Origin of the sequence: Aeromonas sp. DNRA1 (assembly GCF_963888745.1) — a bacterium.
In the GTDB taxonomy this organism is placed as follows: Bacteria; Pseudomonadota; Gammaproteobacteria; order Enterobacterales; family Aeromonadaceae; genus Aeromonas; species Aeromonas hydrophila.
Window position 1 is genome coordinate 911,569 of the sequence record NZ_CAWPKQ010000001.1, and the last position, 55,226, is coordinate 966,794.

The 55,226-nt window shown below is 63.9% G+C and carries 54 protein-coding genes and 2 pseudogenes (1 of these 56 running past the window's edge); 17 read left to right on the top strand and 39 right to left on the bottom strand.

All coding sequences use genetic code 11. From position 1 onward, the window contains the following. Window positions 1-109 precede the first annotated feature (109 nt). Complete coding sequence (locus tag AACQ43_RS04090; RefSeq protein ID WP_011705184.1) at window positions 110-1,261, top strand: type III PLP-dependent enzyme; 1,152 nt, start codon at window positions 110-112, stop codon at window positions 1,259-1,261. 69 nt (window positions 1,262-1,330) lie between these two features. Here AACQ43_RS04090 and AACQ43_RS04095 read toward each other — a convergent pair whose 3' ends face one another. Further along, entirely contained in the window at window positions 1,331-2,299 is a 969-nt protein-coding gene (locus tag AACQ43_RS04095; protein WP_168966086.1) for a calcium/sodium antiporter, read from the bottom strand. A 124-nt stretch (window positions 2,300-2,423) separates the two neighbouring features. After that, the gene (locus AACQ43_RS04100; RefSeq protein ID WP_158197772.1) at window positions 2,424-2,897 is read right to left on the bottom strand and encodes a peroxiredoxin; all 474 of its coding nucleotides are present in this window, start codon (window positions 2,895-2,897) and stop codon (window positions 2,424-2,426) included. Between the two features lie 126 nt (window positions 2,898-3,023). Between AACQ43_RS04100 and AACQ43_RS04105 the strand changes: the two genes are divergently transcribed. Then, window positions 3,024-3,950 carry a phenylacetate--CoA ligase family protein gene (locus AACQ43_RS04105; protein ID WP_168966088.1) on the top strand — a complete coding sequence of 309 codons (927 nt, stop codon included), beginning with the start codon at window positions 3,024-3,026 and terminating at the stop codon, window positions 3,948-3,950. Between the two features lie 63 nt (window positions 3,951-4,013). On the opposite strand, the gene yfcD is transcribed toward AACQ43_RS04105, so the two are convergent. Beyond that, window positions 4,014-4,517 (bottom strand): NUDIX hydrolase YfcD, encoded by a 504-nt coding sequence (gene yfcD, locus AACQ43_RS04110; RefSeq protein WP_168966090.1) that lies wholly within the window; start codon window positions 4,515-4,517, stop codon window positions 4,014-4,016. A gap of 188 nt (window positions 4,518-4,705) precedes the next feature. Between yfcD and AACQ43_RS04115 the strand changes: the two genes are divergently transcribed. Beyond that, the gene (locus tag AACQ43_RS04115) at window positions 4,706-4,921 is read left to right on the top strand and encodes a DUF1107 domain-containing protein (RefSeq protein ID WP_016349931.1); all 216 of its coding nucleotides are present in this window, start codon (window positions 4,706-4,708) and stop codon (window positions 4,919-4,921) included. Between the two features lie 56 nt (window positions 4,922-4,977). Here AACQ43_RS04115 and AACQ43_RS04120 read toward each other — a convergent pair whose 3' ends face one another. The 17 genes and pseudogenes from AACQ43_RS04120 to AACQ43_RS04200 all read right to left on the bottom strand — a co-directional run bounded on the left by AACQ43_RS04120 (window position 4,978) and on the right by AACQ43_RS04200 (window position 19,796). Beyond that, entirely contained in the window at window positions 4,978-5,304 is a 327-nt protein-coding gene (locus AACQ43_RS04120; RefSeq protein ID WP_168966092.1) for a DUF2845 domain-containing protein, read from the bottom strand. Then, on the bottom strand, window positions 5,289-6,302 hold the full coding sequence (locus AACQ43_RS04125) for an ABC transporter permease (RefSeq protein ID WP_168966094.1): 1,014 nt from the start codon (window positions 6,300-6,302) through the stop codon (window positions 5,289-5,291). Before AACQ43_RS04125 ends, AACQ43_RS04120 begins: the two co-directional genes overlap by 16 nt. A gap of 73 nt (window positions 6,303-6,375) precedes the next feature. Next, window positions 6,376-7,257 (bottom strand): ABC transporter ATP-binding protein, encoded by an 882-nt coding sequence (locus AACQ43_RS04130; RefSeq protein WP_039216056.1) that lies wholly within the window; start codon window positions 7,255-7,257, stop codon window positions 6,376-6,378. A gap of 129 nt (window positions 7,258-7,386) precedes the next feature. Further along, window positions 7,387-7,998 (bottom strand): FKBP-type peptidyl-prolyl cis-trans isomerase, encoded by a 612-nt coding sequence (locus AACQ43_RS04135; protein WP_005298548.1) that lies wholly within the window; start codon window positions 7,996-7,998, stop codon window positions 7,387-7,389. A gap of 199 nt (window positions 7,999-8,197) precedes the next feature. Next, window positions 8,198-8,326, bottom strand: coding sequence for a hypothetical protein (locus AACQ43_RS04140; RefSeq protein WP_411583582.1), 129 nt, complete (start codon window positions 8,324-8,326; stop codon window positions 8,198-8,200). Continuing rightward, window positions 8,326-8,418: pseudogene (locus AACQ43_RS04145) on the bottom strand (copper homeostasis protein CutC); the annotation flags it as partial. The gene AACQ43_RS04140 and the pseudogene AACQ43_RS04145, both read right to left, overlap by 1 nt. Window positions 8,419-8,453: 35 nt before the next feature. Continuing rightward, a complete protein-coding gene (locus tag AACQ43_RS04150) occupies window positions 8,454-9,179 on the bottom strand; it encodes a copper homeostasis protein CutC (RefSeq protein ID WP_168966096.1) in 726 nt (241 codons plus the stop codon). 42 nt (window positions 9,180-9,221) lie between these two features. Continuing rightward, window positions 9,222-10,124: an ROK family protein gene (locus AACQ43_RS04155; RefSeq protein WP_017408554.1), complete on the bottom strand. Its 903-nt coding sequence runs from the start codon at window positions 10,122-10,124 to the stop codon at window positions 9,222-9,224. A gap of 109 nt (window positions 10,125-10,233) precedes the next feature. Further along, window positions 10,234-10,740, bottom strand: coding sequence for a GNAT family N-acetyltransferase (locus tag AACQ43_RS04160; RefSeq protein ID WP_045528462.1), 507 nt, complete (start codon window positions 10,738-10,740; stop codon window positions 10,234-10,236). Beyond that, window positions 10,728-11,534 (bottom strand): M48 family metallopeptidase, encoded by an 807-nt coding sequence (locus AACQ43_RS04165; RefSeq protein ID WP_045528460.1) that lies wholly within the window; start codon window positions 11,532-11,534, stop codon window positions 10,728-10,730. Before AACQ43_RS04165 ends, AACQ43_RS04160 begins: the two co-directional genes overlap by 13 nt. A 163-nt stretch (window positions 11,535-11,697) precedes the next feature. Continuing rightward, window positions 11,698-12,672: a PstS family phosphate ABC transporter substrate-binding protein gene (locus AACQ43_RS04170; protein ID WP_017408555.1), complete on the bottom strand. Its 975-nt coding sequence runs from the start codon at window positions 12,670-12,672 to the stop codon at window positions 11,698-11,700. Window positions 12,673-13,048: 376 nt separating this feature from the next. After that, window positions 13,049-14,344 (bottom strand): phosphate regulon sensor histidine kinase PhoR, encoded by a 1,296-nt coding sequence (gene phoR, locus AACQ43_RS04175; protein WP_011705169.1) that lies wholly within the window; start codon window positions 14,342-14,344, stop codon window positions 13,049-13,051. Between the two features lie 8 nt (window positions 14,345-14,352). Continuing rightward, window positions 14,353-15,042 (bottom strand): phosphate regulon transcriptional regulator PhoB, encoded by a 690-nt coding sequence (gene phoB / locus AACQ43_RS04180; RefSeq protein ID WP_005298527.1) that lies wholly within the window; start codon window positions 15,040-15,042, stop codon window positions 14,353-14,355. Window positions 15,043-15,144: 102 nt separating this feature from the next. Then, window positions 15,145-15,555: a VOC family protein gene (locus AACQ43_RS04185; RefSeq protein WP_168966098.1), complete on the bottom strand. Its 411-nt coding sequence runs from the start codon at window positions 15,553-15,555 to the stop codon at window positions 15,145-15,147. A 148-nt stretch (window positions 15,556-15,703) separates the two neighbouring features. After that, window positions 15,704-16,858, bottom strand: a complete 1,155-nt coding sequence (locus AACQ43_RS04190; RefSeq protein WP_168966100.1) for a CaiB/BaiF CoA transferase family protein — start codon at window positions 16,856-16,858, stop codon at window positions 15,704-15,706. Next, window positions 16,858-18,033 carry an acyl-CoA dehydrogenase gene (locus AACQ43_RS04195; protein WP_168966102.1) on the bottom strand — a complete coding sequence of 392 codons (1,176 nt, stop codon included), beginning with the start codon at window positions 18,031-18,033 and terminating at the stop codon, window positions 16,858-16,860. Before AACQ43_RS04195 ends, AACQ43_RS04190 begins: the two co-directional genes overlap by 1 nt. Before the next feature lie 86 nt (window positions 18,034-18,119). Continuing rightward, complete coding sequence (locus tag AACQ43_RS04200) at window positions 18,120-19,796, bottom strand: sigma-54-dependent Fis family transcriptional regulator (protein WP_168966105.1); 1,677 nt, start codon at window positions 19,794-19,796, stop codon at window positions 18,120-18,122. A gap of 235 nt (window positions 19,797-20,031) precedes the next feature. On the opposite strand from AACQ43_RS04200, the gene exaC reads away from it, so the two are divergent. Beyond that, window positions 20,032-21,549 (top strand): acetaldehyde dehydrogenase ExaC, encoded by a 1,518-nt coding sequence (gene exaC, locus AACQ43_RS04205; protein WP_168966107.1) that lies wholly within the window; start codon window positions 20,032-20,034, stop codon window positions 21,547-21,549. 62 nt (window positions 21,550-21,611) lie between these two features. On the opposite strand, the gene AACQ43_RS04210 is transcribed toward exaC, so the two are convergent. Next, window positions 21,612-22,418: an AraC family transcriptional regulator gene (locus tag AACQ43_RS04210; RefSeq protein ID WP_029301544.1), complete on the bottom strand. Its 807-nt coding sequence runs from the start codon at window positions 22,416-22,418 to the stop codon at window positions 21,612-21,614. Between the two features lie 103 nt (window positions 22,419-22,521). Here AACQ43_RS04210 and AACQ43_RS04215 point away from each other — a divergent pair, with 103 nt between their 5' ends. Continuing rightward, window positions 22,522-23,421, top strand: a complete 900-nt coding sequence (locus AACQ43_RS04215) for a DMT family transporter (protein WP_168966109.1) — start codon at window positions 22,522-22,524, stop codon at window positions 23,419-23,421. 135 nt (window positions 23,422-23,556) lie between these two features. Here the strand turns inward: AACQ43_RS04215 and AACQ43_RS04220 are convergent, their stop codons facing one another. Both AACQ43_RS04220 and AACQ43_RS04225 read right to left on the bottom strand, forming a co-directional pair. Beyond that, the gene (locus tag AACQ43_RS04220; protein ID WP_168966110.1) at window positions 23,557-23,982 is read right to left on the bottom strand and encodes a carboxymuconolactone decarboxylase family protein; all 426 of its coding nucleotides are present in this window, start codon (window positions 23,980-23,982) and stop codon (window positions 23,557-23,559) included. Continuing rightward, window positions 23,979-24,962, bottom strand: a complete 984-nt coding sequence (locus AACQ43_RS04225; protein ID WP_168966111.1) for an aldo/keto reductase — start codon at window positions 24,960-24,962, stop codon at window positions 23,979-23,981. Before AACQ43_RS04225 ends, AACQ43_RS04220 begins: the two co-directional genes overlap by 4 nt. Window positions 24,963-25,058: 96 nt before the next feature. Here AACQ43_RS04225 and AACQ43_RS04230 point away from each other — a divergent pair, with 96 nt between their 5' ends. After that, a complete protein-coding gene (locus AACQ43_RS04230; RefSeq protein WP_168966113.1) occupies window positions 25,059-25,967 on the top strand; it encodes a LysR family transcriptional regulator in 909 nt (302 codons plus the stop codon). 107 nt (window positions 25,968-26,074) lie between these two features. Here AACQ43_RS04230 and AACQ43_RS04235 read toward each other — a convergent pair whose 3' ends face one another. The 5 genes from AACQ43_RS04235 to AACQ43_RS04255 all read right to left on the bottom strand — a co-directional run bounded on the left by AACQ43_RS04235 (window position 26,075) and on the right by AACQ43_RS04255 (window position 31,963). Continuing rightward, window positions 26,075-26,767 carry a response regulator gene (locus AACQ43_RS04235; RefSeq protein ID WP_168966115.1) on the bottom strand — a complete coding sequence of 231 codons (693 nt, stop codon included), beginning with the start codon at window positions 26,765-26,767 and terminating at the stop codon, window positions 26,075-26,077. Between the two features lie 3 nt (window positions 26,768-26,770). After that, the gene (locus AACQ43_RS04240) at window positions 26,771-28,339 is read right to left on the bottom strand and encodes an ATP-binding protein (protein WP_045790398.1); all 1,569 of its coding nucleotides are present in this window, start codon (window positions 28,337-28,339) and stop codon (window positions 26,771-26,773) included. A gap of 17 nt (window positions 28,340-28,356) precedes the next feature. After that, complete coding sequence (gene maeA, locus AACQ43_RS04245) at window positions 28,357-29,907, bottom strand: oxaloacetate-decarboxylating malate dehydrogenase (RefSeq protein ID WP_168966118.1); 1,551 nt, start codon at window positions 29,905-29,907, stop codon at window positions 28,357-28,359. Between the two features lie 11 nt (window positions 29,908-29,918). Further along, entirely contained in the window at window positions 29,919-31,226 is a 1,308-nt protein-coding gene (locus AACQ43_RS04250; protein ID WP_039213362.1) for a 2-hydroxycarboxylate transporter family protein, read from the bottom strand. Window positions 31,227-31,771: 545 nt separating this feature from the next. Further along, on the bottom strand, window positions 31,772-31,963 hold the full coding sequence (locus AACQ43_RS04255; RefSeq protein WP_076361139.1) for a hypothetical protein: 192 nt from the start codon (window positions 31,961-31,963) through the stop codon (window positions 31,772-31,774). A 318-nt stretch (window positions 31,964-32,281) separates the two neighbouring features. On the opposite strand from AACQ43_RS04255, the gene slyA reads away from it, so the two are divergent. The 5 genes from slyA to AACQ43_RS04280 all read left to right on the top strand — a co-directional run bounded on the left by slyA (window position 32,282) and on the right by AACQ43_RS04280 (window position 36,241). Further along, window positions 32,282-32,755, top strand: coding sequence for a transcriptional regulator SlyA (slyA, locus tag AACQ43_RS04260; RefSeq protein WP_076361138.1), 474 nt, complete (start codon window positions 32,282-32,284; stop codon window positions 32,753-32,755). Window position 32,756: 1 nt separating this feature from the next. Continuing rightward, window positions 32,757-33,812, top strand: a complete 1,056-nt coding sequence (locus AACQ43_RS04265; protein WP_168966120.1) for an HlyD family secretion protein — start codon at window positions 32,757-32,759, stop codon at window positions 33,810-33,812. Window positions 33,813-33,822: 10 nt separating this feature from the next. Then, the gene (locus AACQ43_RS04270; RefSeq protein WP_011705154.1) at window positions 33,823-34,851 is read left to right on the top strand and encodes a DUF2955 domain-containing protein; all 1,029 of its coding nucleotides are present in this window, start codon (window positions 33,823-33,825) and stop codon (window positions 34,849-34,851) included. A gap of 141 nt (window positions 34,852-34,992) precedes the next feature. Next, entirely contained in the window at window positions 34,993-35,754 is a 762-nt protein-coding gene (locus AACQ43_RS04275; RefSeq protein WP_168966122.1) for a substrate-binding periplasmic protein, read from the top strand. Window positions 35,755-35,881: 127 nt separating this feature from the next. Then, window positions 35,882-36,241: an MliC family protein gene (locus AACQ43_RS04280; protein ID WP_042065413.1), complete on the top strand. Its 360-nt coding sequence runs from the start codon at window positions 35,882-35,884 to the stop codon at window positions 36,239-36,241. A 31-nt stretch (window positions 36,242-36,272) separates the two neighbouring features. Here the strand turns inward: AACQ43_RS04280 and AACQ43_RS04285 are convergent, their stop codons facing one another. From AACQ43_RS04285 to nrdD, 4 genes are all read right to left on the bottom strand, one after another. Continuing rightward, entirely contained in the window at window positions 36,273-36,665 is a 393-nt protein-coding gene (locus AACQ43_RS04285; RefSeq protein WP_041217846.1) for an energy transducer TonB, read from the bottom strand. 144 nt (window positions 36,666-36,809) lie between these two features. Further along, window positions 36,810-36,980, bottom strand: coding sequence for a YqaE/Pmp3 family membrane protein (locus AACQ43_RS04290; protein ID WP_005303354.1), 171 nt, complete (start codon window positions 36,978-36,980; stop codon window positions 36,810-36,812). A gap of 64 nt (window positions 36,981-37,044) precedes the next feature. Further along, a complete protein-coding gene (gene nrdG, locus AACQ43_RS04295; RefSeq protein ID WP_168966124.1) occupies window positions 37,045-37,554 on the bottom strand; it encodes an anaerobic ribonucleoside-triphosphate reductase-activating protein in 510 nt (169 codons plus the stop codon). Window positions 37,555-37,696: 142 nt separating this feature from the next. After that, on the bottom strand, window positions 37,697-39,814 hold the full coding sequence (nrdD, locus tag AACQ43_RS04300; protein WP_168966126.1) for an anaerobic ribonucleoside-triphosphate reductase: 2,118 nt from the start codon (window positions 39,812-39,814) through the stop codon (window positions 37,697-37,699). Window positions 39,815-40,220: 406 nt separating this feature from the next. On the opposite strand from nrdD, the pseudogene AACQ43_RS04305 reads away from it, so the two are divergent. Beyond that, window positions 40,221-41,234: pseudogene (locus AACQ43_RS04305) on the top strand (ABC transporter substrate-binding protein). A 73-nt stretch (window positions 41,235-41,307) separates the two neighbouring features. On the opposite strand, the gene ligA reads toward AACQ43_RS04305, so the two are convergent. From ligA to AACQ43_RS04320, 3 genes are all read right to left on the bottom strand, one after another. Further along, window positions 41,308-43,314: an NAD-dependent DNA ligase LigA gene (gene ligA / locus AACQ43_RS04310; protein WP_168966128.1), complete on the bottom strand. Its 2,007-nt coding sequence runs from the start codon at window positions 43,312-43,314 to the stop codon at window positions 41,308-41,310. A 99-nt stretch (window positions 43,315-43,413) separates the two neighbouring features. Further along, on the bottom strand, window positions 43,414-44,526 hold the full coding sequence (gene zipA / locus AACQ43_RS04315) for a cell division protein ZipA (RefSeq protein ID WP_168966130.1): 1,113 nt from the start codon (window positions 44,524-44,526) through the stop codon (window positions 43,414-43,416). A 15-nt stretch (window positions 44,527-44,541) separates the two neighbouring features. Further along, entirely contained in the window at window positions 44,542-47,916 is a 3,375-nt protein-coding gene (locus tag AACQ43_RS04320) for an AAA family ATPase (protein ID WP_168966132.1), read from the bottom strand. A 109-nt stretch (window positions 47,917-48,025) separates the two neighbouring features. On the opposite strand from AACQ43_RS04320, the gene cysZ reads away from it, so the two are divergent. Both cysZ and AACQ43_RS04330 read left to right on the top strand, forming a co-directional pair. After that, the gene (gene cysZ, locus AACQ43_RS04325) at window positions 48,026-48,790 is read left to right on the top strand and encodes a sulfate transporter CysZ (protein WP_011705142.1); all 765 of its coding nucleotides are present in this window, start codon (window positions 48,026-48,028) and stop codon (window positions 48,788-48,790) included. A gap of 142 nt (window positions 48,791-48,932) precedes the next feature. Beyond that, window positions 48,933-49,547 (top strand): trimeric intracellular cation channel family protein, encoded by a 615-nt coding sequence (locus tag AACQ43_RS04330; protein ID WP_011705141.1) that lies wholly within the window; start codon window positions 48,933-48,935, stop codon window positions 49,545-49,547. A 94-nt stretch (window positions 49,548-49,641) separates the two neighbouring features. On the opposite strand, the gene AACQ43_RS04335 is transcribed toward AACQ43_RS04330, so the two are convergent. The 4 genes from AACQ43_RS04335 to AACQ43_RS04350 all read right to left on the bottom strand — a co-directional run bounded on the left by AACQ43_RS04335 (window position 49,642) and on the right by AACQ43_RS04350 (window position 53,018). Then, complete coding sequence (locus AACQ43_RS04335; RefSeq protein ID WP_168966134.1) at window positions 49,642-49,893, bottom strand: DUF3862 domain-containing protein; 252 nt, start codon at window positions 49,891-49,893, stop codon at window positions 49,642-49,644. A 92-nt stretch (window positions 49,894-49,985) separates the two neighbouring features. Beyond that, a complete protein-coding gene (locus AACQ43_RS04340; protein ID WP_029301559.1) occupies window positions 49,986-50,531 on the bottom strand; it encodes a DUF882 domain-containing protein in 546 nt (181 codons plus the stop codon). 150 nt (window positions 50,532-50,681) lie between these two features. Next, entirely contained in the window at window positions 50,682-52,166 is a 1,485-nt protein-coding gene (locus AACQ43_RS04345) for a L,D-transpeptidase family protein (RefSeq protein ID WP_017408576.1), read from the bottom strand. A gap of 81 nt (window positions 52,167-52,247) precedes the next feature. After that, a complete protein-coding gene (locus AACQ43_RS04350; RefSeq protein WP_168966136.1) occupies window positions 52,248-53,018 on the bottom strand; it encodes a substrate-binding periplasmic protein in 771 nt (256 codons plus the stop codon). A gap of 325 nt (window positions 53,019-53,343) precedes the next feature. Between AACQ43_RS04350 and AACQ43_RS04355 the strand changes: the two genes are divergently transcribed. The 3 genes in view from AACQ43_RS04355 to AACQ43_RS04365 are tightly spaced (at most 56 nt apart) and all read left to right on the top strand, a layout consistent with a single transcriptional unit that may run on beyond the window. After that, the gene (locus AACQ43_RS04355) at window positions 53,344-53,889 is read left to right on the top strand and encodes a hypothetical protein (RefSeq protein ID WP_168966138.1); all 546 of its coding nucleotides are present in this window, start codon (window positions 53,344-53,346) and stop codon (window positions 53,887-53,889) included. Window positions 53,890-53,945: 56 nt separating this feature from the next. Continuing rightward, complete coding sequence (locus AACQ43_RS04360; RefSeq protein WP_168966140.1) at window positions 53,946-55,007, top strand: glycosyltransferase family 2 protein; 1,062 nt, start codon at window positions 53,946-53,948, stop codon at window positions 55,005-55,007. Continuing rightward, window positions 55,004-55,226 carry the 5' portion of a GtrA family protein gene (locus tag AACQ43_RS04365; RefSeq protein ID WP_168966142.1) on the top strand. Its footprint extends 149 nt past the window's final position, so the window shows 223 of its 372 coding nt (coding positions 1-223); its start codon is at window positions 55,004-55,006; its stop codon lies off the right edge, out of view. The genes AACQ43_RS04360 and AACQ43_RS04365 overlap by 4 nt, the downstream gene beginning before the upstream one ends.

The following is a 55,226-nucleotide window of genomic DNA, read 5'->3' on the forward strand; positions in this document are numbered from 1 at the left end:
TGCAATGTGCCTGGTTGGTCCCTCCGGACCGCTCGCCTGAGCCGGCCGTCGCCGGTTCAACCCCATATGGCTTGGGCATATCACGCCCCCTAAGGATGACCAAAAGAGAATGAACGAGACCCTGGTAGCACAAGATTACCGTCAGCTGGTTGAACAGTTCGGCTCCCCCCTGCTGCTGCTCGACAAGGCAGCCGTCCGCAAACAGTATCGGGCCCTGGCGGCCGCCCTGCCCGATGTACGATTGCACTATGCACTCAAACCCCTGCCCCACGAGGCAGTGGTCTCTGTCTTGAAGGAAGAGGGGGCCTGTTTCGACCTGGCCACCAATGGCGAAGTGGATCTGGTGCGCAGTCAGGGGGTCCGCCCGGGACGCTGCATTCATACCCATCCCATCAAGCGCGACAGCGACATCCGCTATGCGCTGGAGTACGGCTGCACCGTGTTTGTCTACGACAACCCGCTGGAGCTGGAGAAGTTCATTCCCTACAAGGACGAAGTGAAACTGCTGCTGCGAGTCAGCTTCCCCAACCCCGAGACCAAGGTCGATCTTTCCAAGAAGTTCGGCTGCACTCCGGAACAGGCGCTGCCGCTGCTGCAGCTGGCCCACGCCAAGGGGATCAAGGTGATGGGGCTGTCATTCCACGTCGGCTCGCAAGTGCCCCATGCCCGTCGCCACGTGCAAGCCATCGACGCCTGCCGCGAGATCATGGAGCAGGCCTGGGAGCTTGGTCTCAAGCCCTGGGTACTGGATATCGGCGGTGGCTTCCCGGTGGATTATGAGGGCGGCGAGTTCGACATCGACGGCTTCTGCGCGCCGATCCGCGAGGCGCTGGCCAAGCTGCCGGCCACGGTGCAGAAGATTGCCGAGCCGGGCCGCTTCATCAGCGCGCCGGCCATGACCTCGGTCTCCAGCGTGATGGGCAAGGCCCATCGCGGCGACAAGATCTGGTACTACCTGGATGACGGCCTCTACGGCAGCTACAACGGCCAGCTCTACGATCACGTCACCTACCCGGTGAGCACCCCGCTGGCTCGCGGCGAGCTGCACAACTCGGTGCTCTCCGGCCCCACCTGCGACAGCGTGGACGTGATCCGTGACGGCATCATGCTGCCGGATCTGGCCATCGGCGAGCTGGTGGTAGGCCGGGTGATGGGAGCCTACACCTGGGCCTCGGCCTCCACCTTCAACTTCTTCCCCAAGGCGAGCATCCTCATTCTGGACAGCAGCCAGAAGGGACAGAAACTGGTGGCGGTCGCTTAAGCGCCATCGACAGGATGCAAAGAGGGGAAGCCGCGGCTTCCCCTCTTTCGTTTCATCCAGCCCAAACAGCTAGATGAACTGGCTGGCCAGCAACCAGCCGGTGTAGCCGACGAAGCAGGCGAGCAGCAGTCCCCCCTCCAGCCGGTTGATCCGCCCCTGGCCCTTGCGGCCCAGGCACATCAACAGCAGCAACAGGGTCAGCCCCATCATCACGCTCCAGTCGCGGGAGAGCACTTCCGGTGCTACGTCGAGCGGATGGATCCCCGCCGCGATCCCCACCACCGCCAGGGTGTTGAACAGGTTGGAGCCGAGCACGTTGCCAAGGGCCAGATCGTGCTCGTTCTTGCGAATGGCGATAAGCGAAGAGGCGAGCTCCGGCAGCGAGGTGCCGACGGCGACGATGGTGAGGCCAATCACCAGATCGCTGATGCCGAGCGCCTGGGCGATGGTCACCGCCCCCCACACCAGCAGGCGGGAGGCCGCAATCAGCAGCACCAGCCCGACGATGAGCCAGCCGATGGCCGCCTTGAGAGACATCCCCTCGCTGTCGATGCTCTCCTCGGTTTCCGCATCCAGCGCATCCCCCATGCCGCGCATGCCGGCCCGGATCGACCAGCCCATCAGGCCGACGAACACCACGCCGAGGATGACGGCGTCCGTGCGGTCCAGATGACCGTCCAGCAGCAGGGCGCCGGAGAGCAGGGTGATGCCGAGCAGGATGGGGATCTCCTTGCGCACCACCTGGGAGGCCACCGCGATGGGGCTGATCAGGGCGGTCAGCCCCAGGATCAGGGCGATATTGGTGATGTTGGAGCCATAGGCGTTGCCGAGCGCGAGGCCAGGGTTGCCCTGGGAGGCCGCCAGCGCCGAGACCACCATCTCGGGGGCCGAGGTGCCAAAGCCGATGATCACCATGCCGATCAGCAGCGGTGGCATGCCGGCGTAACGGGCGGTGGCGGCGGCACCATCGACAAACTTGTCCGCACTCCAGACCAGCAGCGCCAGTCCGGCAATCAGGGCAACAAAAGCCAGGGTCATAACATCTCCATTCCATCGCCAGCAAACGCAAGAGCCAGGCGATGGCCCGGCTCTTTGCAGAAGTGGGCCCAGTGTAGCGGGCCGACTTTCCATTTCAAGAAGAAATCAAACGACGATTGATATTTTACAGCGCCGCCAGCAGGCTCTGGGCATCCGACACCTCGAACTTGCCGGGCGCCTCCACGAACAGCTGCTCGACCACGCCATCGTTGGCGATGAGGGCAAAGCGCTGGGCGCGCACGCCACCAAAGGCCCCGGTCTCCTTGGCCAGACCCAGTGCCCGGGTCCAGCTGCCGTCGCCGTCGGCCAGCATGGTGATGGCCTCGGCGTTCTGGGCATCCTGCCACGCCTTCATCACGAAGGCGTCGTTGACCGACAGACAGCAGATGGCATCGACGCCCTTGGCCTTGAACTCGTCCGCCAACACCACATAACCCGGCAGGTGGGCGTTGGAACAGGTGGGGGTAAAGGCGCCGGGCACCGCAAACAGAACCACCCGCTTGCCACCAAACAGGCTTTGACTATCCCGCTGCTGCTTGCCCTCGGCGGTGATGAAGGTGAATTCGCCCGCAGGCAGGGCTTGGCCAATCGCTATCATGATCTCTCGTCCTCAACTGGATGGCAGGGGCTCCAGTCTACCCCACTCCCGTCATGTGACACAGACCCCGATCCCGTTCGCCTTTTGGACTAACCTTGAGCAGGATCAGCTGACCAAGGAGGCCTCATGCAGCACTATTACGATGGACTGGAAATTCGCCCCTCCGCCTTGCGAGAGCAGCAACAACTGGATCAACTCAATCACCTGCTTACCCATGTCGGCCAGTATTGCGCCGGTTATTCCAGTGCCTACCGCCAGCGCCGCCTGCAGGATCTGGGCGAGCTGACCAGCCTGCCTCTGCTCAACGCCAGCGAACTGTTCGCCGCCCAGCAGGCTCACCCGCCCTTTGCCGGCCTCACCGGCCGCCCCGCCAGCCAGGCGTTGCGGGTCTTTGCCTGCCCGGGTCAGCTGGCCATTCCCGAGTACGCCGGTGCCGACTGGTGGGGGGCGGCACGCGCCCTGTTCGCTGCCGGTTTCAAGGCCGGGGAGGTATTGCTCAACGGCCACGACTACCACATCAGCCCCACCGCCTTCATCTTCGACAACGGCGCCCGCCAGCTGGGTGCACCCGTGGTGCCCTGCGGCCCCCATGATACCGGGCGCCAGCTGGAGGCACTGCAGCGCTATGAGCCGACCGGGTTCGTCGGGCCGCTGGCGGTGCTGCTGGATCTGCTGGAGGCGGCAGAGCGAGCCGAGGTACCGAGCGACAGCCTGCGTTGCGCCCTGCTGTGCGAATCCTCTCACCCCGATACCCGGCCGCTGCAGGCGGTGCACGGTATCCGTGCGCTCAACTGCCTGTTGCTGCAGGATGCGGGGGTGATCGCCTATGAGAGCCAGCCCGGCCAAGGCTTCATCGTCAACGAGAACTACATCATCGAGATCATCGATCTGGCCAGCGGCGAGCCGGTCATCGGCGATGGCGTCGGTCAGCTGGTGGTGACCCGGCTCGATCTGGAATACCCGCTGCTGCGTCTGATCACCGAGTGGCAGGGCCACTGGCTCGCCGGCGCCAGTTCGTGCGGGCGCACCAACCGCCGACTCAGGCTGGTCTAACATCCCCCCCCCTGAAACAAAACGGGCAGCCACTGGCTGCCCGTTTTGCATGCTGGCTACGCGTCAGCGCCGCGCCTGCCAGGTGGCGATGGCGAGCAGGGAGTCGGGGGTAAATTCGGCGGCCCGCGCGGCGATCTCCGCCTGGCTCATCCAGCACACCTCGCTCACCTCTTCGGCCTGCAGTTGCAACGGCCCCTGATAGCGGCAACTGAAGAGACCGCCCCACACCCGATACCCCTCCCCTTCGGCATAGAAGTCACCGAATGCCTCGAGCGGCACATCGCGGATCCCCAGCTCCTCGGCCAGCTCGCGGCGAGCGGAGGGCTCCATCATCTCGCCCGTGGTGACCACGCCACCGGCGCAAGCATCCAGCATGCCGGGGCAGAAATCCTTGCTGAGGGTGCGGCGCTGCACCAGGATGCAGTCAGCCTCGTCGAGCACCAGGATATAGCTGGCGCGGTGGCAGAGGTTCTCCCGCCGCACCTTGGCACGCTCGGCAACCCCGACCACCCGATTGTTTCCATCCACCACATCCACCCATTCCACACGCAGACCCTTCTTGTTCATGGCGTTAAACTGCCCGCAGTATATCGGGGCAACGGCTTGCCATGGCAGCCTTTTTTCACTCCCGCCCCACACGAACGGCCAGTGCGGGCAGAAGACAAAGCGGATTCATACAAACCTCCACAAACTGTCACATCCGTGTCACCTGGCAACGCCATAGTGTGCCCTGTCCACGCAACAGGTGTTTTGTGATGAAGGTGTTCAAGAACTTGTCTCCCCGCCAGATTGCCCGCTACATCAAGAGCTTCCATCACGGCAGCTTCATGGTGGAGGCCCACGGGCGGTTCGAGTTCAGCGGCGGCGAGATCAATCTGGAGAGCCTGACCTGCCGGCAGACCCTGAGTCTGGCCCGGCAGATCAATCTGGAGGTTCGCGGCCTGCGTCACACCACCCTGCTGTTGGGGTAACTTCCATAGTCCTTTCTGTTTTGTAGTCTGCGTCCATGCACGTCTTTGCCCGCCGGCTACTCGCCGCGCGGGCCGTTTTCGATGTCGGTGATCACCCCGTTGCGCACGGTGACGAAGCGCATGAACTCGTTCTTGCCGAAGTTGTAGGTCCAGCGCTCCCCATACTTCACCTGCATCAGGTTGCCGAACTGATTCTCCTCGTTGCGGGTCAGCTCCTCGCGCAGCATGGGTTCGCCGCACTTGAGCAGCATCTCGGCGGTGCTGTCCCCTTCGGTGATCAGCGCATTCTTGCAGCGCATGGCGCCGGCACTGGCCGGCAGACTCAACAGCAGGGCCAGCAGGGTCCCGCCAACCAGCGGTAGTGACTTCATCGGTGACTCCATTTGAACAGGGCACTGCCCAGGGTGATGCAGCAGAGCGTAAACAGCAGGACCCAGCCCAGTGGCGCCGCCACCTCGGCCCAGCCTGCCCCTTCCAGCATGACGGCACGGGCCGCCGCGATGATCTGGCTGAGCGGCAGCCAGGCCGCCAGCTGCTGCAGCCAGGCGGGGGCCCCTTCCAGCGAGAACCAGACGCCGGAGAGAAACATCATCGGCATGCTGATGACGTTGAGCAGCCCGCTCGCCAGCTCCTCGTTCTGGATGCGGGCCGCCACCAGCAGGCCGAGGGACGCCATGGACGCCCCGCCCAGCAGGGCGATCAACAGCAGCAGCCAGCCCGAGCCCAGCAGCGGCACCCCGAGCAGGCCGTAGGCCACCAGAAACACCAGCAGGCTCACCACCAGGGTGATCAGGATGCGCGACAGCAGCTGGGCGCAGAGAAACTCGGCGGCCGAGAGCGGGGTGGCCCGCAGCCGCTTGAGCACCCCGTTCTTGCGGTAGCGGACGATGACGAAGCCTACCCCGAACAGGCCGGAGAACATCAGGTTCATGCCGATCACCCCGGGCAGCAGCCAGTCACCGTAGCGAATGGCGCGCCCGCTCAGGGTCTCTCGCGTGAGCTGCGCCGGCACGGCCTGGCGCAGCAGATACTCGGCCATGGCTCCCTGGGGGGCGTCCGGGTTGATCCAGTAACGGCCCGTGCCGGGCGAGAGCAGCAGATCCAGCTGATGGTGACGCACCTTGAGCCGGCCCTTCTCCTCCTCGTCATAGGGGATGATCTTGAGCAGCGGCACGGCGCGCAGCGAGGTATAGGCCGCGGGCAGCTCCCCCACCACCCCCATCTGCACCAGCGGCTTGGGCGGGCCGGAGAAGATGAGGGTAAACCCCAGCACCAGCAGCAGCGGAAAGGCCAGGTTCCAGACAAGCGCCGCCCGATCCCGCACGAACTCCAGGTTGCGGGCATAGAAGAGCGCCCCGATGCGCTTGAGGGATCCCGTCATCTGGTACTCCTTGGGCTGGCAGGCTGGGGCGACATGCAGACAGGCGCCGCTGCGGTGTGCCACGAGGCCACGTTCATGCACCGCTCCGCAGGCTGTGGCCGGTCAGGTGCAGGAAGAGATCCTCCAGATTGGGGGAGCGCACCTGCATGCCGGTCAGCGGCACTCCCAGGCTCAGCAGCCGTGGCAGCAAGTCCGCCACGTCAGGGCAGCTCAGCTCCACCTGCTCGCCAAGCGGGCGCAGGGGATAGCCGAGACTGGCGAGGGCCGGGTGAGCCGCAAGGCGCACCAGCACGCCGTCAAAATGCTGGGCCAGCAGGGCGACCGGGGTATCCAGGCTCAGCAGATGGCCGTGATCGACGATGGCGATCTGATCGCACAGCTGCTGGGCCTCGTCCATGTAGTGGGTGGTGAGCACCACCGTCTTGCCCTGCGCCTTGATCGCCTCGATGCGCTGCCAGAAGTGGTGGCGAGCCTGGGGATCGAGCCCCGTGGTGGGCTCGTCCAGAAACAGCAGCTCTGGGTCGCCGAGCAGGGCCAGCGCCAGCAGCAGCCGTTGCCGCTGACCGCCGGAGAGCTTGCGGCTGTCCCGATCGATAAATTCCCCCAAGGCGCACAGTTCGATGAGCTGGGCCTGGGGCAAGGGGGCCGGGTAGAGGCTGGCAAACAGGCGCAGGGTATCGCGCACCGTCAGGAAATCCTGCAGCGCCGTGTGCTGGAACTGGATGCCGATGCGGGAGCGGTAGTCGGGGCCGCGGGGGGCACCGTGGAACAGGATCTGGCCGCTGTCCGGGGTGAGGATCCCCTCCAGCAGCTCGATGGTGGTGGTCTTGCCCGCCCCGTTCGGGCCAAGCAGGCCGAAACAGCTGCCGGCGGGAATGGCAAAGCTGAGCCCGTCCACCGCCTTGACGCCGGGGAAGTGCTTGACGAGATCGACGACTTCAATGATGGCAGCCATGGGCGCTCTCCCAGCAGGAGCCATGACTATATCCAAAAGCGCAGGCGCTGCCCATGCCCCGCCGCGCGCGGTGCAAAAAAACAGACGGCGACCCGAGGGTCGCCGTCTGTATCAATCAAGCCAGCCGGATCACAGGATGTCCAGCAGCTCCACTTCGAAGACCAGGGCGGAGTACGGCGGGATGGAACCGGCACCGCGTGCGCCGTAGGCCAGATCCTGCGGAATGTAGAGCTTCCACTTGGAGCCAACCGGCATCAGTTGCAGCGCTTCTACCCAGCCGGCGATCACGCCAGTTACCGGGAATTCGGCCGGCTGGCCGCGGGCGACGGAGCTGTCGAACACGCCACCGTGGGTGAAGGTACCGTGGTAGTGCACACGGACGGACTGACCGGCTACCGGTACGGCACCGTTGCCTTCCACCAGCACTTCGTACTGCAGACCGGACTCGGTGGTCTTCACTTCGGCGCGCTTGGCGTTGTCGGCCAGGAAGGCTTCGCCTTCGGCGGCGGCAGCCTTGGCAACAGCTTCCTGCTCTTCCTGCATGCGGGCGGTGATGACCTGGAAGGCATCGTTGATATCGTCACGGCTGACCGCGAACTCCAGACCATTCAGGGCATCTGCCAGACCTTGCTGCAGGGCCGGGATATCCAGACCGGCGAAGGCTTGCTGCGCCAGTTGATCACCCATGTTGCGGCCGATGCCATAGCTGGCCTTCTGTTCGATAGAGTCGTATTGGGACATTGAGAAGTTGCTCCGGGTCCTGAGGGTAAAAGAGACGGGATAATATCAGACTTTTGCGCCGGGTGCTGCCGACCCGTCCCCGGTTTTGCCCCCAGGTGGGAGGTGCCTCACATCAGCCCCCTCATCCCCACCCCTTCTCCCGCAAGGGGAGAAGGGAGGAAAACAGAGCGCCATCGCCCCTGCTCGCATTCAGGTCACATCAGGCTCTGTCCAGCAACGCCCGCACCGCCGCCACCTTGGCGCCGTCGGTGATATTGACCAGGCCGTCGTCCAAGGTGCCCATGTTGACGTCACAGAGAGAGGCACCATGCCGCCGCGCGGCCCGCATCAGGCCCTGTCCAGCAACGCCCGCACCGCCGCGACTTTGGCGCCGTCGGTGATATTGACCCGGCCATCGTCCGAGGTGCCCATGTTGATGCCCCATGACGAGACACCATGCCGCCGCACGGTCCGTATCAGGCTCTGTCCAGCAATGCCCGCACCGCCGCGACTTTGGCGCCGTCGGTGATATTGACCCGGCCATCGTCCGAGGTGCCCATGTTGACGCCATGGGGCACCATGCCGCCGCGCCAGCCCATACCGGACATGTGTACCTCGTTCACCCCGGTGAACTCCACTATGGTGCGCACGTTGTCGGCATTGACCCCGGCCCCTGGCATCAGGCTGGCCCGCCCCGCCAGCGCCTGCTGCATCGCCTGCAGGGTCTCGAGCCCGGCCAGCGCGGTCGGCGCGTGGCCCGAGCTCAGAATGCGCTCGCAGCCAGCGGCGACTATGGTCTCCAAGTCGAGGCGCCAGTCGGAGGAGAGGTCGATGGCGCGGTGGAAGGTAACGCCAAGAGGCCCTGCCGCCTCCACCAGCTGGGTGAGTTTGGCGGCAGGCACCCGTCCCTGCTCGTCCAGCAGACCGACCACCACCCCTTGCAGGCCGGCGGCACGGGCCGCCGCGATGTCCTGCAGCATCATCTCGAACTCCCCGTTGCCAAAGCAGAAGTCGCCGGCCCGGGGCCGGATCATGGCGTAGACGGGAACGGTGGCATGGCGCGCCGCCAGCTGCATGAAGCCATAGGAGGGAGTCAGGCCACCCAGCCCCAGCGCAGAGCAGAGCTCGATGCGATTCGCGCCAGCCTCCTGGGCGGTAAACAGGGATTCCAGATTGTCGATACAGATTTCAAGAGAGGTCATGATGGACTCCTTTATTGGGGAGATCAGACCCCGGATCTGATCTCATAAATTGAGCAAGGCGGCCCCGCGCACCCCGCCGGCGCCGCCGAAGCGGGCCTCGCGGATCTCGGGCAGGGCGACCCCGGGCAGCAGATGGCCTGGCAGGCGCAGCGGCAGCTGTTCGTAGAGCGCGGGCAGACCGCTCAGGCCGCCCCCCAGCACCACCACGTCGGGGTCGACCACCGAGATGGCGGTGGCAAGCCCGGCAGCCATGATTTCGAGCCAACAGTCGACCGTGGCCACCGCATGGGGTTCGTGCGCCTCGAAGCGCCCCACTATCTGGTGGCCGCTGGCACGCTGACCGTGGAAGTGATGGTAGAGCCGCTCCAGCCCGGTGCCGGAGGCATAGGTTTCAAAACAGACCAGACGGCCGCAGCCGCAACGGGGACGAGGCAGGTCGGGATACTTCATCAGCATGGTAGCAGGCAGCGGGTAGTGGCCTATCTCTCCCGCCAGCCAGTTACGGCCCTGGATCAGTTTACCCGCCAGATAGACGGCGCCACCGATGCCGGTGCCGATGGTGACGCCGAGGGCGCTGTCGGCCCCCGCCGCCGCCCCCTGATGTACCTCGGACCAAAGGAAGCAGTTGGCATCGTTGTCCACCTTGACCGGGCGCTCCAGCAGTTCGGCCAGATCGGCGCCCAGGTGGCGGCCATTGATGGAGGGCAGATTGGCCGCCACTATGCTGTGGTCGTGCCGGTTGAGAATGCCGGGAAAGCCGATGCCCACCGCACCACGGGCGCCGAAACGGGCATCCGCCTGTTCGACCCGCGCGCGGATCAGCTGCTGCAGCCCTTCGTAATCATTGCCGGGAGTGCTCATGCGCTCCTCGTGACAGAGATTCAAGGCGCCGTCATACACAGCGAACGCTATCTTGGTGCCACCAATATCAAAGCCGTAATACATGCCACACTCCCTTGTCGATGAGTCGCCTCACCTCAGCCTGTCCAGAGGGGGACATTGTATTAATTCGCAAAAAAAATAAAGTGACCGGAGGCGAAAAACGGGAGAGAGATCAAAGCAAACGAAACATTTGTCGCTGCAGGCAGGGCTGGCCGAGGCTCATTAGGGTGCGCTCCTGACCATCAAACATGAAGCCGCGGCGCAGGTAGAACCCCTCGCCGATGTGGTTGCCATCCAGCAGCCACAATCTAACGCCTTCACAGCCGGCGCGCCGCATCTGCATCGCCACCGCCTGCCACAGCCGCTTGCCGTGGCCCTGACGCCAGTGGTCGGGGTGCAGGTAAAAGGCGCGGATCCAGGCGGTGGGGTACTCCCCCGTCGTCTCCGGCTGCCAGTAGAGCAGGCCGATGACCACTTCGTCCTGGCACAGCAGCATGGGCCTGGGGCCCGTCTCCGCCAGTCGGCGCAGCCAGATCTGCAGATGCTCGGTCACCGCCAGCTGGGCCAGCATGTCGGCACCAAGCACGCCGCCGTATGCGGCGAGCCAGCTGGCCCGCTGCATCACCGTCATGGCGGCGGCGTCATCGGGCCGCGCCATGCGCAGGCTTATGCCTTGCATTGGGGTACCAGCCCGGAGGCGCGGGCCTGCTCGTAGAGCGGCACGGCTTCAGCCTGCTGGGCCTGCAGCTCGGCGATCCGGTTCTCGTTGCTGGGGTGGGTGGAGAGCAGCTGGGGCGGTGCATTGCCGCCCGCGGCCGCACTCATGTTCTGCCACAGCGGAATCGCTTCGGCCGGATTGAAACCGGCGCGGGCCATCAGATCCAGACCCAGCCGGTCCGCCTCGCTCTCCTGCTCGCGGCCATAAGGCAGCATGACACCGACCTCCACCCCGAGCCCCAGCGCCGCCATGGTGGCGCCGCGGTATTCGCTGCTGCCCATGGCGATGTCAGCCGCCGCCAGCCCAAGGCCGGTCAGCTGGCTGCGGGAGAGCCGCTCGTTGGAGTGCTGGGCCAGCACGTGGGTCAACTCGTGGCCGATGACGGTGGCGAGCTGATCCTGATTCTTGGCCACCTTGAGCAGGCCGCTGTAGACCCCGATCTTGCCGCCGGGCAGGGCGAAGGCGTTGACCTGCTTGGAGTCAAATACCACCACTTCCCAATTGGTGATGCCGTACTGGCTCGGCACCTGGGCGGTCACCGCCTTGGCGACGCAGGAGACATAGGCGTTCATCTTCGCATCCGTGCTCACCTTCTCCTGCTTCTTCATCTCTTCGAAGGAGTCGGCCCCCAGCTTGCTCATCTGCTGGGGCGAGAACAGCAGCATCTGGCTGCGGCCGGTGGGAGACTGGGCACAGCTGGCGAGCAGGGTGGAACAGAGTGCCGCCAGGCCAAGCTTGAACAGGGGAGATGTCATGGAGGTGTCCTTCACCATAAAGATGCCCTATTTTCGGAAATGCGGGCGTCTGGTGCAAGTCGACAAATCACCCGGTCTGGCGAAAGCGGTCACATACCGCCATCAGGCGGCGACCAAAAAACAAAACGGGCCCCGCAGGGCCCGTCTGGCAAAGGAAACCGGCTTACATGATGCCCAGTTTCTTCAGGTCGGCTTCGACCACCTTGGCCGGTACCGGTACGTAGCCATCTTTGGCAACGATGTTCTGGCCCGCCTTGGAGAGCACCATCTTCAGGAACTCTTGCTCCATCGGAGAGAGCGGCTTGTTCGGGTGCTTGTTCACGTAAACGTACAGGAAGCGCGACAGCGGGTACTTGCCGGTGATGGCGTTGTCGGCGCTGGCCTCGATGAAGGTCTTGCCATCCTTGGAGAGCGGTACGGCGCGCACGCCGGAGGTGACGTAACCGATGCCGGAGTAGCCGATGCCGTTCAGAGAGGAGGAGACGGACTGCACCACGGAGGCAGAACCCGGCTGCTCGTTCACGCCGCTCTTGAAGTCACCGTTGCACAGGGCGTGTTCCTTGAAGTAACCGTAGGTACCGGACACCGAGTTGCGACCGAACAGTTGCAGATCCTTGGAAGACCAGTTGCCGTCCAGACCCAGATCAGCCCACTTGGTGGCAGCCTTGGCTTCGCCGCACTTGAGGGTGCTGGAGAAGATGGCATCCAGTTGCGGCATGGTCAGCCCCTTGATGGGGTTGTCCTTGTTGACGAACACCGCCAGGGCATCGACCGCGACGCGGATGGCGGTCGGCTTGTAACCGTAGCGCTTCTCGAAGGCCTCTTCCTCGCCGGATTTCATGGCGCGGCTCATGGGGCCGAACTGGGCAACGCCTTCGGTCAGTGCAGTCGGCGCGGTGGAGGAACCGGCGGCCTGGATCTGCACGTTGACGTTGGGGTACATGCGCTTAAATTCTTCGGCCCACAGGGTCATCATGTTGGCCAGGGTGTCCGAGCCGACAGAGGACAGGTTGCCCGAGATGCCGCTGGTCGGAGTGTAATCCGGCAGGTTTTTATCCACACCGGCAGCCAGGGTGCTGACGGAAAACAGGGTAGCTGCGGTGAATCCGATTACACCAGCCAGTTTGTTGAGTTTCATCCAATCTCTCCAAGGTTGCAGAACGCAGTCCATCAAAACACGGGTTAACTTGGCTCACCGCCGGCCACGCCGGACGATGCGCTGAGTGTCATTTCCTGCCCTCTTCCCCCAGTCCTGTGGTGGCAGAAGGCAAGCGTCAATCTGAGGCCGAAAGTGGTCACATCCCGAGCACTGCGATCGGCCGGTCGCGTTTCGTACTCTCCCTGCGCCAAACCGGCGACAGGTCCGTTCTCAAGACGGCGCCAGTATCTGACCTGGCAGTGACAAATTTATGGATTTAATGTGACACTTTAATGACATGGCGGGCTTGTTGAACAAATGAAAAAAGGGCCGCCATCGCAGCCCCCTTTTGATGCCAACCCCTTGCCGGAAAAGACTATTTCACCACCACCATGCGGCCGGGGATGAGAAAGCTGAAGCGGCTGCCGAGGCCAACCCGGCTCTCGATGTCGAGCTGGCAGTCGTGGTGACTCAGGGCATGCTTGACGATGGCAAGCCCGAGCCCCGAACCGCCGGTGTGACGGGAGCGGGCCTTGTCGACCCGATAGAACCGCTCGGTGAGCCGTGCCAGGTGCTCGGGCGGGATCCCCTCCCCCTCGTCCTGCACCGCAAACAGCGCCATCGCCCCCTGCTTGCGCCACTCCACCGTGATCTTGCGCCCCGCCGGGGTGTAGTGGATGGCGTTGTAGACCAGGTTGGAGACGGCGCTGCGCAGCTGATCCTGATCGCCGCGCACCAACAGATTGGGCTGCACCATGAACTCGATCTGGTGGGCCCGCTCGCCCGAGAGCGCCCGCGCCTCCTGCTCCAGCAGCCCCAGCATGGCGGGCATGTCCACCAGGTGAGAGAGATCCACGGTCGGCGCCGCTTCGATGCGCGACAGGGTGAGCAGCTGATTGACCAGATTGTCCATGCGGATGGTCTGCTCCATCATCACCTTGTGCGCCTTGGCCCACATGGCGGGCGGCGGCGGCTCCTCGGTCATCTCCAGATAGCCCTTGAGCACGGTGAGCGGGGTGCGTAGCTCGTGGGAAACGTTGGAGACGAAGTGCTTGCGGGTCTTCTCCAGGCTGCGCAGCCGGGTCACGTCCCGCACCACCAGCATGGCCTGATCCTCGGCGTAGGGCATGATGCGAAACTCGAGAAACTTCTCCTCGTTGATGGGCGAGGTCATCTCGAACGGTTCGTCATACTGCCCCTTGCCGAGGTAGGCGCCGAAGGCGGGATTGCGAATGAGGTTGCCGATATGCTGACCGGCATCTTCCGGCCAGCGAAAACCGAGCAGCTGCTCGGCCAGCCGGTTGCACCAGAGGATACTGCCGTCGGTGCGAAACACCACGGCCGCGTCGGGCAGTGCCTCCGCCCCTTCCCGAAAGCGGCGGATCAGCCCCGCCAGCTCGCGGCGGCGGGCCCGGTGGCGCTGCTGCAACTTGTAGATGCCGTTGAAGATGTACTCCCAGCTGCCGCTGCCGTTGGGGGGCACCAGGCTGCGATCGTGCCACAGCCAGTCCGACAGCCGCTTCTGGAAGCGATAGTGCCAGCCCAGGTGCAGCACGGTGGCCGCCAGCAGGCAGAGGGCGAGGGTATTCGTCAACCAGCCGACCAAGGCGAAGGGCGCATAGAAGAACGCCATTCGCCACAACTGGCGCCGCCAGGCATAAGGTTGCAACATAACTTCCTCTACAGACGGGTTGAGAAGCGATAACCTGCGCCGCGCACCGTCTGGATCAAGCGATCGTGCCCCGTCTCTTCAATGGCCTTGCGCAGGCGACGGATGTGCACATCCACGGTTCTGTCCTCGACGTACACATTGGTACCCCAGACATTGTTGAGCAGCTGTTCACGACTGTAGACCCGCTCCGGGTGAGTCATGAAGAAGTGCAGCAGCTTGAATTCGGTCGGCCCCATGTCGAGCGCCTTCTCCTCGGCGCTGACCCGGTGGGAGACGGGGTCCAGCTTGAGCCCCTGCACCTCGATCACCTCGTCCACCGAGGTGGGAGAGACGCGGCGCATCACCGCATGCAGGCGGGCGGTGAGCTCCTTGGGCGAGAACGGCTTGGTGATGTAGTCATCGGCCCCCGCCTCCAGCCCGCGCACCTTGTCCTCTTCCTCGCCGCGGGCGGTCAGCATCACCACCGGGATCTGGCGGGTCACCTCATCCTGCTTGAGCTGCTTGATGAACTGGATGCCGCTGCCGCCCGGCATCATCCAGTCCAGCACGATGAGTTCGGGGTAGGGTTCGCGCACCTTCGCCAATCCGTCGGCAAAATCTTCAGCTTCTACTGTTTCATATCCCTTCTGCTCGAGCACGAAGCAGAGCATTTCGCGGATCGGTGCTTCGTCCTCGACCACCAGAATTCGCTTAGCCATATCCCTTCTCTCTCCTCTGTGAAGATGGGTGCGCCAATTATTAGAACTTTCTGTGACACTTTTATGACTTTATGACAGGCGGGATGATAAACGTTTTCAGATTCAGTTGGCAGCAGCGAGTTGCAGCAGATCCCAGCGGTTGCCACTGATGTCCTCGAACACCACCACGGTGCCGTAAGCCTCGATACGCGGCTGTTCACAAAAATGGACACCGTACGCCTGCATGCGCTGGTAATCGCCCCAGAAGTCGTCGGTCTCGAGGAACAGGAAGACCCGACCGCCCCCCTGCTGGCCGATGGCGGCCTGCTGCTCCGGGGTGGCGGCCCGCGCCAGCAACAGGGCGGAGCCGGGGGCCCCCTTAGGGGCAACCCGCACCCAGCGCTTGCCCGGTTTGCCCGGCTCGTCGAGGGGCGTGTCTTCCAGCAGTTCGAACCCCAGTCCCTGGGTAAAGAAGGCGATGGCCTGGTCGTAATCGGCCACCAGCAGGGCCAGGGCGCCAATGTGTTGTGCCATGGGAAGTTCCTCAACAGATGAATGGACGGGGCGCATCATAACGGGGGACGGCCCCGGGCTCCAGCACCTAGGCTGATGAGGTGGCAGAGGATAGAGGAGGGGAGCATGGCGCCGGGCAGGCGCAACTTCCCCGCCTAAAGCAACCGGGTCAGCCCTGCCCGAGCCAGTCGCGCAGCACGCTATCCCGGTCCCCGTCCAGCGCCGGCGAGGCACGCCCGTAGCGCACCGGGGTGGCCGACAGATGCAGCGGATTGGCCAGGGTGGGCAAGGGCTGATCGCCGCGTTGTACCTGCTGCACCCAGCCGCGCACCACCCCCTGCTCGAGGGCGAACAGGGCATCCAGGGTAAGGATGGGGCCGCCCGGCACCCCGGCTGCCTCCAGCATGGCACTCCACTCGGCGCTGCTGCGCGCCAGCAACCGCTCGGCAATCAGGGCATTGAGCCGATGGCGGTGGCGCACCCGGGCGCTGTTGCTGGCAAAGTCGGGGTCCGTCGCCCAGCCGGGTTCCCCCAACAGGGCTGCCAGCGCGGCAAACTGGCCGTCGTTGCCCACCGCTAGGATCAGATGACCATCCCGGGTGGGATAGACGTCGTAGGGGACGATATTGGGGTGGCCGTTGCCAAGGCGCCCGGGCGCCTGACCGGTGGCGAGATAGTTCATCGCCTGGTTGGCCAGCACCGCCACCGACACGTCGAGCAGGGCCAGATCGATCTGCTGCCCCTCCCCGGTTCGCTCCCGGTGGCGCAGGGCCGCCTGGATGCCGATGGTGGCGTAGAGGCCGGTGAGGATGTCGACAAGCGCCACCCCCACCTTGACCGGCCCGCCGCCGGGGGCCTCGTCCGGCTGGCCGGTGATGCTCATCAATCCGCCCAGCCCCTGGATCAGCAGATCGTAACCGGGTCGCTGAGCCCAGGGACCGTCCTGGCCAAAACCGGTGATGGAGCAGTAGATGAGCCCCGGGCGGCGGGCCTTGAGGCTCGGGTAATCGAGGCCGTAGCGCGCCAGCCCCTCTACCTTGAAGTTTTCGATCACCACGTCGGCCCGGTCCACCAGGGCCAGCAGGGTTTCGTGATCGCGCGCTAGATCCAGGGCGATGGAGCGCTTGCCCCGGTTGGCGGCATGAAAGTAGGCCGCCTCCCCCGCCACCAGCTCGGGTGGGCCCCAGTGGCGAGTGTCGTCACCGCGCCCGGGGGCCTCCACCTTGACCACATCGGCACCGAGATCGGCAAGCAGTTGGCTGGCCCAGGGGCCGGCCAGCACACGGCTGAGATCCAGCACACGCACGCCGGCAAGGGGCCCCATCACTCAAACGCCTGCAGGTCGGTCTGGGCCCGCCCCAGGATCAGGGCGTGGATGTCGTGGGTCCCCTCGTAGGTGTTGACCGCCTCCAGGTTCATCACGTGGCGAATGACGTGAAACTCGTCGCTGATGCCGTTGCCGCCGTGCATGTCGCGGGCAACGCGGGCTATCTCCAATGCCTTGCCGCAGCTGTTGCGCTTGATGAGCGACACCAGCTCCACCGGGCAGCGCCCCTCGTCCATCAGGCGCCCGGCCTGCAGGCAGCCCTGCAGGCCGAGGGCAATCTCGGTCTGCATGTTGGCCAGCTTGAGCTGAAACAGCTGGGTGGCGGCCAGCGGGCGGCCGAACTGCTGGCGATCCAGCCCGTACTGGCGGGCGGCATGCCAGCAGAACTCGGCGGCGCCGAGCGCCCCCCAGGCGATGCCGTAGCGCGCCTTGTTGAGGCAGCCGAACGGCCCCTTGAGGCCGCTCACCCCCGCCAGCCGGTTCGCTTCCGGCACGAAGACCCGCTCCATCACTATCTCTCCGGTGATGGAGGCGCGCAGGGAGAACTTGCCCTCGATCTTGGGGGCAGAGAGCCCGGCCATCCCCTTCTCCAGCACGAAGCCGGTGATCTCGCCATCCAGCTTGGCCCACACCACGAACAGATCGGCGATGGGGGAGTTGGTGATCCACATCTTGTTGCCAGTCAGCAGATAGCCGCCGTCGACCCGCTCGGCGCGGCTCTTCATGGAGCCAGGGTCGGAGCCCGAATCCGGCTCGGTGAGGCCGAAGCAGCCCACCAGCTCGCCCCGGGCCAGCCCCGGCAGCCAACGCTGGCGCTGGGCCTCGTCGCCATAGGCGTGGATCGGGTGCATCACCAGGGACGACTGCACGCTCATGGCCGAACGGTAGCCGCTGTCGACCCGCTCCACCTCCCGGGCGATGAGGCCGTAGGCCACGTGATTGACCCCGGCGCAGCCATACTGCTCCGGCAGGGTGGCGCCAAGCAGCCCGAGCTCCCCCAGCTCGTTCATGATGGTGCGGTCAAACTGCTCGCGGCGGTTCGCCTCCAGCACCCTGGGCATCAGCCGCGCCTGGCAGTAATCGCGGGTGGCGTCGCGGATGAGGCGCTCCTCTTCGCCAAGCTGGCCATCGAGAAAGAAGGGGTCTTGCCAATCAAATCGGGTACGCGTCATAAAGCACTCCATGCCATGCAAGAGAATCATCAAAGGGTCTCTTGTGGACCCATCTTAACCACGAAAAAGCTCGGGTAACAAACACCTCAGCCTGCCTCCCGCAGCGCCCGATAGAGGGTGGTACGGCTGATGCCGAGCCGGCGAGCCGCCTCGCTCACGTTGCCATCGCACTCCGTCAGGGTCTGCTGCACCCGTTGCCGGTTCTGCTGGCGCAATGTGCTGCCCGCCACCGCCGTGGTGGCGGCCGGCGCCACCGCCACGGTCGGCAGATGCAGGTGGGCAGGCTCAATCCAGCCCAGCCCCTCCGCCAGCACGCAGGCCACTTCCAGCGCCTGCTTGAGCTGGCGCACGTTGCCGGGCAGCGGGTGGGCCAGCAGTTGGCGCTCGGCCTCATCGGTCAGGTGCAGGGCAGGATCCATCTCGGCCAGCAGCCGCCGGACCAGCGCCTGCCGCTCGCGGGGCGGCCAGTCGCGCAGCGGCGCCAGCAGTTGCCGCCAGCCGCAGATACGGTAGTAGAGATCTTCGCGAAAGGTGCCGGCCGCCACCATGGCCGCCAGATCCCGGTGGCTGGCGCTGACCAGCCAGAAATCCACCGGCTCGGGCTTGTGGCTGCCAACCGGGGTGACGGCGCGCTCCTGCAGCACCCGCAGCAGGCGGGTCTGGGCCAGCAGCGGCAGCTCACCGATCTCGTCCAGCATCAGGATGCCGCCGTGGGCGGCGCGCAGATACCCCTGGCTGCCCTGGCTCCGGGCACCACTGAAAGCCCCGCCGACATAGCCAAACAGCTCGGCCTCCACCAGCTCCGCCGGCAGGGCGCCGCAGTTGACGCACACCAGCGGTTGCGCCCGCCGGCTCGACTGCCCGTGCAGTTCGCGCACCAGATGCTCCTTGCCGCTGCCGGTCTCCCCCTCGATAAGCAGCGAGATGCCGCGCTCCAGCATCTTGAGCGGCACCTGCTGGCCGAGCGAGCCGCCGGCATCGGCCGGCAGGCCGGGCAGGGTCGCAACGGGATGAGCCTCCGGCACCAATCGCAAGCCACGCCGATCCCGCAGCAGCCGCTTGCCGTCGAAGGGGTGCTGGCCGAGCCAGAGCCGACCGGCCCGGTTGGCCCCGAGCAGCTCGCCCTCCTCCCCCAGCAGCAGACGGGCGGACCAGAGACTCTGGGGCTCGAGATCCACCAGCCAGCCCGGCTGGCGCGCCAGCAGCGCGTTTTCCAGGGTCATGGCCAGCAGCCGTACCGTGCCCAGCATGTCGCCATCGTGATGGGCCGCGTCGGTGGAGATGTCGAGCACCCCGAGCAGTTGCCCGTCTGGCCCGAGCAGCGGGCAGGCGCTGCAGCTGAGAAAGCTGTGCTGGGCGAAGAAGTGCTGATTGCCGAGTACCTGCACCTCGCTCTGTTCGGCCAGCGCAGTGCCGATGGCGTTGGTGCCCTTGCTCGCCTCCCCCCAGCGGGCGCCGCTGCGCAAAAAAATGCGCTCGGCGTGGCGGGCAAAGCCGTCGTCACCGCTGGCGGCCAGGATGGCACCCTCGCCATCGCACAGCAGCAACCGACAGGGGCGCCCTGCCAGCAACTGGCCAAACAGCGGCAACACGAAAGGCTGGAAGCTGGCGATCAGCACCCTGTGCTGCTCCTGACGGGCCGACAGCTCTCCCTGGGGCAGCAAGTCCAGCTCGGCGCTCTGCCGGCGGCTCAGCCCCTGATGCAGGCAGCGCTGCCAGGAACGCTCGATCGGGCTGGCACTGGATTGAGATAATTCGCTCATCACGCCTCCTGTTCATAAACGGCACGACTGTCACGGTCACTGTCCAGAATCGGCACAGTTTCCTCACCTTCGCCCTGATCATTGGTTAACCAAGATACGCTGCCACATCCCGTTTGATAACGTTTTTGTAACTTTTGCTGTGCTGGTCAGACCCTCTGGCACGCCCCTTGCGATACATAGCAGCAACCGGGTTGCCCGCCAGCCCGGTCAGGACCACACACATAAGGATGATGAGATGATTTATACCGCTCCCGGTCAGGCAGGTGCCCTGGTCAACTTCAAGTCCCGTTACGACAACTTCATCGGTGGTGAGTGGGTGGCGCCGCGCGCCGGCCGCTACTTTGAAAACATCTCGCCGGTGGACGGCAAGGTGTTCTGCGAAGTGGCCCGCTCCGACGCCGCCGACATCGAGCTGGCTCTGGACGCCGCCCACAAGGCGTTCGCCAGCTGGAGCAAGACCAGCGTCACCGAGCGCAGCAACCTGCTGCTGCGCATCGCCGATCGCATCGAACAGAACATCGAAGTGCTCGCCATCGCCGAGACCTGGGAGAATGGCAAGGCGGTACGCGAGACCCTGGCCGCCGACCTGCCGCTGGTGGTGGATCACTTCCGCTACTTCGCCGGCTGTATCCGCGCCCAGGAGGGTTCGGCCGCCGAGCTGGATCAGAACACCGTCAGCTACCACTTCAAGGAGCCCATCGGGGTGGTCGGCCAGATCATCCCGTGGAACTTCCCGCTGCTGATGGCGGCCTGGAAGCTGGCCCCGGTGCTGGCGGCCGGCTGCTGCAGCGTGCTCAAGCCCGCCGAACAGACCCCGGTCACCATCATGCTGATGATGGATCTCATCAAGGACATCCTGCCTGCCGGGGTGGTCAACGTGGTCAACGGCTTCGGCGCCGAGGCGGGCCAGGCACTCGCCACCAGCAACCGCATCCAGAAGCTCGCCTTCACCGGCTCCACCGAGGTGGGCGCCCATATCCTGCGCTGCGCCGCCGACAAGCTGATCCCCTCCACCGTGGAGCTCGGTGGCAAGTCCCCCAACATCTACTTCGCCGATGTGATGCAGCACGAGAGCAGCTACATCGACAAGGCGGTGGAAGGGATGCTGATGACCTTCTTCAACCAGGGCGAGGTGTGCACCTGCCCCTCCCGCGCCCTGGTGCAGGCCAGCATCTATGACGACTTCATGGACAAGGTGCTGGCCCGCGCCCGCACCATAGTGCAGGGCAACCCTCTCGACACTGCCACCCAGGTCGGCGCCCAGGCATCCCGCGAGCAGTTCGACAAGATCCTGAGCTACATGGAGATCGGTCGCGGCGAAGGGGCCAAGATGCTGATCGGCGGCGGCCCGGCCAGGGTGAGCGGGCTGGAGGGGGGCTTCTACATCCAGCCCACCATCTTCTCGGGCCAGAACAAGATGCGGGTGTTCCAGGAGGAGATCTTCGGGCCGGCGCTCGGGGTCACCACCTTCAAGGACGAGGCGGAGGCGCTGGCGATTGCCAACGACACCCAGTACGGGCTGGGGGCGGGCCTGTGGACCCGCGACAGCAACCTGGCCTGGCGCATGGGGCGCGGCATCCAGGCCGGCCGGGTCTGGGTCAACTGCTACCACGCCTACCCGGCGCACGCGGCCTTCGGCGGCTACAAGAAGTCAGGGATCGGCCGCGAAACCCACAAGATGATGCTGGACCACTACCAGAACACCAAGAACCTGCTGGTGAGCCACGACATCAATCCCCTCGGCTTCTTCTAAGCTCCTCCCATGATCAACAAGGGCGCCTGCGGGCGCCCTTTTCATTGCCAGAGCGCTCCTTGCTAGAGCGCCGCCTGCCCGGCGCCGATACCCAGCTGCTGGCGATAACGCTGGGGCGAACAGCCCAGCTCCCGATTGAACATGGCGATGAAGGCCGAGGTGGAGCCGTAACCGAGCCGCCAGCCAATCTCCTGCACCGGCAGCTCCCCCTTGAGCCAGGCCAACGCCTTGAGCAGCTTGAGCCGGGCCCGCCACTGGCCGAAATTCATCCCCAGTTCCCGCACGCAGCGCCTGGCCAGGGTACGCTCAGTGGTGTGCAGCTGCTCGGCCCACTGGGCCAGGGTGCGCGGGTCGGCGGGGTCGCTGTAGAGCGCCGCCAGCATGGGGGCCAGCAGCTTGTCCTGACTCATGGGCAGGTAGCTGTCCTGGCAGCGGGTGCGAGTCAGCTTCTCCACCAGCAGCTCGGCCTGACGCACGTCCCACTCATCCTCCATGTGGCCCAGCTTGCGATCGCAAAAATCCGCCAGGATGGCGCGGATCAGCGGGGTCATCTGCAGCAGCCTGGGCTCGGCAGGCAGCCGCGCCGCCAGGGCGTCATTGACGTAGATGGAGGTGTAGTCGAGGGCCTGCTGGTTGTAGGAGGCGTGTTCCAGATCCGCCGGCACCCAGATGAGGTAGTCGGCCGGCGCCACCAGCCGGTGATCGTCCAGCACTATCTCCATCACCCCCAGACTGATGAGGCTGAGCTGGCCCCAGGGGTGGCTGTGGGGCGCACATGCGCTCTCGGCCTGGATCTGCTGGTAGCGCAGATAGAGCGGATTGGGCGCTGGCAGATGCAGGTCCGTCGGATGGTAGTGACGTATGGCCATGGCGGGCGGATTGTCCTTTGCGCGGGATGATTTGTCAGTTTTACGTTACTTGATATCAGAAAGACAAGGGTAGACTGGTCACCTCGATAATAAGGAGTCTTTGATGCGTATCTTCTACCCGCTGATGTTTCCGCTGCTCGCCGTGCTGATCTGGGCCACCAATACCGTGGTGTCCAAGGCCGCCGCCGATGTGCTGGATCCCGCGGCCATCTCCTTCTACCGCTGGGTGATCGCCGCGCTGGCACTGACCCCCTTCTGCCTGCCGCAGCTGTGGCGCCGCCGTGGCGAGATCCGCCCCTGGCTCGGCAAGCTGCTGGTGCTGGCAGCCCTTGGCATGGTGCTCTACCAGTGCCTCGCCTACTACGCCGCCCACACCACTTCGGCCACCAACATGGGGGTCATCGGCTCTCTCATCCCGCTGCTGACCCTGCTGCAGAGCGCCCTCTTCTTCGGCCAGCGGCCGGGCAAACAGGCGCTGCTCGGCATGAGTATCTCCCTGTTCGGGGTGTTCTGGCTGCTGAGCCTGGGCCAACCGCTGGCACTGCTGCACGACGGTATCAATCAGGGCGACGGCCTGATGCTGCTCGGCTCCGCCAGCTACGCCCTCTATGGCCTCTTGATCCGCCGCTGGCAGCTGCCGTTCGGCCCCTGGCTCAACCTCTACCTGCAGATCCTGCTGGCGGTCTTGCTGCTGATCCCGGTGGCCCTCTGCGCCGAATCGCTGGCGGTGCCCGCCGAAGGCTGGGGCCTGGTGCTGTTTGCCGGCATCGCCTCCTCGCTCTTCGCCGCCTACTGCTGGATGCGCGGCCTCGCCTGCATGGGGGCGGAGCGTACCTCGGTGTTCATGAACCTGATGCCGCTGTGCACGGCGCTGATCGCCGTCATCAGCCTGGGGGAGCCGATACATGACTACCACCTGCTGGGGGGCGGTCTCATCCTGGCGGGGGTCATGCTCTCCCAGTTCAAGCCCAGGGTGCGCCCCGCCCTTGTGGAAGAGGCATAAACCGGCGAGACAAGCCGCTGCAGCACAAAACAAGAAGGGAGCCTCGGCTCCCTTCTTGTTTGCATCTTCTCGCTAAAAACCACAGGCTCGGTTATCCCCGCGCCAATGGTAAGCCCCTCCCGACACAACTGTGATTCAGGTTTGCTCGTGGTGCGCCTTGTGCGGGTCGAGCCGGGCCTTGTCATGAGCGGCAAAGGCTTTTCGGGCCACGCTGATGCCATTCATGCAGGCAGGGACACCGGCATAGACGGCGATCTGGAGCAGGATTTCGATGATGGTTTCCCGGCTGACGCCCACATTCAACGCGGCCCGGATGTGAAATTCGAGCTGTCCGGGTGCATTGCCCATCGCCATCAGCGCAGCAACGGTGAGCATCTCACGGGTGCAGAGATCAATACCGGGACGGGAGAGCACATCGGCAAAGGCAAATCCCAACACCAGTTCGGCAAAATCTGGCGACAGGGCATCCAGGTTCGCCGCGACCTGATCCGGCGCCTGCGGGTCTAGCCGGGCCAGCAGCGCGAAGGCCTGTTCACGCCGCTCGGACGATAAGCCGCTCATGCGTTCACCCCCTTCATGCCTTCTCGGGTATAGCGCTCCCCTGCCACTGGCAAGGCCCTGATGGCACTGTCCAGCGCGGCGAGATCCCCGGCCTCCAGACGCACCGACAGGGTGCCCAGGTTGTCCTGCAGATGGGGGATCCGCCTTGTGCCGGGAATGGGCACTATGTCATCCCCTTGCGCCAGCAGCCAAGCTAGGGCGATCTGCGCCGTCGTGCACTGCTTGCGCTCCGCCAGGGCCATGATCACCGCCACCAGCGAGCGGTTGGTGGCGATGTTTTCCTGCTGAAAGCGCGGCAGGCTGGCCCTAAAGTCGCCCTCTGCAAACGCCGTATCCTGCTGGAAACGTCCGGTCAGAAAGCCTCGCCCCAAGGGGGAATACGCCACCAGACCTATACCCAGCTCGCGGCAGGTCGGCAGTACCTGGGCTTCGACATCTCGCGTCCAGAGGGAATATTCCGTCTGCACCGCCGCCACCGGATGCACGGCATGGGCGCACCTCAAGGTGGCCGCACTGACCTCGCACAGACCGATACGGGCAATCTTGCCCTCCTGCACCAGCTGCGCCAGCCCTGCCATCGTCTCTTCGATGGGGTGCGCCGGATCGATGCGATGCACATAGTAGAGGTCTATCTGCTCAACCCCGAGCCGGCGCAGCGAGGCTTCACAGCTCTGCCGTGCATATTGGACGCTGTTGTCAAGAGTACGTCTGTACTCGCCACTCTGGCGCACTATGCCGAACTTGGTGGCGACCTTGACCCCGGCTCCGTGGGTCGCCAGGAAGCGGCCTATCAGGGCTTCATTGTGGTACGGGCCATACATGTCGGCGGTGTCGAGAAAATCGATCCCCATCTCGACAGCCCGGGCCAGCACCCGCAGCGCCTGCTCATCATCCCGCGGACCATAAAACTCACTCATGCCCATGCAGCCGAGGCCCATGGCGGATACGTCCAGATCAGTGCCCAGTGTTCGTCGTTGCATACATTTCTCCTTACAAGATGGAGGTCAGTATGGTCTTCCGAATATGATTCAGGTATAGACTGGATTGGTAGTCAGCTTTCCGATTTTGGAAGATACATGAACGCTCTCTTGCTATGGGATGACGCCCGGGTCTTTCTGGCCATCGCCCGCAGCGGCACCTTGAGTGGCGCCGCCCTCGCCCTTGACATGGGCATTGCCACTGTCTCTCGACGGCTGGATCGCCTGGAGTCGGCACTGGGTCTGCCGTTGTTCAGTCGTCATCAGCACGGCTATCGACTGACCGACGATGGGGATGCCCTGCTGGCGCGGGCCGAGGCGCTGGAACATGCCGGGCATGCCTTTGGCGAAGCCGGGCAGCAGCAGGGACAAGTGGCCGGATGCGTGCGCCTCGCCACCGCAGACAATCTGGCCAATCCGCTCATTATTCCCTCCCTGGCCAGGCTGTTTGCCATTCATCCCGAGCTGAGGGTGGAGCTGGTCACAGGCGTGCAAACGGTGAACCTGCACAGGCGCGATGCCGATCTGGCCGTGCGCATGGTCAAGCCTGACGCCGGCAACGTCACCATCAAGCGGCTGGGCACCCTGGGCTTCGGCCTCTATGGGGCCAGCAGCTATGTCGATAGCCGTCATCCGGGCACAGATGCCGCTGGCTTCGATGAGGATGCCTTCATCGGCTGGGGGGAATCCCACGGCCATTTGCCCGCCGCCAAATGGATTGCGCGCATACTGCGTGGGCGCCTCTGCAGGGTGGAGACCAACACCCTGTCGGCCCAGCTGGCCGCTGCCACCGCCGGCCTCGGGCTGGCGGTGCTGCCCCATTATCTGGCCAAAGAGACGGATCTAGTCTGCCTCCTGCCCGAGCTGGGAGTAGATCAGCCGATCTGGCTGGTGATCCACACAGATCTCGCCCACTCCAGACGGGTGCGGGCCGTCGCGGATCACCTGATCCAGCTGTTTGAAGAGGCCGAATCAGCCCTCCACCCTTTCCCTCTTGGCGCACTGTGAACCAGGCAAGTTAGGAAGGGCTGCAACCCATGCGGCGACGGGCAGACAGCAAGAAGGGAGCCGAGGCTCCCTTCTTGTATTGCATCTGCGCGCAAAAAAACGCGGGCTCAGTTACCCCGCCGCCAGTGGTAGCGGCGCTCGGGCCGGCCACGCTGACCGTAGTTGAGATCCACGTCCACCCTGTCCTCCGACTCCAGATACTCCAGATAGCGGCGCGCCGTGGTGCGGCTGAGGGACAAGCGCAACGCCACCGTGTCGGTGGAGAAGGCGCTGTCCGGCTCGCCCGCCAGCAGCTCCAGCACCTGGCGCAGGGTGATGGCGTCGATCCCCTTGGGGGTGTCGCGCACCTCGCGCCCCTGGGGCCTCACCTTGCCCATCAAGCGGTCCAGGTCGCTCTGCTCGAGGGAGCCGCGCTCGCAGATGCGCCGGTGCAGGGTGAGGATCTCGTCCAGGCTCTGCTGGATGCGAAACAGCCGCAGCGGCTTGATGATGTAATCCTGCACCCCCTGATTGAGGGCCTGCTGGATGGTCTCCACATCGCAGGAGGCGGTCACCATGATGACGTAGGCTTCGCGGTTGTGGCTGCGCAGCCGGTTCACCCACTCCAGGCCTGAGCCGTCAGGCAGCGAGATGTCCACCAGCAGCAGTTGCGGTTGGGCCGCGCGCATCATGAGATCGGCCTGGGTCAGGCTCTCGGCCCGACCCAGCAGGGAAAATCCGGGGGTAGAGGAGACCAGCTCGGCCAGAATGGATCCTATCCGTTCGTCATCCTCGATCACCAGAGTGAAAATGGGCTCCATAGATCACACCAATTGGTTTTTATTCAAGTAGATACCGAACAGGGTCGTCTGTTCGGCGGTGCGGCGCCATTCTATCACACCCCCTCGCCTGGCCACCGTCTCCTTGACCAGGAACAGGCCGACACCGTGATCGCCGGTCTGGCGACTGATGCCGTAATCAAACAGATGATCCGCCAGCGCCTCGTCCACCCCCTCACCGCTGTCCTCCACCTCGATCACCAGCCGACGCCCGAAGTCGTTGAGGGAGATGAGCACCCGTGGCGGACACTGCTTGCGCCGGGCCCAGGCGGCGCGGATGCCGTTGTCCAGCAGGTTGCCGATGAGGGTGATGAGATCCGCCGACACCGCTGCCGGGTACTCGCCCAGCGCCGAATCGGGATCCAGCACCAGCTCCACCCCGAGCTCGCGAGCCCGACTGAACTTGCCGAGGATGAGCCCGGCCACCGGTTTGTCCTCGATGGCCCGCAGCAGATCGTGCAGCATGGTCTGGCACGCCTCGCTCTCCTGCTGGATGAGCTCCACCGCCTGATCCACGTGGCCCAGCTGTAGCAGGCCGGAGAGGCTGCTGAGTTTGTTGGCGAACTCGTGGGTCTGCATCCGCAGCATCTCGGCATACTGGCGCAGGTGAGTCACCTGCATGCCGAGGCTGCCGGTCACCTCGGGGCGGCTGAAGATCAGCAGCCGACCGGGGATCTTGCCCTCCACCGCCTGCCAGCGCCCGATGAACGACTCGCCGTGCACGGTAAAGCCGAGCTCGGTCTCGAGCTGGGTCAGGGCGGGGGCGAGTGGCGGCGACAACTCCGCCAGCGGCTGGCCAAGCAGGGAGTGGCGACCGGTGCCGGGCAGGCGCAGCTGGTAAAAGGCGGCGCTGTTGAGCATGCGGATGTGGCCATGGCTGTCGAGAGCGATCACCCCCTCCGAAATGTGCTCCAGCACCAGCTCCTGCAGCACGAAGCGGTTGACGATGGTCTCCGGCTCCAGATCCAGCAGGGTGCGGCGCAGCCGATGCTGGATCCAGAGCGCCAGCAGCAGGCCGCAGCCCAGCACGGCGCCGATGGCGCTGATGAGCAGGGCGATCCGATCCAGATAGATGCCCTCCACCGTCTGCATCAGATAACCCACCACCACGGCGCCGATGGCGCGCCCGTCCGCCCCGATCACCGGAGCGAAGCAGCGAATGGCCGGCCCCAGGGTGCCCACGTCCTTGGAGCAATAACTGCTGCGCTCGTTGAGGGAGGGCCAGATATCCTCACCGCGAAACAGGCCACCCACCAGCTCCGGGGAGGGGTGGCTCAGCCGGCGGGCGTGCTCGTCGGTCACTACCATGTAGGCGGCATCGGTGCGGCTGCAGATCCCCTGCACATAGTCGCGCAGACCCGGATCGCTGCCCCACTCCAGCGCCTGTACCACTCGGCTGTCCGCCGCCAGTACCCGCGCCAGATCGCCCCCCTTCTCCTCCAGGTTCACTTCCAGCAGGTGGCGGATGAAGAGCGCCAGCAGGCTGCCCAGGATGACGATCAGGAGCAGTGACAGGCCCAGGGAGAGGGTGACCAGTTGGTGACGCAGTTTCATCGATTAGCCTTGCAACATCAGGACGCGGACCAATAGTGCGGGCGCCACCAGGTCTGGTCAATCAAAGGTGCGGGATCGCCGGCAAAATCGGCCAGCCCCTCGGCACGGGCACACAGTGCCACCGCCCTCGCCACGGCGCGGGCCACCTCCCCCACCTGCTCGATGGCGGGCAGCAACCGCCCTTCGGCCAGCGGATAGGCGCCCACTGCCTGTACCGCCGCCCGCAACATGCCGTCGCTGATGCGCCGCGCCTTGACCGCGCAGGCACCGAGGCCGATACCCGGGAACACATAGACGTTGTTGCACTGGGAGACTACCCGCGGCGCGCCGTCCACCGCCACCGGCGGGAAGGGGCTGCCGGTGGCGAGCAGGGCGCGTCCGCCGGTCGCCTGCCACACCTGGGCCGGGGTCGCCTCGGCGCTGCGGGTGGGGTTGGAGAGCGGCAGGATCACCGGCCGCTCGCACACCTCCCCCATGGCCGTCAGTACCGCCTCGTCGAACAGGCCGCCCTGACCGCTTACCCCGATCAACACCCCGGGGCGCAGCCGCTCGATGAGCGCGGCCAGGGAGTGGCACGCCTCCGCCGCCGGGCGGGCAAACGGCTGCTGGGCCGGGGTGAGCCCGCCGCGGTCCAGGCAGACCAGACCATCCTGATCGAACAGTTGCACCCGCTCCGTACCGCCCGCCAGCTGGGCCAGCATGGCGGCGATGCCGCAGCCGGCCGAGCCGGCCCCGACGATGAGCACCGGGGTCTCGGCCAGTGTACTGCCCGCCTGCTGCAGTCCCGCCAGCACGCAAGCCGACGCCACCGCCGCCGTGCCCTGGATATCGTCGTTGAACATGCACAGCTCATCGCGGTAGCGAGCCAGCAGATTGGCGGCATGTTTGCCGGCAAAGTCTTCAAACTGCAGCACCACCTGGGGCCAGCGTTTGCGAATGGCCGCCACCACCTTGTCCATGAACTGGTAATAAGGCTCGCCATCCACCCGCGGTGCCTGCCAGCCGAGGTAGGAGTCATCTTCCAGCAGTTCGGGGTTGTTGGTGCCCACGTCGACGCACAGCGGCAAGGTGCGCGCCGGGTTGATGCCGCCAGCAGCGGAGTAGAGCGCTAGCTTGCCGATGCAGATCCCCATGCCGCCGATGCCGAGATCGCCTAGCCCCAGCACCCGCTCGCCATCGGAGATGACGATGACATCCACCTCCTGCTCCACCGCCGCGAAGATGTAATCCAGCTCGTCCCGGTCGTGCCAGGAGAGGTAGAGGCCGTGGCTGCGCAGATAAAGGTCGCTGTGGCGCTGGCACGCCTCCCCCACCACCGGGGTGTAGATGATGGGCAACAGTTCGGGCAGGTGGTGGCGCACCAGCTCGTAAAACAGCACCGGGTTGTCCTCCTGCAGCTGGCGCAGCAGCAGGTGCTGATCAAACGGGCTCTGCATGGCCGAAACCAGCCGGTAGATACGGCGCCGCTGCTGGGCCAGCGACTCCTCCTTGTGGGGCATGCGCCCCATCAGCCCCTGTCGCTTGCGTTCGGCATAGGGCAGGCTGGTGCCCATCATGATGTCGTTCATTATCTTGTTCCTTATGCCAGCAGCGAAATGAGCAGGGTGGCCAGGATCAGCATGACGGCGCCCCCGAGACGGGAAGAGATCTGGGCAAACGGCATCAGCGTCATGCGCTGGGCCGCCGAGAGCACCGCCACGTCGCCAGTGCCCCCCATGTTGGCCATGCAGAGGCCCCCGGTGATGGCCGCCTCGATGGGGTAGAAGCCGATCATTCGGCCCACCAGCGCTGCCCCCAGGGCACCGCCGACCACGGTCACCAGCACCAGCACGAAGTAGCTGACCGAGAAGGCGCTGATGAGCTCGGGGATGCTGGTGTAGGCGACACCGATCCCCACCAGCAGGGAGGGAGTCAGGTTGCTGACCACGAATTGGTACCAGTCGGCCGCCGCCTGCTCGTAACGACGGGGCAGCAGGCCGCTCACCTTGATGACGGCCACCGCCAGGATCATCAGGGCGAAGGGATGCATGGGGATGAAGTTGCCGAGCAATGATCCCAGCACGAACATGCTGGAGCTGATGAAGAGCCCGAGACCCAGGCTCTCCAGCGTCGGCGCCTGCACCTTCTCTTCGGCCACGCCAGCGGCACTCTCTTTTATCATCAGCTTGCCGTTGCCGGTCAGGGAGGGGTAGCGGCGACCAAGGCGGGCCAACAGGGTGCCCACCAGAATGGCCAGGGTGTTGGCGATCACCACCGCCGGCACCATCCGCGACAGCAGGTCGGCACTGGACATCTGCAGCGGCCCAGAGAGGATCTCCACCAGCGGCACGGCGCCCGCCCCCATGCCGCCGCCCATGATGGGCAAGCCGATCAGCAGCACCGCATTCTTGAAGCCATACCCCATCAGGGCACCCACCAGACCGACGCTGAGCAGCGCCAGCGCGACGCCCCCCAGGATCACCGGCAGGTAGCGCATGGCGGCGTTTTTCAGCAGGGCGCCGCTCATGCCGAACACCGAGCCGGTCACCAGGCTGGCGATGAAGAAGTTGAGAAAGCCCCCCTCCTTCATGAAGCCGATGATCACCTGGCCCGCCTCGACTGGCAGGATCCGGTATTCAAACAGGGCGGCGCCGCCGAAGATGGCGAGTATGGTGCCACCTCCCAGGTATTCACGGATGGGGGTGATGCGCTCCCCCAGTTCGGTCAGCAGAGTGCCGAGCACGAACATCAATGCCAGCGCACCGACCATGCCGAGTGGCAGAGAGCCGTTCCAACCCGAGAAGAGTACGCAGGTGGCAAGCCCGAGGAAGATCATCATGGGCATGCCGGCAATCTGCCGGTCGCCAAACAGCGCGATCCGGGTCTGTGGGGTAGAGAGGTTTTTCATTGTTATGCTCCAGCGTGTGGTGTGGCGCCACTCTAGCCATCTCTCTAACCCCTGTCGGTTAGCCTGTCTGCAAAGGCATATAAAAACATTAAATTCTTAAACGTTATGACTGGCAGAGGATGTCGCCCAGCCTGTCATTGGCATTATTCAGGCGCACTATTGTGCTGCGCCAATCAAACCGGCGAGCCCTCATCCCTCAATGCCAACAGGCTCTTTATGGGGCTATTATCAAATAACGATTAAATAATGGGCGGCATACATCTCAATAATGGGAAACCATGCTTTCGCCACTCGATGCTATTTCGACTGATCACAAGCAAGGATTGACTGGCGATCTCAAGATCAGTAAATCCCAATCGGATAAACCGCCGCAGACCGGAAGAGACAACTGGAAGATTGAGGACAGGCGATCACGCAGAGGCCCACAAGGATGATCTGCCCATGGCAGGCCGTGCCTGCCTCAGGGGAGCGTTTTAGCCGATACAAGCGGGCCCTGCAACAGACCGTCAGATGATGATGACGGCCTCATGACACCAACCGAAAAACTATTCGGCTAATAACAGTGGAATATTGGCAGGGTCAAATTCATGACAGGTTTCGGTACTTTCCAGGCTGAGCCCATAATGGCCATCGGCAACATATTCCACCTCCAGCAACAGACTCTCGATGGAAAAATGGGGGTCACCCGATTCATATCGTTCCACAGCTATCGTCTCCCTGTTTAGCTGACCCATCAATATTAGTGGATAAAAAATAGTCTGCCGAATGCAGATAATATTTTTCTGCTGCCAACATTATCGGTCATGGCTATTCCAAGACTATTTTCAGCACGATGGGTGACATGATTTGGTTATTTCACCGGCCCATGGCGGGAATTGTTCACCCAAATAGGCTCGCGGCAGACACCGGTTGCTGCCGGCGGGGTGCTCAAGCCTAGCAAGCAAGCTCCACAAGAAACCTACCTCCAATTTTCATAAACAAGATCGCGATCACACTATTTACTTAGCCTGCTAAACAACTACAATGCTTAGCAAGCTAAGTAAATGGAGAGTCTCATGATGAAGGATCTGGAAATGCTGCGCGAGCTGTCCCTCGCCGAGCGAGTCGGCCGACTGCATCGGCTGTGGCGCACCGTGGCCGATCTCGAACTGGCCCCCCTCGGCCTCACCCATCCCCGCTGGACAGCGCTGTGGAAACTGAGCCGGCTCGGTGGCCACCTCAGCCAGAAGACCCTGGCCGAAGCGCTGGAGATCGAACTGCCCTCCCTGATGCGCACCCTGGGCCAGCTGGAAGAGCAGGGGCTGGTGGAGCGCCACTGCTGCAGTCAGGACAAGCGGGCCCGCATCGTCACCCTGACCCCGGCCGGCAAGGCGCTACTCGACCAGATTGAAGATCGCATCATGGAGATACGCCGGGAGCTGCTCGCCGGCATCAGCCAGCGGGAGCTGGAACAGTTTGAAGATATCGTGCACCGCATCTGCGCCAATGCCCTTGGCAAGATAGGTACACAGAGTGAAGAGAGAGAGTGAAATGACCCCGGATCAACAATTCAAGCGCTGGATAAAATGGGCCATGGGCGCCTTCGTACTGGTGTTTGCCTACTTCCTGCTGGCCGACCTCAAGATGCCGCTCACCCCGCAAGCCATGGCGACCCGCGTCGTGACCAAGATGGTGCCCCAGGTCAGCGGCAAGGTAGTCGAGGTGGCCGTCGGCAACAACCAGCACGTCAAGCAGGGCGACCTGCTGTTCGTGCTCGATCCCGCCCCCTTTGAGCTGGCGGTGGAGCAGGCCCGCCTCGCCCTGGCCCAGGCCGAGCAGCAGAATCGCCAGCTCGATGCCACCCTCAATGCCGCCAGCGCCGACTTCAGTTCGCTGCAGACCCAGGCCGCCCTCAAATTGCGGGAAGCGGAACGCATCGATGCCCTCTATCGCCGCCACATGGTCTCCGAGCAGCAGAAGGATGATGCCGACAGCGCGTTTCGCACCGCCCAGGCCAACCTGCTGGCCAGCAAGGCCCGCATGACCCAGGCCCGGGTCAACCGCGGTCTGCCCGGCGACGACAACCTGCTGCTGCGCCAAGCCCGCAACCGCCTCGCCCAGGCCGAGCTCAACCTCGCCTACAGCCGGGTACACGCCAGCCAGGACGGCATCATCACCAACCTGCAGCTCAAGCCGGGCAGCTTCGCCGCGGCGGGTGCACCGCTGCTGGCACTGGTCTCCGAGCAGGTGGACGTGATCGCCGATTTTCGCGAGAAGAGCCTGCGCCACGTCAATCAGGACAGCCAGGCACTGGTCGCCTTCGATGGCGAGCCGGGTCGCCTCTATCCCGCCCGGGTCACCAGCCTGGATGCCGGGGTCAGCGCCGGCCAGTTCGATGCCAACGGCCTCCTGGCCAGCCCTACCGAGTCGGATCGCTGGGTGCGCGACGCCCAGCGTCTGCGCCTGCACCTGGCGCTGGAGCAGTTGCCCGCCCATCTGCCGGCCGGTGCCCGCGCCACCGTGCAGCTGCTGCCCGACAACGCCCTGACCGGACTGCTGGCCCGCGCCCAGATCCGCCTGCTCAGCCTGCTGCACTACATCTACTGAGGTGACGGCAATGACTTTGTGGCACAGGCCCCTCACCGCCAACGAACTGCGCCAATGCCTGCGCATCGCCTTTGGCAGCACCACCGGCTTTCTGCTCTGCAAGCTGTTCGGCTGGAACTACGGCGTCTTCTACACCGTAACGCCGGTGCTGCTGCTGGGCATGGTGCCAGTGATGAACGGTCATGCCGCCCGCCAGCTGATCGCCGCCGCCGTGGTCTGCGGGCTGGAAGTAGGGCTGCTGGGGGGGCTGTTTGGCGGCCATCCCGGCCTGATGGTTCCCATCGCCTTCCTGCTGTTTCTCTACCGCTTCGCCGCCATGTCGCGGGGTAGTCTGTTCCTGTTCGGTGCCAACGGGGTGTTGAGTCTCAGCATCATGCTGCACTTTGCCAGCTACCCGCAGACCGATCTCAACGACCTCATCTTCAGCAACCTGTGGGCCAGCGTACTGTCGGTGCTCATCGCCTACCTGATGACAGCATTGATCCCGGACGTGGAGGAGCGCCCCAAGCCGGCCCCCTCCCCCAAGGCACCACACCGGATGCGGCACGAGGCGCTGCTTGGCGCCAGCATCGCCACCCTCTCCTTCATGGTGTTCCAGATCTTCGATCTGCGGGACTCCATGTCGGCCCAGGCCACGACCCTGCTGGTGCTCTTCCCCATGCACTGGGACGGCGCCCTGAGCTATGCCCGCAAACGGGCCATGGGCACCCTGCTCGGGGTGAGCTTCGGCCTGGTCAGCCAGCTGGTGCTCTACGACTGGTCGGGACTGCTGTTGCTAGTCGCCCCCATGCTCTGGCTCGGCGCCATGCTGTTCAGCCATGCCCACGTGAAGGAGGCGAGCGGTTCCGGGGTCGGCTTCGGCGCCCTCACCACCCTCGGCATCCTGTTCGGCCAATACCTGACGCCGGGCAACGATCTGGTGTTTAGCGCCCTCTACCGGGTCAGCAGCATCTTGTTTGCCATCGTCGCCACCCTGCTGGCCTGTTACCTCATCCACCGACTGCTTAACCGCTTCGAGGCCACTCGGTTCGGTTATTGACCCCCTGTTGTTAGCTCAAGGATGTGCTGCCTTTCGCCCCGCTATGCCTACCGGGGCGTTTTTTTGCCTTCCGTTTGGCGGCACCTGCGGCCAGCCCCAGCAACTATGCTTGCTAGGGCTGTCGGCAACAGGAGAGAGACCATGGCACGAGCAGCATACATCCACTGGTTGGCAATCACTCTGCTGCTGGGGATGACCTGTGCCCGGGCAGAGCAGGTGCTCATTGCCGCCGAGGATGACTGGTCCCCCTACTGCGCCCTCGACAAGCAGAGCGGTCAGCCGCAGGGGCTGGCTCCCGAGCTGGTGAAGGCGGCCTTCGCCGCCGAGGGGGTCGACGTCGAGTTTCGAACCATCCCCTTCGCCCGCTGCATGTACGAGGCGCGCAGCGACAAGGTGCTCGGCTGCTTCGATGCCACCATCACCGAGGAGAACCGCTACCAGTACTTCTGGCACGAGACCCCCATGTTCGAGGAGGATCTCGCCATCTTCGCCCTGGCCCGCGAACCCCGCCGGGATCTCAAGCTCACCTCGCTGGAACAGAAGACGGTGGGCATCACCCTTGGCTACACCTACCCCACCGACTTCATGGAAAACCCCAGGATCACCCGCTTCCAGGCCAAGTCCGATGCCCAGATCATCGAGATGCTGGTGCGTGGCCGGGTCGACTACATCCTGATGAACGAGATGCCGGGCTACCTCAAGATCCAGCAAAAACAGCTGAGTGGTAAGGTGGTCAAGGTGGGCAAGATCTCCACCGACGGCTTCTGGCTCGCCTTCTCCCGCGCCCACCCTCAGGGCGAGGCGATGGCCAAGCGCTTCGAGGAGGGGCTGCAGAAGATCCGCAACAACGGCACCTACGAGGCACTGGTGCGCGCCTTCGAGGCCAGACTCGGCCTGCATTGAGCCGCTGCTCATTAGCGCTTCTTTTGACGCCCATGGACGCATATCGACGCAAGCCGGGTCGAGGCCCATTGCGCACCTTTGGCAAGCTGTTAGGATCACGCCCGGATGACACCGATGGAGAATCAACATGAAGCACGCCAACCTTCTGCTGCTGGGCATCGCGAGCCTGACCCTGCTGAGCGGCTGCGAACGCGGCGCCGGCACTCTGAGCGTGACCGGCGGCGACCCCGTCACCTATCTGTGTGAACAGGGCCAACGGGTGCAGGTACGCTACTTCGCCCTCTCCGATCAGAGCCTGAACTTCGTCAAGCTGGCACTGCCAGACGGCAAGGACTATACCCTGCCACAGAGCGTTTCCGCCTCCGGTGCCCGCTACACCGACGACCATGAGGCCGTCTGGTGGAACAAGGGAGATGAAGGCTTTGTCGAGATGCGCGACAAGGATGGCGAGTGGCAGAGCGTCTACAACGACTGCAAGCAGCAGTAATGAACAACCCCGGCCAGGCCGGGGTTGTTCATTACTCCACTTCAATCTCGTAGCGACCCACCACTCGCACCGGAATGGCCTGCGGGTTCTGCTCCGACACTCGATAACGGGTCTTGGCCAGCCCCGACAGGGCGATCAGGTCCAGCACCCCGGGCGGCTCCGAGGCCACAATCTCCGGGCTGAACAGATTGCCGTTGGAGTCGATGAGATAACGGATCTCCACATAGCCCTTGACGGGCCGCTTGGCTGGCGCGCCGCCCACCGGTTCAAACGGAGGCACTTCGCCATCCTGCACCCAGTATTTGCCAAGCTCCGCCATGGTCACCTCCAGCGGTGGCTGGTTCAGCTTCACGGTGGGACTGGGGCTGGCACAGCCCCCCAGCAAACCGAGCACAGTGCCCAGCAGCAAGACCTTCAAACCCATTCAACACTCCTTGTTGAGTCAGATCAGAGGGGTCACCCCTCCCCGGCAGGGTTGCCGGCCCATTACTGTAACAATCGAAACCCGTTTGAGCAGCATAAAAAAAGCCAACCCCATCGGGTTGGCTTTTGGCAAAGCGGCTCAGCGTCAGCCGCGCTTGTCGCTCACCACCAGCCAGAGCGCATGCACCATGCCTGGCAGGCCGCCGAGCAGGGTCAGCACTATGTTGATCAGAAAATGCAGGCTGAAGCCCACCTGAAGAAAGGCACAGACCGGGGGCAGAAAGATGGCCAGCAGGATCTTGAGCAGATTGTTCATCTCGGATTTCCTCGTCAACGATGTCACAGGGATGGCAATGGGCTAACCATAAACATCCCTGGCTTCAACTGCAAACCAGACAGGGAATGCGCTCACCCCCTTCCCGCCAGGCATTGAGGTCGTGGATGACCTGATTGCTGCTGCCGCGCCAGAGCAGGCCGGGATCCGCCAGCGCCTTCTCGAACTTGCCGTCCACCAGCACGTCCAGCAAGGCCACCAGCTCGCGCTGGGCCGGGCTGAGCTCGCCAAGCAGATAGCCGGTCCAGCACCAGATGTCCTTGCCGGGACACTCGGCGCGCACCCGCTGCACCAGCGCCAGCACCTGAGGCACGTTGGCGGGGTGGAGCGGATCGCCGCCGGAGAGAGACAGCCCGCGCCGTTTGATGCGCGTGTCGTTGAGATCCGCGATAACGCGATCGCTCATCGCCTCATCGAATGGCTTGCCGCCATCGAGCCGCCAAGTGCTCTGGTTGTAGCAGCCAGGGCACTGATGTTCGCAGCCCGAGACAAACAGGGTGGCACGGGTGCCGGGGCCGTTGATCACATCGACCGGGTAGTATTGGTGGTAGTGCATCTTCTCTCTCTATTGCGGCCCCTCCTCGCCGGCCCTTCTCCCACTATTTGCAACGTGAGCAGGAGAAGGGAACAACGCGGCGCCAACAGTACCCCGGATGGTTCCCTCTCCCTTTGGGAGAGGGCTAGGGTGAGGGCTCGGCCTACATATGTTTGACGCGGCGCTTCACCTCTTCCTGCTTGCCCGCATTGAAGGGGCGCGCATCCGGGCTGCCGAGGTAGCCGCAGACACGGCGGGTCACCGACACCTTGGCCGGGTCGTGGTTGCCGCAGCGCGGGCAGGTAAAGCCCTTGGAAGTGCACTCGAACTCGCCGGTAAAGCCGCAGTCGTAGCACTCGTCGATGGGGGTGTTGGTACCGTAGTAGGGCACCTTGTCATAGCTGTAATCCCAGACGTTCTCCAGCGCTTCCAGGTTGTGCTGGATATTGGGGTATTCGCCGTAGCAGATGAAGCCGCCGCTGGCGATGGGCGGATAGGGCGCCTCGAAGTCCAGCTTGTCGTAGGGGTTGACCTGCTTCTCCACATCGAGGTGGAAGCTGTTGGTGTAGTAGCCCTTGTCGGTCACACCCGGCACCACGCCAAACTCCTTGGCATCGATGCGGCAGAAGCGCGAGCAGAGGTTCTCGCTCGGGGTGGAGTAGAGGCTGAAGCCATAGCCGGTCTCCTCCTTCCACTCATCGGTCGCGGCCTTGAGGCGCTCGATGATGGCGATGGCCTTCTGTTGCAACTCGGCGCTGTCGAACAGGTGTACCTGATCGCCAAACAGGGCGTTGATGGTCTCGTGTACCCCGATGTAGCCAAGCGAAATGGAGGCGCGACCGTGCTTGAAGATCTCGCTGACATTGTCGTCCGCTTTCAGACGCACCCCGCAGGCCCCTTCCATGTAGAGGATGGGCGCGACCCGGGCCTTGACCCCGTCGAGGCGCTTGATGCGGTACATCAGTGCTGTCTTGGCTACCCGCAGGGCGGCGTCCAGCTTGTCCCAGAAGTCCGCTTCATCGCGGGATTTCAGGGCGATGCGCGGCAGGTTGAGGCTCACCACGCCTAAGTTGTTGCGCCCTTCGTGGACCAGCTCGCCGTGCTCCTCGTAGGCACCGAGGAAAGAGCGGCAACCCATGGGGGTCTTGAAGGAGCCGGTCACCTTGACCACCTGGTCGTAGTTGAGGATGTCCGGGTACATCCGCTTGGAGGCGCACTCCAGCGCCAGCTGCTTGATGTCGTAGTTGGGATCGCCCTGCTTGTGGTTGAGGCCATCCTTGATGGCGAACACCAGTTTCGGGAACACGGCTGTCTTCTTGTTCTTGCCAAGGCCGGCGATGCGGTTGCTCAAGATGGCGCGCTGGATCAGGCGTGACTGCCAGCTGTCACCCAGGCCAAAGCCGAAGGTCACGAACGGGGTCTGACCGTTGGCGGTGTGCAGGGTGTTGACCTCGTACTCCAGCGACTGGAAGGCGTCGTAACACTCCTTCTCGGTGCGGGCCATGGCGTAGGCATCCACATCGGCAATGCCCCACTCCAGCGCTACTTCCCGGTGCTTCTCCCAGCTGATGGTCACATAGGGGGCCAGCACTTCGTCGATGCGGTTGATGGTGGTGCCGCCATAGATGTGGCTCGCCACCTGGGCAATGATCTGGGCCGTGACCGCGGTGGCGGTGCTGATGGACTTGGGAGTGTCGATCTCCGCGTTGCCCATCTTGAAGCCGTGGGTCAGCATCCCTTTCAGATCGATCAACATGCAGTTGAACATGGGGAAGAAGGGGGAGTAGTCGAGATCGTGGAAGTGCAGATCGCCGCTCTCGTGGGCCTGCACCACATCGCGGGGTAGCATGTGGCTGGTGGCGTAATGCTTGGCGACGATGCCCGCCAGCAGGTCACGCTGGGTCGGGATCACCTTGGAATCCTTGTTGGCGTTCTCGTTGAGCAGGGCCGCGTTGGTCTGCTCCACCAGGCCGCGGATCTCCTGGGCCAGCCGGCCGCGGGCCTCGCGGGCCTGATCCCGGTCGTGACGGTATTCGATGTAGGCACGGGCGATGGCCTTGTCGTCGGAGGCCATCAGGTGGTTCTCGACCCGGTTCTGGATCTCGTGGATGTCCACTTCCCCTCGTCCTTCCAGCTCCTGGGTGACGGCGGAGGCAATGCGCTCGGCCAGCGCCGGACTGGCCTGATTGACCGCCTCTGCCGCTCGGCCCACCGCCTCGGCAATCAGCTGGGCATTGAATGGTGCGCGACATCCATCACGTTTGATCACAACCGGTTTCATGGATTTTCCCCGTTAAAAAGGCCAGGCTCTCGCCCTCGGCTTACCCTTGTTTGGCCCCCTTCTCCACGCATCGTCCTCGGCGCAAATAAATTCAGCCGAGGCTTGACAAGCCAGGGCTGACGATGAGAAGGGAACAGCTTTTACACAGCTCAATAACACAACATATAGGGATTAAAAACGAATGTGGCCCTATATATGGTGTCTATTAGGCACCAAAGCGTGACCGTATTTCTTGATCCAGAACAGGTTTTGAAGCGAGTGGCGCAGTTCCCGACCAGTCACAAATGGCCCCATGCAAGACCCAATTCAAGCCTGATGCGGGCTGGCGCCCGATACCGGCCAGAGGGAAAAAGATTTCCCTTCCGACAATAATTGACCGGGACAGGTTTGCACCAAGATGGACATAATGAATGACAACTCCTCTTGTTCGATGGGAAGCGACATGACCAACCCGCTATTGCTGCTACTGCTGCTGTGTGCCCTGCCGTTGCGGTTGTGGGCGGCCGAAATCCTGGTGATCAGCAGCTACCACCCCGAATACCTGTGGGATCAGAGCTACAACGCCAGCCTGGCCGCCAACCTCAAGGGTGACCACCACATCAGCCACTTCTACATGGATACCAAACGCCGCCCCCCCGAGGAGTTCGATCAGATAGCAGAGCAGGCGCTCGCCTACTATCGCCAGGTGAAACCGGATCTGGTGGTGCTCGGCGATGACAACGCCATCAACTACCTGGCCAGCGACATCGCCTCCCTCGGCACCCCTGTGGTGTTTCTCGGCATGAACGAGAACCCGCGCCACAAGGGGCTGGTCGGCCACCCCAAGATCACCGGCGTGCTGGAGCGACCCCTGCTCAAACGCAACATCAGCGAGATGAGCCAGCTGATGGGGGGGATCAAGAAGGCACTGGTGCTGTTTGACTAGAGCAACGTGGCGCTCACCGCCATCCAGGATGAGTTCAAGACCCAGACCGAGCTGCGGGTCGGCCAGACCCGGGTCAACAGCCAGCTCCTTGGTGACTACAGCCTGTGGCAGGAGGCCGTGCTCAATGCCAAGCAGAGTGGTTATGAAGCCATCTTCATCGGCCTCTACCACACCCTCAGCGACGATCAGGGGCGCCATGTGGATGAGAACAGGTTGCTGGAGTGGACCAGCGCCCATAGCCCGGTGCCGCTGTTCTGTTTCTGGGAGTTTTCGGTGGGCAAGGGCAAGGCCATCGGTGGTCTGGTGCTGGATGGCCGCGATCAGGGGGCCAAGGCGGCCGAACTGGTCAACGCCATCCTGGCGGGCGCCCAGCCCAAAACCCTGGCACCACGCGCCGCCCTGCGTGGCGAGTATGTGTTCAGCAAGAGCGAGCTGGCCCGCTGGCAGCTCACCCTGCCCGACAAGTGGCGCTACAAGATCCTCTGGCGTGATTGAGCGCTGATCAGTGCCCCCATAACAAAGAACCCGGCCATGCCGGGTTCTTTGTTTATCTGGTTGACGCTGCGACTCAGCCCTGCAACGCCTGTTGCAGCTCCTCTTCACTCCAGACGGTGATACCGAGCTCCTGGGCCTTGGCCAGCTTGGAGCCTGCCGCCTCCCCCGCCACCAGCACATCGGTCTTGGCCGACACCGAGCCCGCCACCTTGGCCCCCAGCGCCTGCAGCGCCGCCTTGGCGTCGTTGCGCGACAAGGTGGTGAGGGTGCCGGTCAGCACGAAGGTCTTGCCGGCAAAAGGTTGATCGCTTGCCTCCTTCTTCTCGATGGCCGGCCAGTGGATGCCGGCGGCCAGCAGGGCCTCCAGCACCTCGATGTTGTGGGGCTGACGCAGGAAGTAGTAGACGTGCTTGGCCACTATGTCCCCCACATCGGCCACTTCCAGCAACTGCTCCACCGAGGCGGCGCGCAGGGCGTCCAGCGTGAGGAAGTGGTTGGCGAGGTTCAAGGCAGTCGCCTCCCCCACTTCGCGGATCCCCAGTGCAAACAGGAAGCGGGGCAGCGTGGTGCTGCGGGCCGCATCGATGGCCGCCACCAGATTGAGGGCCGATTTTTGCCCCATCCGCTCGAGCCCGGCCAGCTGGATGGCGTTGAGGCTGAACAAGTCCGCCGGGGTCTTCACCAGCCCCTTGTCCACCAGCTGCTCCACTATCTTGTCGCCGAGGCCGTCCACGTCCATGGCACGGCGGGCGGCGAAGTGCTTGATCGCCTCCTTGCGCTGCGCCTCGCAGAACAGGCCGCCGGAGCAGCGAGTCACCGCCTCTCCCTCCAGCCGCTCCACCGCCGAGCCGCACACCGGGCACTCGGTCGGGAACAGGATCGCGCGGGCATCCGCCGGGCGCTGCGCCTCCACCACCGCCACTATCTGCGGGATCACGTCCCCGGCCCGGCGCACGATCACGGTGTCGCCAATCATCACGCCAAGACGCTCAATCTCGTCGGCATTGTGCAGGGTGGCATTGGAGACGGTGACGCCGCCGACGAACACCGGTTTGAGCTTGGCCACCGGGGTCACGGCGCCGGTGCGGCCGACCTGGAACTCGACGTTCTCAAGCTCCGTCATCTCCTCCTGGGCCGGGAACTTGTGAGCGGTCGCCCAGCGCGGGGCGCGGGCCACAAAGCCCAGCTCCTCCTGCAGGGGGATGGCATCCACCTTGTAGACCACGCCATCAATCTCGTAGGGGAGCTCGCCACGGCGCGCCAGGATGTCGTCGTGGAACGCCTGGCAACCGGCGGCCCCCTCTTTGAGCTTCACTTCCGGGCTGAGCGGCAGCCCCCACTCTTTGAGCTGATTGAGGCGACCGAAGTGAGAGCCACCGAGCTGCTCGCCTCCCACCCCCACGCCATAGGCGTAGAAGGCCAGCGGGCGGCTGGCGGTGATGCGCGAGTCGAGCTGACGCAGGCTGCCGGCGGCGGCATTGCGCGGGTTGACGAACACCTTCTCGCCGGCGGCCAGCGCCTTGGCGTTCATCGCCTCGAACCCCGCCTTGGGCATGAACACCTCGCCACGCACCTCCAGCCTTGCCGGCCAGCCCTCGCCACGCAGGGACAAGGGAATGGCCTTGATGGTACGCACGTTCTCGGTGATCTCCTCACCCGTGGTGCCGTCGCCCCGGGTAGCGGCCTGCACCAGCTGGCCGTCCACATAAAGCAGGCTCACCGCCAGACCGTCCAGCTTGGGTTCGCAGCAGAAGGTAAAGCTCACCTCCCGCTTAAGGCGATCGCGCATGCGCTGTTCGAAGGCCTGCAGCTCTTCGCCGCTGAACACGTTGTCCAGGCTCAGCATGGGGATCTCGTGGCGTACCTGTTTGAAGGCGGTCAGCGGCTGGCCCCCCACCCGCACGCTCGGCGAGGCCGGCGTCTTCAGCTCGGGATGCTCGGCTTCCAGCGCGATCAGCTCGCGCATCAGCCGATCGTATTCGGCGTCCGGCACCGTGGGGTTGTCCAGCACATAGTACTGATGACCGTACTCGATCAGCAGCTCACACAGTTGACGGTGGCGGGAGAGGATATCGCTCATGAAAAAGTCTCGAAGTGTGATGGAAAAACCGGCCAGCGGACCAATAAAAATGCGGCACCTGGGTACCGCACTTTTTATTCATTCGACCCGCATGGCGTATTAGTCGCGACTGGCCTCGTAGGCGGCCAGCTCATGCCGGTAACGGGCGATGGTTTCGTCGCTCAGCGGGCTGCGCTCCATATCGGTCAGCATGGCATCGAGATCGCTTGCCAGCTGATCGGCGGCCTGCAGCATGTCCTCGAAAGCAAACGCAGCGTTGCTGCGCAGCGGCAGCTGCATGAAGAGCGACACGCCCGGGGTGGCGAACTGCTCCATCCGGTACGGGTTGAAGGTGCCCGGCTTGACCATGTTGATCATGGAGAAGAGCACTTCACCCTTGCCGTTCGGGTCTTCGTGACGGTGGAAAATATCCATCTCGCCAAACTTGAAGCCCAGCGCCAGCAGGGAAGATAGCAGGGTGGCCCCTTGCAGATCGTGACCCGGACGGCCCATCAGGTTGATGACATAGACATCCTGCCAGATCTTCTCGACCGGCGCAGCACGCACCGGCTCTTCATAGATGGGCTCCTCGTAGGCAGGCTCGGGGGCTGCATGACGGGGCTGTGCCTGGTATTCGGGAGCGGCGACCGGGGCCGGCTCGCGGGCACCGAAAGTGGGTGCAGTCGCGTAGGCGGGCTCGACCAGCGGCTCTTCGTCCAGCGGTTGCAGCAGCGGCTCGCGCTGGGGACGGGAACGGTGGACCGGGGTACGGCGAATGACCTGGGCGGGCTTGCGCACCGGCGCGGCAGGCACTTCCTCGACGGCTGCGGCAACCGGCTCCTCGAACTCCTCCTCGTCTTCTTCATAGACGGGGGGCGGCGGCACGGGGCGGGCGGCAGGTTTGCGTACCACGGGCGGCGGCAGATCGGCATCGTCATCTTCATCATCGAAGGCGGGCGCAGGCGCACGACGGCTGACTTCCGGCTGGCGTGGCTCATCATGGTGGAGTTTGGGCTCGGCACGACGGCCACCGCTGACCACTCGCACCTGACCGATGCCATCGCTGTCGAAGGCGTCGTTGTCACGATCCCGTGATTTGGATTCCATCCGGCCCAGAGGTTTCTCTTTGATCGGTGCCTGACGATTCTTTCTGTTGCTCCACAACCCGTGAATGAGCAATGCCGCGATGGCAATACCGCCCAGGGCAACCAAGATGTAACGCAATTCCTGCATTAGCTGCTTCTCTTTCTAGTTTTGCTCAGCCAAAGCGACGGCTTCACCGATATCGACCGACACTATGCGCGAAACCCCGGGCTCTTGCATCGTGACGCCAACCAGCTGCTCAGCCATCTCCATGGAGACCTTATTATGACTGATGTAAACGAACTGTACTGTGCTCGACATCTCTTTGACAAGAGAACAGAAGCGACCGACGTTCACTTCATCGAGCGGTGCATCCACCTCATCCAGCAGACAAAATGGTGCTGGGTTGAGTCTGAAGATGGCAAAAACCAGCGCAAGTGCGGTTAACGCCTTCTCCCCCCCGGAAAGCAGGGCAATGGTAGCATTCTTCTTACCCGGAGGTCTCGCCATGATGCTCACTCCGGCCTCCAAAAGATCATCGGAGGTGAGCTCAAGCCAGGCACTGCCCCCCCCGAACACTTTCGGAAAGAGGGATTTTAAATCTTCGTTGACCTTATCGAAAGTATCCCGGAACCGTATTTGTGTCTCTTTATCAATTCTTTTAATGGCTTGGCTCAAGGTTTCCAACGCCTGTTCCAGATCCTGACACTGGTTTTCCAGGTAGCTTGAGCGGGTTTTCGCCTCTTCATACTCCTCCAGTGCCGCCAGGTTGATGGCGCCAAGCGCCTCCACCTGTGCCTCCAGGGTCTGGATCTCCTGGCGCAGCTTGCCGCGATCAGCGGCAATCAGCACTGCCTGATCGAGATCCACCAGCCGCACACCCAGCTCTTCGAATTGCTCGTGCAGCCCCTGTCGGCGCGTCAGGTTGCGTTCACGCTCAAGGCGCAGGGTCGCCAGCTTCTCCTGAATGTGCACCAGCTGCTTGTGATCGGCGCTTCTGGCCTGCTCCAGTTCGGTCAGCTGACGCTCCAGCTCTGCGAGCCGCTGATGACAGGCAAGCTGCTGCGCCTCAAGATTGCGCTGCTCGGCCAGCAGGGGCGACAGATCCTGACCCGGCGCAGCGCCCGGCTCCTTGAGCTCGGCCAGCTCCAGCCCGAGGCGGGCCAGCTCCTGTTCGCGCAGGGCGATGAGCTGGCGCAGGTTCTGCTGCTCCAGTTGCAGCCGCTGGCAGGCGGCCTGCTGCTGCTCCCGGCGCAGGCGTGCCTCCTCCAGCGCCCGCTCCGCCCCGCTCGCCTGCTCCTGGGCGAGCAGCAGCGCCTCGGCAAGCGCCTCGCCCTGCTCCTGCAGCTCGCCAAGGGCCGCTTCACCCTGCTCAAGCCGCTCCCCGGCCGACGCCAGCCGCTCGGCCTCCTCGGCCTGCTCTTGCGCCAGTCGTGCCAGCTCTTCCCCCAGCTGGCCGAGGCGCTGCAACCGCTCCTGCCGCTGCCCCTCGCGCAGGCTCCAGGCTTCGCGCAGTTGCTGCCACTGCTGCTCCTGCTCACGCAGGGTGCGCTGAGCCAGCTCATGGGCGCCGTGCAGCTGGGCCCGCGCCGCATCGGCGGCGGCAAGCTGCTCATCGAGCCGGCGCAGCGCCTCCCGACCTGCGGCCTGCTCGGTGTGCAACCGCTCACGTTCGCCGAGCAGCGCCAGGGTCCCGAGAGCCATGCCCTCCCCCAGATCCGCCCAGTTGGGACCAAACCAGTCGCCAGCAGGAGTGAGCAGCGACTCACCGGCCGCCAGGCTCGGCTGGCGGGCCAATGCCGCCTCCCGGCTCTCCACCAGCCAGATGGCATTGAGGAAGGAAGGGATGTGCTCGCCGCCCAGCTGCGCCGCCAGGGTACCGGCAACCGCCGGCTGGGCCTGGCCGATCCAGAGCCCGGATTGCGTCAGATTGCACTCATCTGCCGGGGTGGCGGTGAGCCAGCGACCGAGCACCTTGTCCAGCCCTCGGGCCCACTTTGGGGGCACCTGCAGCCGATCCGCCAGGGTGGCGCCCGCCATCTGCTCCCCCAGGATCTGATCCAGGGTGGCGAGGCGAGCCTCCAGCTCGCGCAGCAAGCCCTGCTGGTGACCCTGCTCTGTCTTGAAGGCTTCGTGACGGTCCACGGCGGTCTGCCACGCCGCTTCGGACTCCTCATGGCGGGCGCGGGAGAGCGAAAGCTCCGCCGCCAGCGTATCGAGCGCCGGTTGCAGGTTCTCCCCTTCCCCGCCAAGGGGCCCGGCCTGTTCATCTTCCAGCTTGAGACGGGCCAGCCGGGTCTTGGCCTGCAGCTCCTGCAGACCGTTCACCTCGGCGCGGGTCTGGTTGAGCCGCCCCTGTAACTGTCCCAGCTGCTGCTGCCACTGCTGCTGGCGCTGGCGCGCCTGCTCGAGCCGCTCGGTCGCCGCCGCCCGCACGCTCTGCTGGTCGGTAAGCAACTGCTCACACTGCTCTAAGCGCGCCGATGCGACCTCGCCCTGCAACGTGCTTTCGCTCAGCTGTTCCAGCTGGCCGGCCAGTTGGGACTTGAGCCCCTCGATACGCTCGCTGAGGGCTTGCCGCCTTGCCTGCCAGTCGCGGCCAAGCTCGCTCTGGTGCAGTTGCTGCTGCTCGAGACGGGCGATGGCCTGCCCGCCGAGAAAAATCTGTTGCTGGCGGCTGGCCTGCTCGGCCTGCGCCTCCTGGCGAGCCACCGACAGGGTGACGTGACGCCCCTCGTCGGCGGTGCGCTTGGCATCGAGCGCCGCCAGTGCCTGTTCGGTCTGGGCCAGTTCGGTCTTGGCCTCGCCGAGGCGCGTCTCCAGCGCCCACAGTTCCGAGCCGATCAGCTCGGCGCGGGCGGCGCGCGAACGGCTCTTGAGCTGCTTGTAGCGCTCGGCGGTCTCGGCCTGGGCCTTGAGATGCTCGAGGCGTGAGCCCAGCTCGCCGCGGATGTCACCGAGGCGCTCCAGGTTCTCCTGAGTATGGCGGATGCGCTGCTCGGTCTCGCGGCGCCGCTCCTTGTAGCGGGAGACCCCGGCGGCCTCTTCCATGAACAGCTTGAGATCGGCGGGGCGGGACTCCACCAGCCGGCTGACGGTGCCCTGTTCGATGATGGCGTAACTGCGGGGCCCAAGGCCGGTGCCGAGGAAGAGATCGGTCACGTCCTTGCGGCGGCACTTCTGGCCGTTGATCTGGTAGTGGTTGGAGCCGTCGCGCAGCACTTCGCGGCGCACCGAGATCTCGGTAAAGCGGCCGAACTCGCCGGGCACCCGGTTGTGGGGATTGTCGAACACCAGCTCCACCGAGGCACGGCCGTGGGCACTGCGGTTGACGGAGCCGTTGAAGATGACGTCGGTCATGTTTTCGCCACGCAGATGGCGGGCGGAGCTCTCCCCCAGCACCCAGCGCACGGCGTCGATGACGTTGGATTTGCCGCAGCCGTTGGGGCCCACCACGGCGGTCATGTCGGCGTTGAGTTCGATGCGGGTCGGCTCGACAAACGACTTGAAACCGGCGAGTTTGATCAATTTCAGACGCATGGCGGCCTATGTGGGTAACGAAATAAAGAGGAGGCGGGCAGGCGACTTTACCAAATCAAAAGCTTGTTTGTAATATGCAGGCAGTTTCCCATGAATAGATGGAGCTCAAATGAGCCACTCACCCCGTATGGTAAAAGACTCGATCAGCGGCGCAGACTACTTCCTGCGCGGCTTCTCGCTCATTCGCCAGCCCGGCATCCGCACCTTCGTGCTGATCCCTCTGCTGGTCAACTTCGTGCTGTTTGCCGGCGCCTTCTACGCCCTGCTGCTGCAGCTGGACGGCCTGTTCGGCTGGCTGCACCAGCAGATCCCGAGCTGGCTCGACTGGCTGGACTATCTGCTCTGGCCCATCGCCCTCATCACCATCCTGGTGGTCTTCTCCTTCCTGTTCAGCTCGGTGGCCAACTGGATAGCGGCCCCCTTCAACGGCCTGCTGGCGGAGAAGGTGGAACAGGCCCTCACCGGCGAGACCGTCAGCGATACCGGCATGCTGGACATCGTCAAGGACGTGCCGCGCACCTTCGGCCGCGAGTGGACCAAGCTCAAATACTACCTGCCCAAGGCCATCGGCTGCCTGATCCTGTTCCTCATTCCGGTGGTGGGCCAGACCCTGGCGCCGGTGCTCTGGTTCCTGTTCAGCGCCTGGATGATGGCGATCCAGTACGTCGACTATCCGTTCGACAACCACAAGATCGACTTCATCACCATGCGCGACGCCCTCAAGCAGCGGCGCGGCAAGTGCCTGAGCTTCGGCGCCCTGGTCACCCTCTTCTCCGCCATCCCGGTGGTGAACCTGTTCGTGATGCCGGTGGCCATCTGCGGCGCCACCGCCATGTGGGTCGATCACTACCGCGCCGAACAGCTCAGACGCTGAGTCGGTTGGCGGTGACAACGGGGCTCCCTTGGGGGCCCCGTTTCATTTTTGCATTATAAAAAATAATGCATAGCCTTCATTGCTTGTCCCCTATAGCGCGAGTTGATAGGATGCGGGGCTTTCTCGCACCCTGGGATATCTCATGTTACATGCACTCTTCTTGCTGGGCCTGGTGGCCGAAGGGATGACAGGCGCGCTGGCCGCGGGCCGGCGACGGATGGATCTGTTTGGCGTGGTGATCATCGCATCAGCGACCGCCATCGGGGGCGGCACCATTCGCGACGTGCTGCTGGGCCATTACCCCCTGCTCTGGGTCGAACACCCGGAGTATGTGCTGCTGGTCGCCGGCGCGGCCATGGCCGGCGTCATCTCGGCGCCGCTGATGCGCTACCTTGGCAAGCTGTTCATGGCGCTCGATGCCCTGGGGCTGGTGGTCTTCTCCATCTTCGGCGCGGCAAGGGCGCTGGAGATGGGCCACGGTGCCGGGATCGCCTGCATCATGGCTGTGGTGACGGGGGCCTTCGGCGGCGTGCTCAGAGACCTGCTCTGCCAGCGCATTCCGCTGGTGTTTCGCCGCGAGCTCTATGCCGCCATCTCGCTGGTGACGGCCGCCATCTACTGCCTGGCGCTGGATCAGGGCCTGCCCAACGACTGGGCCGCCTTCGGCGCCATCGGCATCGGCTTCGTGCTGCGGCTCCTGGCGGTGCGCTTCAAGTGGGGGCTGCCTACCTTCCACTACCAGTACGCCACGCACTGAGCGCGCCAGCTTCTGGCAAGCCGGTACGGATTGCAGCCAACAAAAAAGCGCCGGTCAGGCGCTTTTTTATATGGGCAACGGGGCTGTGGCTGCCTCAGTTGATCCCTTCCGAGCTGAAGAAGGTCGCCTTGTCGGCGATGAAACGGATCTTGATGTTCTTGCCCTCGTCGCCCCAGATGCAGCTGGTGGTCCCCAGCACATCGTCACAACGCTCGGCCTTGCCGAGGATGCTGCTCGCCTCGGCGTAGCTGATCCCCATCTTGAGCTTGTCGTAGTTTTCACGGTTGAGCTTGCCGCAACCGGTCAGCAGCAGGGCAATCAGCCCGCCAAGCAAAATATGTTTCATCTGGTTCTCCTCTGCATGGTGTCCAGAGCCTACCAGCTCGGCCACCCCGCTGACCAGTCACCCGCCGGGCAGCTGTGGCCGGCAGCCGGCCGTTACCAGCTGCGCACCGGCCCGGTGTCGAGGTGCACGAAGTTGTCGCTCGGGTAATAACCGACGCCGCCCACCTTGAGATGGAGCGCCGCCTTGCGCAGGTGCGCCAGCTGTACTCCGGGAATGCGCACATCCACCGCCTGCCCCAGGGTATGGTAGCTGTGCTTGGCCACGGCGCGGCTGCGGCTGCGCTTCTGGCGATTGGTCACGGGGGAGCGATAGCCCGAGATGAGCTGGATTTCACCGTGACGACCCAGCTTGTGCTGCAGCAGGTAGAGCTGGTCGAACAGCTTGCGGTCGATGTTGAACACTTCGTTGCGACGATAGTCGCGAAAGATGTGGTTGAGCTCGGCCAGCCCGTCTTTCAGGTAGCGGCCATCTTCCCAATAGCTGGCGCGCACCCGCTCGCCGGTATTGAGATTGAAGAAACTGAGTTCACGTCCTGCCGTACTGCGGCTCGCCGTGGCGGGGAAGGACAGCAGCGAGCCCCCCAGCAGGCAACCGGCACCCAGCAGCAGGCGACGTCGGCTTATCTCTTGATCAAGCATCCCTTGTCCGTCCATCGCTATGTTGAGGTGAAACCGTTGAATGAATTTGATACAGGCGCTTGAAACTACCCGCCGAGCCGGCCGCTGTCAAACCGCAAGGGGCCATGAAAAAGCCCGGCACAGGCCGGGCTTTTCACTCTGTGGCGAGGATCACAGCAAGCGACTCTGGTAGCTGACTCGATCAAATCCATAGATGTCGTTGCGCAGTTGCTGACGTCCATCCTCGTCGATCCAGCTGCTCCAGTAGACGGTGAATACCGGGATCGGGGTGGTCAGCGGCAGCCACTTGGTCTGGGTCTCTTTCAGGATGCTGGCCACCTTGTCCGGCTGGTAGCGAGAGTCTGCCAGCAGCAGCTCGGCCAGATCGTCGGCATGCTCCACCCGGATGCAGCCGGAGCTGAAGGCTCGCGCACCCTGCTCGAACAGCGCCTTGCGCGGGGTGGAGTGCAGGTAGATGGCCTCGTTGTTGGGCAGATAGAACTTGTAGCGACCCAGTGCGTTGTGATCGCCCGGCTTTTGCCGCAGCCGGTAGGGGAAGCCGGACGCCAGCGCCTGCTGCCAGCCCTCTTCGGTGAACTGCACCGGATTGCCCTCGCCGTCGATCACCTCGAACTGCTCGCGATTGAGGTAGGCGGGATCCCGTCCCAGCTTGGGCAGAATGTCCTTGCTCAGGATGGAGCGCGGCACGTGCCAGGCTGGGTTCAGCACGATGGAGCGGATCTCGCTGGCGAGGATCGGGGTCGCCCGCTGCTCCTTGCCCACGATCACCCGGCTGGTGAATACCTCGTTGCCGGACTCCACCACGCTCAGCCGATAGTCGGGGATGTTGACCAGCACGTAGCGGGCGCCGGAGAGCTGATCCACCAGGTCACGTCGCCACAGGTTGCGCAGCAGCAGGCTGGCGCGCACCTCGGGTCCGGTATTGAGCCAGCTGCGGGTCTGCCGGCCTATGATGCCGTCGGCGGTCAGGCCGTGGCGGCGCTGGAACTGCTTGACGGCCTGCAGAGTCTCGGCGTCGTAGGTGGCATCGTCATGGCGCGGGGCCGTGTCACCCAGCTCGTTGAGGATGGAGCGGATCTGGCCCAGTTCCGGGGAGACCTCGCCGGCCCGCAGGGTCGGCATGGTGAGGGTCGGCCACTTCTTGGCCATGGGCAGCGCCAGCAGCTTGCGCACTTCTTCGCGCACCGCGTCATATTCCGCGACCTGGGGTCTGAGCTGCCTGACCTGCTCCAGCAGGTTGTCGCCGGCCGGCTCGTGGGCCAGCGGCTTGCTGAGGTTGAGCTTGAGGGTCTGCATCTGCTCGCGGGAGACCAGATCCATGGCCCGCCACGCCTGCTGGAACCGGGCCAGCTTGCCAAACGCCTCGTCATAGAGGGCGCCACGCTGATCCGCCGGCTTGGCCTGCAGCTTCTTCCAGAGCGTGTAAAAATCCGGGTGCAACTGGGCCAGCACGGCTTCCTGCAGTTGCAGCTCCAGCTCACGCCTGGCCTGCTCCGCCGTGCTGTTCTGATACCAGTCGTGCTGCATCGCAGCATTGCTTACCACCACCTGGCCCTCGCTGGCCTGTACCATGGCCGCCGGCCAGCAGCCCAGCCAGATCAGGTTTGCCAATGCCAGCCAATACTTCTTCCCCATGCTTACCTCAAGATCGGTTCACTTCAGCCTGTCAGACCCGGCGGTCAAGGCGCTCATGATGCGTGAATGCCCGCGACTTTACTAGCTGGCGGGCGCGTAGCGCCGCCAGATAATGTCATACTCATTTGTTGCTTTAAATTCAGCCAGCTCGCGATTGAACGCGCTGACAAATTCGGGTGACAGCCGCTTCTTGCTGAACATGAAGAAGGTCGGCGCTTCATATACGGCCATGGTGTGGGGGACGATCAGATCGCTCAGCCCCTCCTCCTTCAAGCCCCAGGGGGTGGCTAGCACATCGCCGAGAAAGCCGTCGATGCGCCCCAGTACCAGCTTGCCATAGTTTTGCTCGTCATTGACCACGCTCACCTGAGCGGCATAACGGCGCAGCAACTCGCTGATCTTGGCCCCATAGTAGTAGTCCTTGGTGATGCCCAGGGTATGGCCGCTGGCCAGCCAGCTTGCCAGATCGGTTTCGGGGTAGGAGGATGACTTGCGGATCCAGAGCGCGCTGCGGCCCGGATTGTAGGCATCAGAGAACCAGGCATAGCGGGCGCGGTCCTCATTGAAATAGGCCTCCATGGCGATGTCGACCGAGCCCAGCGACAGACCGTGCAGCACCCGCTTCCAGGGCATCTCCACATAGCTGGCCTTGCAATCGAGCCGCTTGAGCATGGCGGTGAGCGCCTCGACGGCAAAGCCGCGCAGCTCCTTCTGCCCGGCCGCCGTGCCGTCGTAATAGTGATAAGGCGGCCAGTTGTCAAAACCGACCCGCAAGGGCGAGGGACACAGACTGTTTGCCGAGGCCAGCGGCGCCAGCAAGCAGAGCATCCAGCAGCAGAGTTTCAGCTTCATGGGTCATCCTTGACTGCGTGATACGCCATCATAAATCGGCCTAGGCAAAATGGCGACAGATCCTGCCACAGCGATGCAGGCTTCCGGCCGTGTGAGCGGCGCCCTCATTTATGCTTGTCGAAGCCGGGCCTAAATGCGCCTGGCCTGCACCGGCTCTCCGACTCGCCAGGGCAGGTAAAATACGGGAACAGCAACATTTGGAACACCAGCCGGAAAGGGGTTAATATGTGACCAAATATATTTTTGTGATCCACTATGCTTTTTTTGCAATTGGATTAGCATATGCGCGAAATCAGCCTACAAACCGTGAGGCGCAGAGAGTGATATGACGTACAAAAAGTTTGGTTTTCTGACCGCCATCATGGCGCTGAGTGGTTTCTACCTTTATACCCTCTACCTGGCCGCCCACCCCAACGTGAGCCTGGCCTACAAGCTCTATTACCTGGAAGGCAAGACCCGCTTCTGGGAGCACAACTCCAGCATGACCTATCAGCCTGGCAACGAGCTCAATCTGACCAAGCCGAGCCGTTTCCTCTCCAGCGAAGGCTGGGCCAAGAAACCGAGCGCGGACGGCACCGAACTGAGCGGCCAGGGCGGCCTCTACTTCGTGCTGCCCAAGCAGCAGGCGCAGCCGGAACAGCTGACCATCCAGGCCCGGATCAACAGCCCGCAGGCCGGTGCGCTGCTCAAGGTGGCGCTGGGTCACGATTTCACCACCACCGTCAAGCTGGCCAAGGCCGGCATCAACGAGATCCGTCTCAGCCTGCCGGGCGAGTCGCTGACCTCGGACCCCAAGCGTCCCAACTTTCTGGCGCTCTCTGCCCCGACGCCGCTCAATGTCCAGTCGGTGCGCTTGACCGTCGCCCAATAAGACGTATTCTCCAATACGCTGTTTTATAAAATAATTTTCCAAATAAGGAAGTTTTCATGTCGCATGCCGATTTTCGACTCTCTCTGATCGTTCCCGTTTACAACGAGGAAGAGAGCATAGATGCCTTCATCAACGCGATAGATAACGAACTGGCGCCGCTCAAGGATCAGCTGGAAATTGTATTCGTCAACGACGGCAGCCGCGACCGCACCCGTGAGGTCGTCGAGCAGGCCATCGCCCGCGACCCGCGCGTCACCCTGGTCAACCTGGCCCGCAACTTCGGCAAGGAAGCGGCCATGACCGCCGGCCTGCATCACGCCAAGGGTGATGCCGTGGTGCCGATGGACGTGGATCTGCAGGATCCGCCCGCACTCATTCTCGAATTCGTCAAGCTGTGGCAGACCGGTGACTACGACACCGTCTACGGCATCCGGGTGGATCGCAGCGCCGACACCCCGATGAAGCGCCTCACCGCCGGCGGCTTCTACCGCTTCTTCAACGCCCTCTCCACCAGCACCAAGCTGCCGGAGAACGCCGGCGACTTCCGCCTGATCGACCGCAAGGTGGTCGAGGCGATCAAGCAGCTGCCGGAGCGCAACCGCTTCATGAAGGGGCTGTTCGCCTGGGCCGGTTTCCGCGCCGTCGGCGTCCCCTACGAGCGCCCCGCCCGCCATGCCGGTGAGACCAAGTTCAACTACTGGAAGCTGTGGAACTTCGCCCTCGACGGCCTGATGAGCTTCTCCAGCTGGCCGCTGCGGGTATGGAGCTACGTCGGCGTCGGTGTCTCCTTCGTCGCCTTCCTCTACATCCTCAAGATCGTCACCCAGGTGGTCTTCTTCGGCATCGACGTGCCGGGTTACGCCTCCCTGATGTCGGTGGTGCTGTTCCTCGGCGGCATCCAGCTGCTGTCGCTCGGCATCATCGGCGAGTACATCGGCCGCATGTTCGTGGAAGTGAAGCAGCGCCCCGTCTACCTCATCGAAGGGGTGTATGGCCAGTATGCCAAGCAGGATGAAGAACCGAAGCAAGACGCCGCCACCGGCATCAAGAAGAGCGCCGGCAAGAAGGCTGCTGCCGCGAAAGCCGCTGATGATCAGCAGGAGCAGGCTTCTCAATGATCTCCCGCGAGGAATTCTGGCGGCTGGTACGTTTCGGGTTTGTCGGCGGGGGTGCCACCCTCGTCGATCTGGGCACCTCCATCGCCCTGTTTCACACCTGGCCCACCATCTCGGAGCACTTGGTGACGACGCTGGCCTTTGCCATCGCCTTCTGGTTCTCCTTCTTCGGTCACCGTTACATCACCTTCCAGAAACAGGGTGCCGCCAGCAAGTTCTTGC

Bases quoted from the DNA above. Each gene is read 5' to 3' on its own strand.
- AACQ43_RS04285 (WP_041217846.1), bottom strand. From the start codon at position 36,665: ATGGGTTTGAAGGTCTTGCTGCTGGGCACTGTGCTCGGTTTGCTGGGG.
- AACQ43_RS04235 (WP_168966115.1), bottom strand. From the start codon at position 26,767: ATGGAGCCCATTTTCACTCTGGTGATCGAGGATGACGAACGGATAGGA.
- AACQ43_RS04265 (WP_168966120.1), top strand. From the start codon at position 32,757: ATGACCCCGGATCAACAATTCAAGCGCTGGATAAAATGGGCCATGGGC.
- maeA (WP_168966118.1), bottom strand. From the start codon at position 29,907: ATGAACGACATCATGATGGGCACCAGCCTGCCCTATGCCGAACGCAAG.
- AACQ43_RS04270 (WP_011705154.1), top strand. From the start codon at position 33,823: ATGACTTTGTGGCACAGGCCCCTCACCGCCAACGAACTGCGCCAATGC.
- phoB (WP_005298527.1), bottom strand. From the start codon at position 15,042: ATGGCTAAGCGAATTCTGGTGGTCGAGGACGAAGCACCGATCCGCGAA.
- exaC (WP_168966107.1), top strand. From the start codon at position 20,032: ATGATTTATACCGCTCCCGGTCAGGCAGGTGCCCTGGTCAACTTCAAG.
- AACQ43_RS04320 (WP_168966132.1), bottom strand. From the start codon at position 47,916: ATGCGTCTGAAATTGATCAAACTCGCCGGTTTCAAGTCGTTTGTCGAG.
- slyA (WP_076361138.1), top strand. From the start codon at position 32,282: ATGATGAAGGATCTGGAAATGCTGCGCGAGCTGTCCCTCGCCGAGCGA.
- yfcD (WP_168966090.1), bottom strand. From the start codon at position 4,517: ATGAACAAGAAGGGTCTGCGTGTGGAATGGGTGGATGTGGTGGATGGA.
- AACQ43_RS04090 (WP_011705184.1), top strand. From the start codon at position 110: ATGAACGAGACCCTGGTAGCACAAGATTACCGTCAGCTGGTTGAACAG.
- AACQ43_RS04240 (WP_045790398.1), bottom strand. From the start codon at position 28,339: ATGAAACTGCGTCACCAACTGGTCACCCTCTCCCTGGGCCTGTCACTG.
- AACQ43_RS04275 (WP_168966122.1), top strand. From the start codon at position 34,993: ATGGCACGAGCAGCATACATCCACTGGTTGGCAATCACTCTGCTGCTG.
- AACQ43_RS04355 (WP_168966138.1), top strand. From the start codon at position 53,344: ATGACGTACAAAAAGTTTGGTTTTCTGACCGCCATCATGGCGCTGAGT.
- AACQ43_RS04105 (WP_168966088.1), top strand. From the start codon at position 3,024: ATGCAGCACTATTACGATGGACTGGAAATTCGCCCCTCCGCCTTGCGA.
- AACQ43_RS04215 (WP_168966109.1), top strand. From the start codon at position 22,522: ATGCGTATCTTCTACCCGCTGATGTTTCCGCTGCTCGCCGTGCTGATC.
- zipA (WP_168966130.1), bottom strand. From the start codon at position 44,526: ATGCAGGAATTGCGTTACATCTTGGTTGCCCTGGGCGGTATTGCCATC.
- AACQ43_RS04130 (WP_039216056.1), bottom strand. From the start codon at position 7,257: ATGGCTGCCATCATTGAAGTCGTCGATCTCGTCAAGCACTTCCCCGGC.
- AACQ43_RS04100 (WP_158197772.1), bottom strand. From the start codon at position 2,897: ATGATAGCGATTGGCCAAGCCCTGCCTGCGGGCGAATTCACCTTCATC.
- AACQ43_RS04165 (WP_045528460.1), bottom strand. From the start codon at position 11,534: ATGACATCTCCCCTGTTCAAGCTTGGCCTGGCGGCACTCTGTTCCACC.
- nrdD (WP_168966126.1), bottom strand. From the start codon at position 39,814: ATGAAACCGGTTGTGATCAAACGTGATGGATGTCGCGCACCATTCAAT.
- AACQ43_RS04280 (WP_042065413.1), top strand. From the start codon at position 35,882: ATGAAGCACGCCAACCTTCTGCTGCTGGGCATCGCGAGCCTGACCCTG.
- AACQ43_RS04150 (WP_168966096.1), bottom strand. From the start codon at position 9,179: ATGACCTCTCTTGAAATCTGTATCGACAATCTGGAATCCCTGTTTACC.
- AACQ43_RS04200 (WP_168966105.1), bottom strand. From the start codon at position 19,796: ATGAGCGAATTATCTCAATCCAGTGCCAGCCCGATCGAGCGTTCCTGG.
- AACQ43_RS04350 (WP_168966136.1), bottom strand. From the start codon at position 53,018: ATGAAGCTGAAACTCTGCTGCTGGATGCTCTGCTTGCTGGCGCCGCTG.
- AACQ43_RS04125 (WP_168966094.1), bottom strand. From the start codon at position 6,302: ATGACGGGATCCCTCAAGCGCATCGGGGCGCTCTTCTATGCCCGCAAC.
- AACQ43_RS04220 (WP_168966110.1), bottom strand. From the start codon at position 23,982: ATGAGCGGCTTATCGTCCGAGCGGCGTGAACAGGCCTTCGCGCTGCTG.
- AACQ43_RS04210 (WP_029301544.1), bottom strand. From the start codon at position 22,418: ATGGCCATACGTCACTACCATCCGACGGACCTGCATCTGCCAGCGCCC.
- AACQ43_RS04290 (WP_005303354.1), bottom strand. From the start codon at position 36,980: ATGAACAATCTGCTCAAGATCCTGCTGGCCATCTTTCTGCCCCCGGTC.
- ligA (WP_168966128.1), bottom strand. From the start codon at position 43,314: ATGAGCGATATCCTCTCCCGCCACCGTCAACTGTGTGAGCTGCTGATC.
- AACQ43_RS04345 (WP_017408576.1), bottom strand. From the start codon at position 52,166: ATGGGGAAGAAGTATTGGCTGGCATTGGCAAACCTGATCTGGCTGGGC.
- AACQ43_RS04135 (WP_005298548.1), bottom strand. From the start codon at position 7,998: ATGTCCCAATACGACTCTATCGAACAGAAGGCCAGCTATGGCATCGGC.
- AACQ43_RS04160 (WP_045528462.1), bottom strand. From the start codon at position 10,740: ATGCAAGGCATAAGCCTGCGCATGGCGCGGCCCGATGACGCCGCCGCC.
- AACQ43_RS04120 (WP_168966092.1), bottom strand. From the start codon at position 5,304: ATGGAGTCACCGATGAAGTCACTACCGCTGGTTGGCGGGACCCTGCTG.
- AACQ43_RS04155 (WP_017408554.1), bottom strand. From the start codon at position 10,124: ATGTATTACGGCTTTGATATTGGTGGCACCAAGATAGCGTTCGCTGTG.
- AACQ43_RS04140 (WP_411583582.1), bottom strand. From the start codon at position 8,326: ATGCGGGCCGCGCGGCGGCATGGTGCCTCTCTCTGTGACGTCAACATG.
- phoR (WP_011705169.1), bottom strand. From the start codon at position 14,344: ATGTTGCAACCTTATGCCTGGCGGCGCCAGTTGTGGCGAATGGCGTTC.
- AACQ43_RS04330 (WP_011705141.1), top strand. From the start codon at position 48,933: ATGTTACATGCACTCTTCTTGCTGGGCCTGGTGGCCGAAGGGATGACA.
- AACQ43_RS04230 (WP_168966113.1), top strand. From the start codon at position 25,059: ATGAACGCTCTCTTGCTATGGGATGACGCCCGGGTCTTTCTGGCCATC.
- nrdG (WP_168966124.1), bottom strand. From the start codon at position 37,554: ATGCACTACCACCAATACTACCCGGTCGATGTGATCAACGGCCCCGGC.
- AACQ43_RS04195 (WP_168966102.1), bottom strand. From the start codon at position 18,033: ATGACGCGTACCCGATTTGATTGGCAAGACCCCTTCTTTCTCGATGGC.
- AACQ43_RS04360 (WP_168966140.1), top strand. From the start codon at position 53,946: ATGTCGCATGCCGATTTTCGACTCTCTCTGATCGTTCCCGTTTACAAC.
- AACQ43_RS04095 (WP_168966086.1), bottom strand. From the start codon at position 2,299: ATGACCCTGGCTTTTGTTGCCCTGATTGCCGGACTGGCGCTGCTGGTC.
- AACQ43_RS04115 (WP_016349931.1), top strand. From the start codon at position 4,706: ATGAAGGTGTTCAAGAACTTGTCTCCCCGCCAGATTGCCCGCTACATC.
- cysZ (WP_011705142.1), top strand. From the start codon at position 48,026: ATGAGCCACTCACCCCGTATGGTAAAAGACTCGATCAGCGGCGCAGAC.
- AACQ43_RS04185 (WP_168966098.1), bottom strand. From the start codon at position 15,555: ATGGCACAACACATTGGCGCCCTGGCCCTGCTGGTGGCCGATTACGAC.
- AACQ43_RS04340 (WP_029301559.1), bottom strand. From the start codon at position 50,531: ATGCTTGATCAAGAGATAAGCCGACGTCGCCTGCTGCTGGGTGCCGGT.
- AACQ43_RS04250 (WP_039213362.1), bottom strand. From the start codon at position 31,226: ATGAAAAACCTCTCTACCCCACAGACCCGGATCGCGCTGTTTGGCGAC.
- AACQ43_RS04170 (WP_017408555.1), bottom strand. From the start codon at position 12,672: ATGAAACTCAACAAACTGGCTGGTGTAATCGGATTCACCGCAGCTACC.
- AACQ43_RS04335 (WP_168966134.1), bottom strand. From the start codon at position 49,893: ATGAAACATATTTTGCTTGGCGGGCTGATTGCCCTGCTGCTGACCGGT.
- AACQ43_RS04225 (WP_168966111.1), bottom strand. From the start codon at position 24,962: ATGCAACGACGAACACTGGGCACTGATCTGGACGTATCCGCCATGGGC.
- AACQ43_RS04190 (WP_168966100.1), bottom strand. From the start codon at position 16,858: ATGGGGCCCCTTGCCGGCGTGCGTGTGCTGGATCTCAGCCGTGTGCTG.